Origin of the sequence: Dolichospermum sp. UHCC 0259, assembly GCF_009711935.1 — a bacterium.
Classification (GTDB): Bacteria; Cyanobacteriota; Cyanobacteriia; order Cyanobacteriales; family Nostocaceae; genus Dolichospermum.
In genome coordinates this window covers 1-50,456 of the sequence record NZ_VIKX01000303.1, presented here as the reverse complement: position 1 = coordinate 50,456, position 50,456 = coordinate 1, and the positions used below count along the sequence as shown (strand labels likewise).

Genomic DNA, 50,456 nt, shown 5'->3' with positions numbered 1-50,456 from the left:
TCTAGAGTATCAGTCAAAACTTGGAATAAGCCTTCCACTGTCCAACGTTTAAGGTAAATTTGTGAAACTAAAGTAGCACTGGCATCTGTTGTGATGAGATTGGTAAATACAGCCACTTCTGCATTTCCATCACGAGTTGGTTCCTTTAAACGAACAACCACACGACGAGCAGTAATTACCAGGTTTTCCCATTTAATTTCGACATCTTGTTCAAAAACTTTGCCAGTTGGTGAATCACCAACTTCCTTTAATTCCTCCAATACTTGATAGGGCATGGAAGCATGTTGGCGAATGACGAAATATCCATCTCTTTGCGCCACACCTACTAAAAATCCACAGGTACAAAAATTTCTATCCCCCACCCAAACGTCTCGTGCTACTGTAGTTTCCAGCACTTCATTGAATATAGCTCTTTCTTGCGTGTAAGCATCCTCGATGGGAAATTGGTCAATTGCTAGCATTAAAACTGGGTCGATGACTACGAGGGATTTCCCCGGTAATGGTCCGCCTTCAACGTTACGCAAAACCGATAATCGATGTTCCGTAGCTGCCAAATTATTACCATCAATGATTTTGATTCGATAACCAGGTAATATTTCTGGTTGTTTTCCTCCTAATTCTTCTACTATCGGTGCTAATTGATTGCTACTGTAGCGTAACAATGCTTGAGATACTTGTGGCTCAATTCCATTTATTTTGCTGTAAAAAGCTACACGCGATACTCCAATTTCTTTTTCAAATGCTTTGTATGCTGCACTTATTGATGGCCGGATGTTGCACACTACTAAACTCATGATTCCTACTACTGTTGAAAACAATAACTCTTGGGTGTATTGCTTTTTTCTTGTGGCTTCAAATATTTCATCTAGAAGTTCTGCGCTAAATATTCTTTCTAATGTTGCTCTTAGCATTACTGTGATTGGTGATACTTCGGCAAACCGTTCAAATATTGGACTCAGCATGATACAACACCCACATCATTTCTACTTTCACTCAAATCATCTCATATTGAATTGTTTGTGTACTTGACAACTTTTGCTGTCTTTTTCGGTTAATAGTGCTCCTATTCCTCTTTTAGCAAGGGTTTCAGCTTTTTATTAGTTCATTTCTTAGTACACCTTAACAGGGGTACTCCTGACTCCTAACTCCTGACTCCTGACTCCTGACTCCTGACTCCTGACTCCAAAATTGATAATAGCTAACCTCCCCAAATTTTTTCCAAGACTATTTGGGGTGCAATATCTGCTAACTTTCCTGTGGGTGAGGTAATAGCTAAGACTTTTTCACTTGTAGGTAATAATTTTTCTGAATCAGTAGAATTAAGCAAGGCTATTGTATATGTTTCTACCGCTATGCTCAGTTGCAGAAGACTATTTTCTACAGACAACATTAAACTAGCACCACCAATGATGGCGGTTAATTTACCAATATCATCGGGGGAAGTAACTTTAATATTGTGACAATGTTCTAAAATTGAGCGCACAAACAACTCATTATCAGCTTCTTTAATGACAACAACGGGTAAATCTGGTTGTTTTTCTTGGCAAGCTGCAATGATATTTTGCCAACTTTCTAAAGGGTAGGTTGTATCTAAATTAGTTTCACCCGCATTGATGAGAATAAAGCCTGATTCATTTACGCCTAAACGCTTTTGTTCCTCTTGCGCCCATTCAATGTCTACTTTAGGCACATTTACTGATAGGGGTGGACAAGAAGTATTAATCTTTAAAGGTTTGAGTAGGTCATGGTACACTTTTGCCACATATTGGGATAGGTTGGGTGTAATGGGATTAGTCAAAAAAACCGCACCTTGTCCTTGGTAGCCAATGCGTGTGGGTATTCCTGTTAACCACATTAGCAAGCCTACTAACCAACTTTGTCCGACAATAATAGCGACATCATACTCACGATCGCGGATCATACCAACTAAGTTACCCCAATCAGCTAAACTATTCCGATCTTTGTAGTCAAAAGTTAATACATCATGAACTGACTTGCTGACTCGGTAAGCAGCCTTTGACTTGGGTTCGACAATGACATCTATCTGCGCGTCGGGATAATAACGCTTAAGATCATCAAGAGTGGCAAAAAAAAGAATTTGGTTATCAATTGAACCAGGTACAAGGGCTACTACACGCATAATATTTATTAACGTTTATCGTTTTATATTTTAGGAGAATATAGGTATTGAGAATCAAGGAGTCAGGAGTCAGGAGTCAGGAAGAAAGAAGAAAGAAGAAGAGTTTTTAGATTTTGTGAGTGAAGTTCTTCTGCAACAATGGGTATTTTGAATTTATTTAATTAAAGATTAAGGAAAAGTTGTGCATTTACTAATTCCCGCCGCTGGAAGTGGCAAAAGAATGGGTGCTGATCGTAATAAACTTTTATTACAGGTACACTCAAAACCCTTGATTGCTTGGACTTTGTTGGCGACAGAAGCCGCAAGTTCTATTAGTTGGATAGGAATCGTTTCTCAACCTCAAGATTGGGACGAGTTCAAGTCTATTATCGCTGACTTAAAGCTGAAAAAAACAATAGAATTAATTTCTGGTGGTTCTACCCGTCAAGAGTCAGTTTATAATGGCTTACAGGCATTGCCAAGTCATGCGAAACAGGTATTGATTCATGATGGCGCTCGTTGTTTGGCAACCCCAGATTTATTTAACGCTTGTTCTGAGGCAATTCTTAATTGTTTTGGCTTAATTGCGGCTGTACCTGTCAAAGATACCATTAAAGTTGTTGATGATAATGGCATAATTAGAAGTACGCCAGAGCGTAAACAACTTTGGGCGGCTCAAACCCCCCAAGGGTTCGATGTCAAATTGTTAAAACAGTGCCATGCTGAAGGTATCCGTCAAGGTTGGGAAGTGACTGATGATGCGGCATTGTTTGAAAAATGCGGTATTGAGGTGACAATAGTTTCGGGAGAAGAGACTAATTTAAAAATTACCACTCCTCAAGATCTAGCGATCGCCGAATTTATACTTAGTTATAGAGAATAGCTAATAACAACTGACAACTGACCACTGACCACTGACCATTGACAACTGACAAATGCCCAAGAATATACCTATAGCCGGCAAAATAGAAGCGATTCTTTATTTAAAGGGTAAACCCTTGTCTCTAAGTGAAATTGCTGAATACGCGAAATGCGATCGCCTCACAGCAGAAGAAGGAATTATCGAACTAATTGAGAATTATTCCCGACGAGATACAGCTTTAGAAGTCGTAGAAACTGAACATGGTTATAGTTTACAACTGCGGTCAGAATTTCATGATCTAGTGCAAACTATAATACCAGTAGAACTTGGAGTCGGGGCATTACGGACATTAGCCGCGATCGCCCTCCATAATCCCATATTGCAAAGCGAATTGATTAATTTACGGGGGTCGGGAGCTTATCAGCACGTTCAAGAATTGGTAGAATCCGGTTTCGTTCGCAAACGCCGAGAGAGTGATTCTCGCTCCTTTTCCCTGCAAATAACACCAAAATTTCATCAGTATTTTCAAATCGAACAACTACCCCAAATTTTGGCAATTCCAGCGAAAGAACAACAACTAGAACTGGAGTTAGCAGGATTAGAGGCAGAGGAGGAAACAATTCAAAATTAAAAAACTATAGCAGGAGTCAGGAGTCAGGAGTCAGAAGTCTCTTAGCATATAACTTTTACTGTAGATTCTGTATCTTATTCCAGTGCATACCGCTATATTCTCTATTCTCTATTCCCTTTTCTCTGTAGAAAATACGCTACCCTATGAATATGGTTTAGAGTAAAATCAGCAGTTAAGCTAATATAAATCGCCAATGGTGTTTGATCCTGACTTTTTGCAAGACGACTCTGAGCAACACCCTAATCAACTTCTGAATGATCGCTTTGGGGACAACCCAAATCAGTTACTGAAATATTTACAGCATCAATCTCCTGAAGTTTTAGCCCGTGTCGCCCAAGCTGTCAGCCCCGAAATTAAACAAATCATTTCCCAGAACGTCCAAGGACTCGTGGGAGTGATACCGACAGAACATTTTAATGTGCAAATTACCACAGACCGGGATAATCTAGCGGGACTACTAGCATCGGCAATGATGACAGGTTATTTTCTCCGCCAAATGGAACAGAGGATGCAATTGGAACATTTATCCAATCAGTAGGAGTTAGGAGTCAGGAGCGATGCCCTGAGCTTGTCGAAGGGTCAGGAGTCAGAAGATCAGGAAGAACAAAGAACAATTATTCCTCTACCTCCCCAACTCCCCCTACTTCCCCTACCTCCCCAACTCCCCAACTCCCCCTGTTCTCTACTATTGAGGATAATTTCCCGAACGGACTTTAAAGACTTGAGTTTTCCCATTGCGGTTGACTTCTATGGCAAGAATGTCACCAACGGTACTCGATTCGACTATCTTCTGGACTTGAGCCGCAATTTTGATTTGTTTACCATTAATTTTTTGAATCACGTCACCAGGAAGTAATCCTCCCGTTTGTGCTGGTGATTTTTCTAGGACTTTTCTGATGACAATTCCCACGTCTTGCTGAACGTCTAGTTGATCTTCTGCTTTCAGTCGCTCTTTTGTCGTTGTGGAAATGTCTATCATCTCGATTCCTAAAAAAGGGTGAGCAACTTCTCCTGTGGTAAATAGTTCATTAGCTACACGAAAAGCGGTTTCAATGGGGATAGCAAAACCAAGTCCTTGAGCATCAGCACGGATAGCAGTATTTACGCCAATAACTTGTCCTTGAGCATCTAAGAGCGGTCCACCAGAATTGCCAGGATTAATGGCGGCATCTGTTTGGATAAAACTCACGCGCTTATTAGGAACGCCTACTTGGGCGCTAGTTCTGTCCATAGCGCTGATAATGCCAATGGTAACAGTATTATCTAAGCCTAATGGATTACCAATAGCGATCGCCCATTGTCCAGGAATTAAATTTTGGGAATTACCTAACTTGACTATTGGCAAATTATGGGCGGAAATTTTGACTGCGGCTATATCTGTCACCGTATCAACCCCTACCACCTTCCCCTCAAAACTCCGCCCATCTTTGAGGGTGACTCGAACCGTGTCTGTATTTTCTACTACATGAGCATTAGTTATTAATTTACCATCTTCGCTGAGTATAAATCCTGAACCCGTCCCTCGCTCAATTTTTTCCGAAGGTATAGTTTGTTCATCATCTTTGAAAAAACGCCGAAATAAGGGACTTTTAAAAGCCTCAGTTATTGGATTTGATACTTTACGAATTGCATTAATTCGCACAACAGCAGGGCCAACTTTACCGACAGCAGTGGCGATAAAATTGATATTATCACTTCCCGGAGTGTTAGGTATGCCATTGACAGGTTGAGGAACAATAGACTCAGCAGGTAAAGTTACTGCCACATTTTTTAACTGTTGAAATGAAAGATTGTGCGTCCAAAAATAACGACTAACAAATACACCACCACCAGAACCAATTACCACCAAACCTAGATACACAGCCAGTTGTTTCCAAGATACATTCATAGTTAGAAGGAGTCAGAAGTCAGGAGTCAGGAGTCAGGAGTCAGGAGTCAGGAGTCAGAAGAAGAAAGAAGGAGTCAGAAGTCAAAAAGAAAGAAAGAAGGAAGAAAAAAGAAAAAAGAAGGAAGAAGTAAAACCGTTTTGCTGTTAGGCTTTGAATTTAGATCCTGTACTTCATTGATTTGCCATCTGCTGTATATATTTAGTGTAATCAAGCAAACGTTCAGTGAACAGATTATCTGAGCATAAATATCAAAAATTTGTCAGCATATTCGAGAACCATATTTAGGGCTTGCTAATAACGTAGCATTAGCCATATAAACCGAAAATCTAGATATATTAAGAGTTTCAGTATTAAAAAAGGTGAATTACGTGCAAGGAATAAGCGTTGAAACCGTTCATTTACTTATAACTTTGAGACTATTCCTACTGTGAATCTAATTCTTCCCCCTGACTCCTGACTCCTGACTCCTGACTTCTGACTCCTAATTCTTAGATTTCATCATGAATTTACTCAAAATAGATAGTAGAAAGATAGAGGAAAAACTTTATCCTATCTTTAACAATTCCCCACTAAAATCTAAAAATTAGCGATTTCTGGACTTATTTACATGAAATTTTCCTATCGTTCACTATGTTTTTTGAGCTTATTTAGCACGTTAGGGTTATTATCCACCTTATTACAATCACAAAGCGTTAATGCTAAAACCGGGAATTGTCCTGTTCCCGTCTTGGCTCGTATTCAACGTCATCAAGTTAATCCTGGTGAAACTTTAGCAAGTATAGCTAGTCGCTATAATCTATCACCAGAAACCATTATTGGCATCAATCCATCTGTGAAGAACGGGGTGGTAAGTCCGGGTACAGAATTGCAAATCCTGCCTTTTAATGGCATTGTTGTGGAAGTTCCTCGTAATCAAAGCTGGCGACAAATCGCATCTAAATATAAAGTTCGTCCAGATACAGTCTTTGAAATCAATGGTTGTCAGAAAACCCCTAAATTTGTCTTTTTACCAATACTTCCAGGGGTAACTAATACTACTACTACTCCTGCTGCTGAGGTAATTGCTACCGCTCCTAGTACCCCTCCTGAAAGCATTGCTGGTTATCCCTTACCGAGTGTGACAGAGTTTGGATTAGCTTATGGTTGGCAATATCACCCGGTAACAGGAGACGTTTTCTTTCATAGTGGTGTAGATTTGTTAGCACCAGTAAATACTCCTGTGGCAGCGATCGCTCCTGGAATCGTCGTCTTTGCCAAGGAACAGGGTAGCTACGGCAAATTAGTCATTATTAACCACGCAGGTGGCTTACAAAGCCGTTACGCCCAACTTGACAGCATCAAAGTTACTTTAGGTCAAACGGTCAACAAAGGCGATATTTTGGGAGCAGTGGGAACTACAGGACAACCAACCTCTACTCAACCCCATCTTCATTTTGAAATGCGTTCTAGCGGTTATTTAGGTTGGGAAGCCAAAAATCCCCAGGAATTTTTAAAGTGAGGAGTCAGGAATCAAGGAGTCAGGAGTCAAGGAGTCAGGAGTCAGGAGTCAGGAGTTCAGGAGTTCAGGAGTAAGAAGGAAGAAGGAAGAATAAAATAACCAACCACTGACCAATTACCAATTACCAATTACCAATTCTTCAGTTGATTGAATAATGTGCATTCCCGCTTCTGCAAATTTAGCAAATGTGTTATTAGCCTGTTCTGTATAGTCAACTACACCAGGAACGACAACAGGAGAAGTGCAATCTTCTAAAAGATAAATTTTCTTTGTGAGGGTAGGATCTACCTGTTTAATTTCTGTTAATAAATCGTCAATTGTCCAAGCAACACAATGACTTTTAGCTTGTCCAGCAATAATCACCGCATCATATTCTAAAAGTTGTTTAATTAAATTTGTGTTTTTTTGTCCAATGGGTTGATTATCAAATCCTATTAAAACTTCGGGACGTAAAATAGAATAATTTTCTGTTAACGGATTTTCCCCTTTTAATTCAAATTGGATTTGACTTTGACGGGCGATACTATGAAAAAATATTGCTTCCTCTATTGATGAAACCAAAGCATGACCAATTCCACCTAACATAGAATGATAAGGCCACACTGTTAACGGGTATTTTCCATCTTGGCTGAGTTGTTGAACATAATGAAAAGCCTGTTTTGCTAATAAGTCATAATCACCATGATTGAGACTATTAGCAACCGCTGGATTAACTTGCCAAATACCGTTTTCAATATCTGTGGGTGTAATGTTGGTTGCGGCTGGTATTGGGTGTTCTCCTTGGGAATTTACCCAGAATATAGGATGAAAGATTTGCATCGCTGTGTGAGTATCCAATGTGGGAATAATTTGGGTAATTATTCCCAAGTTGCGATAAATAAATTCACACAGTCTGCGATTATCTTCAACTGCACCAATTCCCGTTTGTCCGCCTACAAATAATTCAAAATCAGGAATACAAAAAGTATTTTGGACATCTATCAATAATAGACAAATGCGGTTTTTATCTAAAGCTGCTGCTGGGATGTTTTGTTGTTTGGCATAAGTTTCAGCTTCAGCAGCACATTGTTGATAAGGTACACGCCAAACTTCACCAACTTTTGTGGGGTTGAAATGAGAGGGAATCGGTAATTGGGGTCTATTCTGGGCATTCATCATGAAAATACGCTTTAATCCTACGTATGAATTTCTAATCCTTGTCTAATTTATTAGCATCTGGAAAAGGGAGGATAGGTAAGCGATCGCCTCGCAATAATTCTTCACTTGCTTCACCCAAGCTGATTAATGCCTCACTTGTAGCTTTTTGAGCTATAACTAGCATCAATATATATACTGTGCCAACTTGTAAAAGACAAGATGGAGAAATCGTGAATGGAATCAAATTTAATCCAGATTGGGAAAATGACTGTTGGTTTACGGATAGCATTGTAATTCTTAGTAATTAGTACACAAGTAAAATAGGTAAAAAAGTCAATGTTTAGTTCAGGAGCGAGAATTTATCAAAGTGCAACAACGTTAGAGCTATGCCTACGGTATATTACATCAATGTTAACAATAGAAATATGTAACAGGAAATATTGAAAAAGGTTAAAAGTATTCTTGTGTCTGGTAATACCGCACAATATCAGTCATCTTTTATGTTAGGACTTACGGAAGGTACTTGACTCCTGACCGGAAGCAGACCATACGCTCCTACTCCTGACTCGGTGAATTATTCCATAGCACCATCTTTGTCAATTTTGCAAGCTGCGAAGGTAATAAAATTATTTAAAAAAAATGGCAAAATGTGATAATTCTAGGATTCTAGTTGACAAGTATAGCCGAAATTACCCCATACAACCTTGCTGTTAAATTCCACCGCCCATGAAAACAGTATTACTTGATGATCGTCAAAATTCCTTAGTGCAATGGGTAAGCCAAGCAACAGGTATAAATACTTTCGGAGTAAAAGTCCGATTGCTAGGTAATGACCTACATATTCTCTGTGAAAACGCTGAATGTCCACAACGCTGGCAAACCTTGTCGGAGTTATTGCAAGCACTACAGCAAACTGATGTAGATACCCTCACCAATGACGAACAACCGTCAATATACCAAGTATTAATTTATGGTCGAAAAAAAGGGGAACACCGTCCTGAATGGTGTCATCGGGTGTACTTGAATCAACTGGAGCGACATTTGGAACAGGTAGAACAGGCACTATTGGCACAGACAGAAGCGCCTATAAGCCCCGGCGGCTCGTTGATTATCTCTAATGAAAGTTTGGCACGTCAAGGAGATGGGGATGCCATTGCTCGCTATTTAAGTGAACATCTCAGCCATTTAGGTATAGCAATACAGGTAAAAATTAAGCCCTATCCGGCGAAAAATAACTCTCTGACTGTTGCTAATCGTCTTTGGGTATTTTGTCAGTCTAGCTATAGCCCTGATCCATCATTATTGGCAGAAACGGTAGCCCAAAAGCTCAGAAATTTGCAACTTGTTGGTTATCAGGATGCCATTATTGTTGCCCAAGTTCGAGGAGAAATAGATCCAGATTGGCGAGTAAGAGTAGATTTGACACCGCCAGAGGTGATGTTAAAAGAATGGGCGCGGTGGGGAGATGTGCAAGCGATCGCTAGAATATTAACTGAAGAATTATTAGGCTTCAAAATAGCATTGCAAACTTCCCTCAAAGAATCTACCTTACACATCTTCTGTACCCCAGCTTTTGACCCCTTAGAAACCGCACCCGCACCCGACAAAACAACCGCACTACAAGCCATTGTCCCTCTACTCGAAAGTATTGCTCCTCAATCCATTATCTCAGCCGCCATATACGGACAAAAAACCACAGATAAACAACCAACTTGGATAGATTGGGTATCTTTACCGGCATCTGAGCATCCCTTCCTACTCACATCTCCCTTGGAGCTTGCCCGTGCAGGTGATCAACCAGCCATCATTTTTTTACTAGAGCGACTACTCAATCCCAACCTAGATTGGCGACTAAAAACAGGTGGTATCCGGGTACTAATAGTTCGCAAAGAAGACTTATTACACATAATGTGTGATGCTCCCGTTTGTCCTACACGCCATCAAGTTTCTAGTAAAGTGACTCAATTTATCCGCCAACTGAAAATTTCTGGTATTACTGGTGTCCGTGTTTATGGTCGTCGTGCTGGTGATAAAGAACCCGTATGGCATCATGGAGTTAATCTAGAAGAACGTTCTCGATTAGTTCCCGAAGCAACACCAGAATTTGCCGCTACATCAGAATATGTAAGTTCTCTAATCATAGATGAAACCAGTGAAGAAATTTTGCGTCCCGATTTAACCAATGAAAAAGTAAAAAGTTTTATCAAGGAAACAACAAAAAATTGGGCGATTAATACCAATAAATCAATCAGAAATTTACTTTTAAACAGTCAAATATTTACACCATCTAATCAGGAAATAGACGAAAATCCCGATAATCAAGGGATTGGCAGTGGGATGATTTGGTTAGCATTAGGATTATTTCTCGCTTTACAAAGTGATTTTATGTTAGGCTACGTTGTCGCGCATACTATTAAAAATTCACCAAAAAACACCAATAATATTAGTTATCCTTTATCCTCACAAGCATCTTTAGAATCACCAAATAATCAGAAAACATCATTTTTAAATCAACCAGGGACAACAGAAATACTTAATAATGATCCATCTGCTTTTAATGCTTCTGGATTTATTAATGATAACAACGCTCAATCAGGAAATTTGCCAGCCGGGCCATTAAAAGAAAAAGCCACTTCTACAGCTATTTTATTAGCAGCCAGATCACAAATGCCCAGCTTTAATGCTAGGCAATTAGATGAACAATTAGCTCTATATAAGCAGCGGTTAGCCACAAAAAAACGTCCCCCAGATGTCTTAATTATTGGTTCTTCTCGCGCACTGAGAGGAGTTGATCCTGTAGCCCTTTCTAAAGCTTTAGCTTCCCAAAATCATAGCAATATTGATATATTTAACTTTGGCATTAATGGAGCAACAGCCCAAGTCGTTGATGTCCTCATCCGTCAAGTTTTAGAACCGCAAGAACTACCAAAATTAATTTTATGGGCAGATGGTTCTCGTGCCTTTAATAATGGTAGAGAAGATATCACTTTCAATGCCATTGAAACCTCACCAGGATACAAAAAAATATTACAGAAATCTCAAACAAAAGTCAAAGCTAATGAAGGTAATGAAAACCCAGAAGATCCAACAGAAAAAATTAGTGATAAACCCAAAATAGAAGATACTAATATCTATCAAACCACTAACGATTGGTTAAATCAGTCTGTAGCTAATTTATCTGCTAGTTATAAAAACCGTGATCAAATTAAAATTCTTCTCCGAAAACAACTTCAATATCTACCTTTTAGCTATCAACATTCTCCAGTTAAATCAAAAAATCAGATCACTCAGGATTCAGAAATAGATAATAATGCTTCACTTCCAGGAGTTGATTTTGATGGATTCTTACCTTTATCTATTCGCTATAATCCCACCACATACTATCAACAACATCCCAAAGTTTCTGGAGATTACGATAATGATTATAAATCTTTTCAATTAGCAGGTAAACAAGATCAGGCATTCCATTCCATGTTAGAGTTTACCAAAAATAATAATATCTCTCTCGTTTTTGTGAATATGCCTCTTACTTCAGATTATTTAGATCCTGTACGCACCAAATATGAGCAACAGTTTCAAGAGTATTTATTAACCTTTACCAATAATTATCCTCAATTTATCTATCGTGATTTAAGTCAGCTATGGCCAAAAGCAAATGATTACTTTTCAGATCCTAGTCATCTCAATCGTTATGGTGCTTATGAAGTATCCAAAAAACTAGCTATAGATCCTATGATTAGCTGGCCAAGAAAATGATTAAATAGGGAACAGGAAATAGGAAATAGGGAATGGATGAGAAAATATTCTTTATCCTAACTCCTAAATTCATCACAAATTCAAAATTATCAATTAATAAACAATGAAATTTATATCAATTTTTTATGGGCTGTTTCTATTAAGTGTTTTAGGCATCTACTGGACTGTTAATTTAGCAAATATAAGATTATGGATACTGCTAATAGCCAGCCTTGTATTTTACGCATCTTTGAATATTCAATATTTACCATTACTTTTAACACTAACTTTTATCAACTTCCGTCTAGGTTTAGAAATTGGCAGTAATACTTCACCGGGAAAGCATTCTCAAAACTGGAATTTATCTAATGAAGAATGGCAATTTGCTCAAGCTGACTGGAATCAACGCCGTTTTAAAGTATTGTGGATTGGCATAGGTTTTAATGTTTTTATTCTTTTAGGTTTTAAATACATCAATAATTTTCTAAATTTAGCTTTTAATCAGTCAACAAGTTCACCAGAATCATTAATTAAATTAATTGCACCTTTAGGAATTTCTTTCTTTACTTTTGAATGTATTGCTTATTTAATAGATGTTTATCGTGGCGCTCCTGCTGCTACTAAATTTATTCAATTTGCCACATATAAATTATTTTTTGCTAAACTAATTTCTGGACCAATCACTCGTTACCATAATTTAGCAATTCAATTTGATGCCCTCAGATTTCCCAGTATTGATAGAGTTGCTGAAGGAATGTGGTTAATTGCTAGAGGTGCAGTGAAAAAAGGCATTCTTGCTGATAATTTAGGTATATTTGTAGATTTATGTTTTGGTAACTTACAAAGAGCAGGTAGCACAGATTTATGGTTAGCTACCTTTGCTTATGGCTTACAGTTATATTTAGATTTCAATGGTTATGTTGATATTGCTCGTGGTAGTGCTTTATTATTTGGGTTGGTTTTACCAGAAAACTTTGATTTTCCTTACTTCAGTACGAGTATCGCCGATTTTTGGCGACGCTGGCACATTACATTAGGTGATTGGCTACGTAATTATCTTTACTTTCCTTTAGGTGGTTCTCGACGCGGATTAATGCGTACCTGCGGAAATTTATTGATAGTTATGTTAGTAGCTGGTATTTGGCATGGTTCAGCTTGGGGTTTTATTATTTGGGGTCTCTTGCATGGTATCGCTTTAGTAGTGCATCGTCTCACAGATGTATTAAGCGATCGCTTTACAATTCTTAACTTATTTTGGAAAACTCCGTTGGGAGTTATTTTTGCTTGGCTGTTGACACAAATCATGGTTTTCACTTCTTGGATTTGGTTTCGTCTCCCCAATCTCCAAGATTCCGCTTTAGTGATCAAAAACCTTTGGGGTCATGCTGGTGATCAACAATTTGCGGAAAAAGTCTATGTAGAAGCCTTAAATATCAGTCAATATCAACTTTCTTATTTGTTAACGTGTATAGCTTTGATAATGATCACAGCATATACTTTTAAACGAGGACTGAAATTAGAATTTAGCTGGCCAATCAAAATTGTTTTTGTCCCCTTATGCTTTTATGCAGTTTGGTTACTAGCTCCTGAAGGTAGTTTACCTTATATATACTTTGATTTTTAGCGGTGAATTTTCGGCTGTAATTTCTGTCAACCTCATTACATTAGGAAAACATATAACTGATATAACTAATACTAATTTTAATTATCTTTACAAAATTAAACTTATCCTCTAATGTTATATACAGATAGGCACAAAAACCTATCAAAAATTATAAGAAAATAAAGCAATCATAAAATGACCACAACCTTACAACAGCGTTCTAACGCTAACGTATGGGATCGCTTTTGCGAATGGATCACCAGCACCGACAACCGGATTTATATCGGTTGGTTTGGCGTACTCATGATCCCTACCCTGTTAGCTGCTACCACCTGCTTCATCATCGCTTTCATCGCTGCGCCTCCCGTTGACATTGACGGTATCCGTGAGCCAGTTGCAGGTTCTTTACTTTACGGAAACAACATCATCTCTGGTGCAGTTGTTCCTTCCTCTAACGCTATCGGTTTGCACTTCTACCCAATCTGGGAAGCAGCTTCCTTAGATGAGTGGTTGTACAACGGTGGTCCTTACCAATTGGTAATTTTCCACTTCTTGATCGGTGTAGCTTGCTACTTAGGCCGTGAGTGGGAACTTTCCTACCGCTTAGGTATGCGCCCTTGGATTTGCGTAGCTTTCTCCGCACCTTTGGCAGCAGCAACCGCAGTATTCTTGATCTACCCAATCGGTCAAGGTTCATTCTCCGATGGTATGCCTTTGGGTATCTCCGGTACATTTAACTTCATGATCGTGTTCCAAGCTGAACACAACATCTTGATGCACCCCTTCCACATGTTGGGTGTAGCTGGTGTCTTCGGTGGTTCTTTGTTCTCCGCAATGCACGGTTCTTTGGTTACATCTTCCTTGGTTAAAGAAACAACTGAAACCGAATCTCAAAACTACGGTTATAAGTTCGGTCAAGAAGAAGAAACCTATAACATCGTTGCTGCTCACGGTTACTTCGGTCGTTTGATTTTCCAATACGCTTCTTTCAACAACAGCCGTCAATTACACTTCTTACTAGCTGCATGGCCTGTAATTGGTATTTGGTTTACCGCTTTGGGCATCAGCACAATGGCGTTCAACTTGAACGGTTTCAACTTCAACCAATCCATTATTGATTCTCAAGGTCGCGTTATCGCTACTTGGGCTGACGTAATCAACCGCGCTAACTTAGGTATGGAAGTAATGCACGAGCGTAACGCTCACAACTTCCCCCTAGACTTGGCTGCTAGTGAAGTTGCTCCTGTTGCTTTAAGCGCTCCTGCAATCAACGGTTAATAATTCAAGCTTTTTAAAAGCTTAATTACAGAAACACCTTCCAGAAATGGGGGGTGTTTTTGTTTTTGTGTAAAAATCTGGTGTTGCCGATAGTTAAGATGGTAATTGTCCGTAATTAAAACCTTATGCCTAGTACCGCTAATTTTCTCGAATATACTCAATGGTCAGGTATTGCCACAATAGTGTTTGCAGTTCTGACAATCTTAGCTTTCATTCTTAAATGGGGCTTTCGCTTTCGATTGGTGGGTGCAACTGGCTTTATGCTGGTACTGACAGGGGGATTATTTTCACTTTCTCTTGTTCCCCTGAGTCGCACAATTATTCCCGGCGCTGCCAAGTATACTCTAGTTTATGATAATGGTTCTAACCAAACTGTAATTGCGATCGCCCCGGAAATTACTCCCACCGAATTAGAAGCTACTTTACGCCAAGCAGCTAGTAACCTTTATTCCTATGGTCGTTTAGGTACTGGTGGTGATAAGCAATTAATAGTCCGCGCCCGTACTATTATTCACCCAGAAATAGGTTTATCTGTACCTGTGTACTTGGGTGAAGTAAAACGCACTTTGGTAAGTCGTGAAGACCAAGAAATGGTGGTAGAAGTTTATTTAGATAAGTTTGCTTCCTTGCCAAAAGCTACTGCTTCATAGGTGACAGGTGATAGGTGACAGGTGAAGAACAATGTTCTTCCTCCTGACTCCTGACTCCTGACTCCTGACTCCTGACTCCTGACTCCTGACTCCTGATTTGCACATTTTTTGGTTATCTATCATACAATAAAGATTATTTTAAAATTTGGTTAAGAAATATCAATAGTTTTGGCAAAATAATGATCATGCCTAATCAACATTCTACTGAAACTTTGTCCACTCACACCTCTAGCTCATTTTGCAGCCTTTCTGTTGCCCCTGGGAAAGTAATTCGTGGTGCGGGTGTGTTGTCAACCATTGCGGGTGAAGTCGCTAATTTGGGAACTCGTCCTTTAATTATTGCTGGAAATAAGACTCTTAGTCTGAGTCAAGAGAGTTTACAATCTCTTTTTCAATCTCCAGAATTGCATCCTATTTTGGTTTCCTATGGCGCTGATTGTTGTGAAGTTAGTTTAAAAGCTTTACGCAAAGCCGTTAAGGAACATAAATCTGATCTGATCATCGGGACTGGTGGTGGTAAAGCCTTGGATACGGCGAAATTAGTCGCCCACCAATTAACATTACCAGTTGTGACAATTCCCACTTCTGGGGCTACCTGTGCGGCTTGGACTGCCCTTTCTAATGTCTATTCGGAGACGGGGGCGTTTTTGTATGATGTGGCTTTGTCTCGCTGTCCTGATTTGCTAATTTTGGATTATAATTTGGTTCAGACTGCGCCTCAAAGAACATTAATAGCAGGAATTGGGGATGCGATCGCTAAATGGTATGAAGCCTCAGTCAGTAGTGGACATTTACAACAAACTCTGATTATTGCCGCAGTCCAACAAGCGCGAGTTTTACGCGATATTTTATTACAAAAGTCTGCCACTGCTTTACAGTCTCCTGGTAGCGAAGTTTGGCAAGAAGTTGTAGACGCAACTGTACTCTTGGCTGGGGTAATTGGGGGACTAGGAGGGGCGCAATGTCGCACAGTCGCCGCCCATGCAGTTCATAATGGCTTAACCCATATTTCTGGACATGGGAGTATTCACGGGGAAAAGGTCGCTTATGGTATCCTGGTACAACTGCGGTTAGAAGAAATGATCCAAGGAAATCAATTAGCAGCGTCAGCAAGACAACAATTGTTGAGGTTCTATGCAGAGATTGGACTACCCCAAAAATTAGCAGATTTGGGATTAGGTAATATCACTCTAGGTGAGTTACAAACAGCAGCAGAAATTAGTTTAGAACCTAATTCTGATATCCACCGTTTACCGTTTAATGTAGCGTTGGAACAATTGATGGCCGCAATGGTTTCTACCACTGCACCAATAGATATTAACCGTGTTTCCACCAGGGGAATAAGTGACGAGGTGAAGGAATGAGTTTGAGTTGGATTTCTCCCGCAGAACGGATACAAAAATTGCCGCCTTATGTGTTTGCTCGTTTGGATGAATTAAAGGCTAAGGCTAGAGAACAGGGGTTAGATTTAATTGATTTGGGGATGGGAAATCCTGATGGTCCAACTCCTCAACCAGTGATAGACGCAGCCATAGCAGCTTTGCAAAATCCCGCTAATCACGGTTATCCACCATTTGAAGGGACGGCTAGTTTCCGTAAGGCGATTACTCAATGGTATCATCGCCGTTATGGGGTGACGCTTAATCCTGATAGTGAGGCTTTACCTTTACTTGGTTCTAAGGAAGGTTTGGGACATTTAGCGATCGCCTACATTAATCCTGGTGATACTGTATTAGTACCTTCACCCTCTTACCCTGTGCATTTTCGTGGTCCGATTATTGCTGGGGGTGTGATTCACAATTTAATTCTCAAGGAAGAAAATAACTGGTTAATTGATTTAGCGGCTATTCCTGACGAAGTGGCTAGAAAAGCCAAAATTCTCTATTTTAATTATCCCAGTAATCCTACCGCAGCTACCGCCCCCCGCGAGTTCTTTGAGGAAATTGTAGCGTTTGCGCGGAAGTATGAAATCCTTTTAGTCCATGATTTATGTTATGCCGAATTAGCTTTTGATGGTTATCAACCCACTAGCTTATTAGAAATTCCTGGCGCTAAGGAGATTGGTGTCGAGTTTCACACTTTATCTAAAACCTATAATATGGCAGGTTGGCGCGTCGGTTTTGTTGTCGGAAATCGTCACGTTATCCAAGGTTTGCGGACATTAAAAACCAATTTAGATTATGGCATTTTTTCGGCTTTGCAAACAGCAGCAGAAACTGCGCTGAGTCTTCCTGATTCTTATTTACATGAAGTCCAACAACGTTACCGCACCCGGCGAGATTTTTTAATTGATGGTTTGGGTAAGTTGGGGTGGAATATTCCCAAATCGGAAGCAACTATGTATTTGTGGATAAAATGCCCTGTGGGGATGAATTCTACAGATTTTGCTTTGAATGTTTTACAGCAAACTGGGGTGGTTTTGACTCCTGGAAATGCCTTTGGTGTGGGTGGTGAAGGCTATGTGAGAATTAGTTTAATTGCAGATTGCGATCGCTTGGGTGAAGCTTTACAAAGATTCAAGGAAGCGGGAATTTGCTATCAATCAGAAGTTTCTGTTTCTGCGTGATCATGAATAAATTAGCGACCGTGCATTCCCAACATTCCCAAGAACAGGGGATGATGTTCGTCAAACGCACCGATACTCATTAAGGTAGTGGTGACGCAATACTACTCGGTTAAGGAAAAAGGGGAGTAAAACCAAGAGAATTGTACTAATTCCATTGGAAATTTTTCCTTTCTCAAACAACTACTTTATTCGGAAATCTTTGGTGTAATCTTGAGAATGATTAGTAATATTATTTAATGGTTTTTCACCAAAATTTACAGTTTATATTGTCTATTCTTCAATAATTATCAATAAATGGAGATTATTGACAATTAATAAAAACTTAATTTAATTCTGAAACTCTTGTAAATCAACACTTGCAGGTTATTTTCTTACGTCGAACTCAGGTTATCTTCATTTCTCACTGTTGACTGGGCGCAGGCCCTGCGCCCCTACATAGCTCTAAGTGGTTAAATTTTTACAGATTCTTGAGACTCCAGATTAATTGTTTGTAAATAGTCTTCTTTTTGAAAGTAGTAATAGCTATGGGGTTCATTTTTCATAATTACACCATTAACTACCTGTCCTAAGACATTTTGACCAGATTTTGCTAATAGTTCTTTAGCCAAAGTTGCATTCACAGAATCAACTACACCAGGACGGACTACTAATAAAACACCATCAGCCATTTGTCCTAAAGTAACAGCATCAGCAGCCACATTTAAAGCTGGTGTATCCACAATGACAAAATCATATTTGTCAGAGAAGTTAGCCATTAAAGTTGCCATGCGTTGTGAATCGAGAAGAGATGCTGGACTGGGAGGAACTATGCCAGAAGTCAAAATATCTAAATTAGGCATGACTTTTTTAATTGTCGCAGTAATTTCTTCCTGTTTGAAAATTAAATTACTTAAACCTTGATTATTGATTACGTCCCAGATTTTATGCTGAACTGGACGGTGCAAATCTCCATCTATTAATAAAACTTGCCTGTCCATTTGTGCCATTGCTGTAGCTAAATTAGCCGCTACTGTTGATTTACCTTCTTGGGGTACAGAACTCGTGACAACAATAACTTTTAGCTCTTTATCAGCACTGATAAAATTCAGGTTTGCCCTCAACATTCGATAAGCTTCACTAATGGAAGAACGAGGGAAATCTCGAATTATAACTCTTTGAGTGTAAAATTCATTTGCTTCATGATTTTTAGAGAGTTTTTTCCATTTGGTAGCAGTAGGGATAACTCCTAATAAAGTTAACTCTAGTAATTTTTTAGCTTCATCAATAGTCTTAATAGATTTATCTTTCATTTCTAGAATATAGATAGTCATAAAAGCTGCCAGTATACTCATTAATCCTGAACTTAGATAGGAAATCATGACAGAAGAAATAGGTTCATCAGGAACTTGAGCGGCGGATAGTTTAGTAGCATTACCTAAGTTCTGATTTTCAGCTATTCGGCTTTCCTGGAGCTTCTGAAGTAACAGAGAATAGGCAGATTGTCCTGCTTGTAATTTACGTTCTAACTGCCGCTGTTGTTCTTCTAATCTGGGTAAATTATTCAATCTTTTTCTATAAGCAAATTGTAACTGCGACAAAGAATTAGCTTGACTGGCTAAACCGAGTCGGTTAGATTCTAATTCTACTAATTTACTAGAGAGTTCTTGTTGTAAATCACTCAATTGTAAGTTGCTTTGTACTGGTATTTTATTTTTGCCTAAAGCCTGGGATATTCTATTATCAATAACTTTGTTTAAAGAAGTGATTTTATCTTGTAAATCTATAATTTGTGGATGATTATTCCGTAAAACAGTTTGTCTATTTGCTAATTGTGATTGTAGCTGTTGGATTTCTTTAAGAATATCTTGAACTCCAGATATCTGACTCACAGAAGTCATGGCTAATGCTTGTTTTGGGTTCATTCCCAATTGCCGACTAATTACTTGATATTGTGAATTAATATTAGCTAATTGAGATTGAGTATCGTTAATTCTTAATTGTAAATCACCAATAATTTCTAGTGATTTAGTGGCTTCTTCTTGCAAGGAAACAATCTGATTTTTCTCTTTAAAATCTGCCAATTCAGATTCAGCATAACGAACGACTAATTCAGCTTTTGGTAGTTGTTTTTCTATAAATCGTCGGGCTACGGCTGCTTCTGCTCTGCGTGAAGATACATTTTGCTCTAAATAAACTTTGATTAGCTCATTGACAACTTGGGCAGCAGTGTTTGGGTTAGTATCGCTGTAGATAATTTGCAGAGCATCAGCACCTTTAACATCTTTGACGGTAAGGTGATTGAGAAATACCTTAGTTTTTAAGGAAGACCCTTTACTATCTTTGAGATTTAATCGGCTAATAATTGTTTCTAAAATAGGAAGGGAACGAATTACTTCTACCTCTGTGTAGAGAGGATTACTCTGTTGCATTAAAGGATCTAATTTGCCTATTTCTGCTCCTAGTCCTGTAATAGAAGAAGTAGTATTACTTCTTTGAAAACGTAATTTACCTTCTGCCAAATAAATAGGTTTCTTTAAAGATGTAGCTAACTGTGTAATCACGAAAACAGAAATAGTAATAAATAAGGTGGCCAGCCAACGACGTTTGAGAATTGTCCAATATTTTTCTGGGGATATAGAAGATTCTTGTAGTTCCATAAGAAATTTACTTTGTATAGTTCTCAAATTGGAAAATAAATGGCTTTAATATAGAACTCATATTTGATTTTTGAGAAACATTAGGTATTGTAGAGTGCGTCAGATATTACAAATCTGTTTATTGATACAATTTATGCGGTCTGACGCACCCTACGTATCTTTTCATAAATCAAATATTATTCCTATAGCATCAATTACTCTTACTAAATCTTCATCTGTTAAATTAGAGCCAGAAGGCAAACAAAGTCCATGTAAAAATAAATTTTCGGCTACTTCACCACCAATATATTCACATTCAGAAAACACAGGTTGAAGATGCAATGGTTTCCACACAGGACGGGCTTCAATTTGTTGTTTAGCAAGTTGGATACGAATGTATTCTCGATCTGCACCAAAAGCTTCTGGAGTGATTGTTAAAGCTGTTAACCAGCGAGTAGAATGTCCAAAATTAGCTTCGGGCATAAATTCTATTCCTGGGATATTTCCCAACGCAGATTGGTAAATTTCAAAGTTGCGCCGTCTAGCTGCTACTCTGTCATTTAAAACTTGTAATTGACCTCGACCAATACCTGCGAGAACGTTGCTAAGACGATAGTTATAACCGATTTCTGAATGTTGATAATGGGGGGCAGAATCGCGGGCTTGAGTTGCTAAAAATTTGGCTTTGGCAATTAATTGATCGTCATGAGAGACTAGCATTCCTCCACCGGATGTGGTGATAATTTTATTACCATTGAAGGAGTAAATACCAAATCGCCCAAATGTACCGGGAGAAAGTCCTTTGTAGGTAGCACCTAAAGCTTCGGCGGCATCTTCAATTAAAGGAATGTTATATTGATCACAAAGTTTGAGAATTGGTTCAATATCTGCACTTTGACCATATAGATGTACGACTATAACTGCTTTGGGTAATTTACCAAAATAGGCGCGTTTTTGTAAAGCTTCCTGCAACAAGTCTGGGTTCATATTCCAGGATAGGCGATCGCTATCAATAAAAACTGGTTTCGCCCCTAAATAAACAATTGGATTAGCGGTGGCTGCAAAGGTCAAGGTGGAGCAAAAAACCTCATCTCCTCTGGTGACTCCAACTAATTGCAAAGCTAGGTGTAAAGCCGCAGTTCCTGAACTCACAGCAGCAGCATGACTAGCACCAGTTATTTGACAAAATTCCTGTTCAAAAGCATCAACATGGGGACCTATAGGGGCAATCCAATTGGTAGCAAATGCTTCTTTGACAAATTCTAATTCTTGGTTGCCGATATGGGGAGTGGAGAGGAGAATTGGCTTCATGGTTTTTTATTCTTTATCGTTTAAAAGTGATCAGGCGATCGCATTTGGCACTGATTATATTAGTCTGAATCTTTAGCCATTTGTCATTGGGCGTTTCCCCATTAGCCCAAGCAATCAAGGCTGCGGGAATATTTGCTCCGGCTACATGAGAAAATGGATATCCACCACCAAAACGCGGGTTCATTTCTAATACATAGTTACCTTTTTTTGTGACAATTACATCACAATCTAAGTTGCCGATATGACCTAGTTTTTGTCCAATTTTCTCACCTAGTTTTTCAAGTTCCTGATTTTCCACTGTGATAGCCCTATCTGTTTCTCCGGCTCGCATGGTTAGCTTCCGCTTCACAAAAGTGGTAACATGAGAAGTTTCTAAATTATTAATGATATCAAGACCATGCTCTTGTCCAATTAGCTTTTCTTGAATTAAGATACATTTCTCAAAATCAGTAGAGCTTACCGCCGCCAAAAATGACTTTTGAATAGCTTTTTTTACAAATCGGTAGGCTAATTCTAATTCTTCATGATCTTCAGGATATTCAATGCCAATTGATGCACTTCCCCAGCGGGGTTTAATTACTAAAGGAAAATCTATTTCTCCCCGGTGAATTGCTGCTTTTGCTTCTGCCAGAGAAAGATAAGTTTTTGGTGTAGGGATACCGATTGTTTCTAAGAATTGAAAAGTTGCCCACTTGTCAAAACAAATATTAATAATTTCTGGTGAAGAGACAACTGGGATAGTTCCTATTTTCAGAAATTGCTCACGTTGTTTTGCTAAATATGGTAGTTCTAAATCATTGAGAGGAATTAGTAACTTGACTTCTTTCTCCTGACAAATATATAGAAGCTTATCAAAGTAATCACTATCATTTACAGATGGTAATAAAAAACTTTCATCGGCTTCCTGTAATGCTGGGGCTTCTAGACTGGCATCACCAGCAAATACCAAGCCTCGATTTTCTAAAGCTGCTTGAAAGAAGTTTACCAAGTAATTTCTTCTTCCCGCACAAGTTAACATGATATTCATATTTTTACCTTTCATATTACATAGGTAGAAAACACATCTTGAGAAGTTTCTTGTCGTCTGATTAATGTATATTTTTCCAGACTAGATTCATAGCCAATAATAGGAGGATTTGGACGAATAAAAGGTGGTTTAAGGACTACTGTATATGCACCTAAATTTTCAAAAACTGCATAATCACCAATCCCAATTTTATGAGGATAATCTGGATATAAACAATCATGTTCCATACAAGTATAGCCAACTAAATCTACTGGACTAGTTAGTTTCTTGGTTGGAGAATTTTCCTCATCACTATAAATTTGTAGTGATAATTTTTTATCGGTTAAAGTCGGTTTGACATTGTGAATACTGCCAACTACAAGAGCAATTTGGCGTGATTTTACTGTTTTAAGTCCTACTACTTTACCGACAAAACTGAGAACATCTGCAACAATAGCTACACCTGGCTCAATAATTAGTTCTGGACCAGAATCATCAGGAAATCTACTTCTTAATTGCGGGGCAATTCCTTGAGCATATTCCTGATAACTGGGAATATAACAGTCAAATTGTGCCTTTAAATCATCATTCATTTTTCCGAAAAAACCACCGCCAAGATCAATAAATTGAGGTAGCTGATTCTGGAAATAATAATCGCTGAGTTCGATAATTTTCTGTGTCCGTAACTTATAGGATTCTACACTTCTTGTTGAAGTAGAAATGTGACAATGCAATCCCAGAACCGAGCAATTATTCAATTCTTGGAATATTTTAAAAACATCATCTAGTGCGCCTCCTTCCACATCAAATCCAAAACGAGAGATTCTACCTGCACCAACATCAAAATTACATCTTAAACCTACAGCAATTTTCTGTTCTGGTAATCTTCGTGCTAATGCTGCGACTATTTCTACTTCTTCCAAACAGTCCAAGTTAACAATAGAACCAGCGAGAATTGCATTTTCTAGGTCTTCTGGAGACTTGAGGGGACCATTGAAGATGATTCTAGATGGAGAGACACCAATACGCAAAGCTAGATCATACTCCATCTGAGAAACAACTTCCGCGTAGCCGCCTAAAGAATCTACAGTTTGGCATAACTTAGGAATGTAGTTAGTTTTATAAGAATAGCCTAAGTTGGTATGGGGATAAATCGAGCGAAAACTATGCAGAAACTCTTGATAATTACGTTTAAATTTATCCAAATCAAGCAGAAAAAAAGAATCACCAAATTCTTTTTCTAAATTGTGAAGTGTTTTCCAAGAAAGTTGCATTTTTAGTTATTTGATTCAGTATTGATGAAGAAAAAGTTCAGAAGCCCGCCGACAACCCCCTTCCCCGCGAGGAAGGGACGTAAGCATTCAGCTATCAGTGGTCAGCAGTCAGCTAAAACCAGATTTTAGGGGTTTTGAAGTGGGGAGACTGACATCAGTAATTAATATTCAGAATGCTGATCAATTCAATTCTTGCTGATAGCTGATCTCTGACGGCTGAATGCTTACGAAGGGACTATGATTTACTGTCTTATTTGTTGTTGTAGAAACGTTCCATACTGGATGAATATTTATTGAGATATTGCCATTAAATCAACTTGGAGATCATGGGATTTATTCGCAAAAGTTTGTGCGGAAATCTGTCTGGCGAGATCAGTTATTGTGGGGGATTTAAATAAACTAATTAAAGGTAAATCTACATTAAATGCTGAGAGAATTTCCTTAATTAATCGGACGGCAACTAAGGAATTACCCCCTAGATGAAAGAAATTGTCTTGAGTTCCCACTTGCGGAATCTGAAGCACTTTCTGCCAGATTTCCATGAGGGTTTGCTCAATATCATTTTTAGGTATTGTTGTATTTACACTATCTTCAGACTGAACAACTAACAGGGGAGCAGGTAAGGCTTTCCGGTCAACTTTATTATTAGGAGTGAGGGGAAATTTCTCCAAGACAACAAAGTTAGAAGGAACCATATACTCAGGTAATAGAGAGAGTAAATATGCTCGCATAGTTGCCGGAGATGGCTGAAGTCCCGGCTGTGGGAGTAGATAGGCGACAAGGCGCTGATCTCCAGGGATATCTTCACGAAGGATAATCACGGCTTCCCGAACTGCTTCATGACGGCTTAAAATCGTCTCAATTTCTCCCAATTCAATCCGGTGTCCCCGTATTTTTACCTGAAAATCCATCCGTCCTAAGAATTCCACATTGCCATCTCTTCGGTAGCGAACTAGGTCGCCAGTCCGGTATAAACGGGCAGTGGTATCATCACTAAAGGGATTAGGTACAAACCTTTCTTGGGTTAATTCTGGTCTGTGCAAATAGCCCCGTGTCACGCCTTGACCGCCAATATATAGTTCACCAGCGACACCAACAGGCACAGGTTGCTGATTCTTGTCGAGAATGTATAACTCAGTGTTGGCAATAGGACGACCCAGGGGAACTATACCATCAACTTCAGCTAGAGTATGGGTTGTTGACCAGATGGTGGTTTCGGTCGGACCATACATATTGTGAATCTGTCCCGGAATAATTTGCTGAAGTTGATTTGCTAAGGCTTCAGTCAAGGCTTCACCACCAACCATCATTTGCCGAAGTTGCCCCATAGCCTCGTAGTTAGCGGTTTCTGCCATCAATAAACCAGCCATAGAAGGGGTACATTGCAGGTGTGTTACTTGATGACGTTTGATCAGATCAGCTATAGATTCAATATTGCCCTGTTCCCTGTTCCCTGTTCCCTGTTCCCTTTGTTGGTAATTAGCCCGTGCCTTCAATTCATTCAGTAGGGGTAGTTGAGATAGCACTGTATCTGTATCTACGCCATAGTCAATCAGACAGGCGATTTCATTGACACCAATGGCTTTAATCCGATCAACCATCTGCAAACAGGTGTCCACAGTTCCAAATAGACCACTAGTTTCAAAGTACCGTTCAAAGGAGAAATCTAGGACTTCCGCCATATCTGGGTCAGATAGATGGGATACGGCAAACTGTCCTTTGTCGTTGGTGGTTTTCTGTTTGAAAGTGGGGAAAGACCAGGCTGCAAGTTTGATTAAATCGAGGGAACTTGCCAAGTATTGCCGCATGGGCTGACGAACAATTTCTTTGACAATATCATCACTTTCTCCCACAAAAGTATGTATCATCAGGCTGACAATGCCTTCGCCAGAATGTCCGTTTTCTGCATAAGCTTGCCGATAGATGGCAATTTTGGCGGCTAACTCGTCTAAACTTTGCCCCAGTAAGTGAGTCAAAATATTAAAGCCTCTCGCACCTGCCATTTGGAAGGTTTCGGGGTTGCCGGCGGCTGTGATCCAAACGGGAAGGGTGGGTTGAATGGGACGAGGTAGGGTTTGTACTTCGATGATTTCGCCTTTACCGTTGGGATATGGTAGGGTTTCTCCGCGCCAAAGTGCCTGTACCTCCTCGATTTGCTGGAACATTATTTCCTTGCGGTTCTCGAAGGTTAGGGGAGAGAGGATAAAGTCATTGGGTTGCCAGCCAGCCCCAAAGGATATTCCTACCCGACCGTTGGAAAAGTTATCTACTAAAGACCAATCTTCTGTGAGTCGCACGGTGTTATGAAGGGGGGAAACACAGCTACCTGCACGAATTTGGATGTTTTTGGTGGTCGTGGCGATCGCTGCACTGCTCACTACAGGATTGGGGAATAAGCCACCAAAGGCATGAAAATGATGTTCTGGTGTCCAAACTGCTTTAAAGCCGTTGGCATCAGCAAATTTAGCTCCCTCAAACAACAGCCGATACTTTTCCGCCGCATCTTGCCCTTGTTCATGGCTAGAAAAGTAAAAGAGACTAAAATCGGTATGTTGTAATTTATTTACGGCTATGGGCTGTTGGGACTTAGACTGCTGCCGTTCTTGTTTGGGGTTATAGATAACTACTTTAAATCCCCTAGCCAATGTCCAGAACAGTTCCAAGACGGAAATATCAAAGGACAAACTTGTAACTGCTAACCATACTCCCGGTGGTTCATGGTCAATGACAGCATCCATACCCGTGAAGAAGTTAACCACATTACGATGTTCTACCATCACACCCTTGGGTTTCCCTGTAGAACCGGAGGTGTAAATTACATAACTCAGATTTTCGGGTTTAACTCGACTCTGGGGATTTGTGGTGGGTTGTTGAGTAATTTCTGCCCACAGCGTATCAATGGGGATAATGCGGACATCATGATCAACAACGAGATGGGGAATTAGGTTTTCCTGGGTTAAGATGACGATCGCTTGGGAATCTGTGACCATGAAAGCCAGACGATCTGCGGGGAAATCGGGATCAAGGGGAAGATATGCCCCACCGGCTGTGTGAATTGCCAATAAGCCGATCATCATTTCTAATGATCTTTCTAGATGAAGACCCACGATTACATCGGGACCAACTCCCTGTAGTTGCAAATAGTGCGCTAATTGATTGGCTTGGGCGTTTAATTGCCGGTAAGTCAATTCTCGGTCTTGGAAGACGACAGCGATCGCATCAGGAGTAAGTTCTGCCTGAATTGCCAATAACTCATGGATACACAGATCAGTCGGGAAGGGTTCGGTTGTGTCGTTCCAATCCACCAAAATTCGCTGTTGTTGGGCAACGGAGAGTAGTGGTAATTGATGCAGTGATTGTTGAGGATCTTCAATACAAGCGGTGATTAAACTCTGAAGTTGCTGAACAATGGCTTTAGAGTCAGTGTTATTGAGTGACCCAGTATGTACTAATTCCGGTAAAGTTCCATCTTCATAAGCCACCAAAGCCATAGACGCTCCCAGGGATTGCCAATCTATTTGATCAGGGGACGCAACAAGAGCGATCGCTACAGGCAGAAAATTATCATCACCACCTCCATTCCCATCCCGCAATTGTGGATAACGTCTCAACAGCGTATGTCTAAAGCTACCCAAACGAGAGGCATCATCTAGGGCTATTTCAAATCGCCGTTGAAAATGATTGAAAGACTCATTAACCTGCACTTCGACTTCGCTCAGTGACCGAGTTTGCACGCGAATCGGAACTCGTTGGGCAAATATTTCGGGAGCAATACTGCGCTGGGAATCGGTTTGCAGTCCTAGATCAAATTCCGTTTCGGTTGTCAGTCGCCCACAGTAAGCAGCAAACATGGACAACAGAGATTTCGCTGCTACCTGCGCTGTTAACGACAAAATAGAATAGCGGTGCATGGAGATATCTGGTTTTTGACCAGATGTTGCCAATGGTAAATAGGGATGCCGAAAAGCTGCAAGCTGCATCAACTGTTTTGCCCAAGCTGGTTCATGACGACATAAGACAGCATTCCGTTCAGTAATTGCCTTTCTGATCTTGGTGTCAATTACCGGTAGGATATCACCGACGCGGACACCATAATCTGCTTTCAACTGTGCTAGGGAAATATCTTTGCCGCTTAATGTGCTGAACCCACTTAACTGCACAGCCCCATCTATGGTGGCGACACACATCCCTTGGGAATCCAGTCTCAGCACTTGTCCAGGAGTACCGTAGTCAGATGTAATTGAACGGGCAGATCCCACAACAACTACCCCTCCTGGTAGCCAAGTTTTGGGTAGACCCAATTCATTGCGAGTTGGACCAAAATCTAATGCTTTGACCAGATTACAGATATCTTTACTACTAACATCATAGGAGATCACAGAGGCGGCATCTGGGCGATCGCTAGGGCTAAAATAACTCCGTTGCGATAGGTCTTGAGGATAAGCCTTGGCAACATCAATTACTAGTTCTTCTACCAGTTCCCCGAAGGAACTAACTGCGGCATTAAAGCAGCTAATATTCAGATTAAATACTGTATCATCTGCCAAAATTGGCACAGATGTTTGTTTAAATATCCGCCCAGCATCAATTTCAGCAGAGACTTCATGCCAAGTAACAGCATATTCAGTTTCACCGTTTAGCAAAGCCCAAGAGGTTGCATATAAGCCAGCATACTTTGGTAAGGGCGAGTCATGGTAGTTAATTGTGGCTTTTTTTGCCTGGGCAATCACATCCTCTGGAATGATCCAGTGAATATTATTAATACTGAAAAGATAATCGTACTCAACACCCAGGAGGGTTTTATGAAAAATGGTTCGAGAAGCCGCATGGGTAATGCCATGTTCCTGTGACCACGTTTGTAAGGAATTATCTGTGGAATACACTCCCAACACTTGGCAGTCTTTCTCTTTCTGTAACAGAATTTCTAAGCAACTTAAAGCGAGAATACCATCGCCGACAACAAAACAAGAAAAGCTGGACATAATTCATTTATCCTCGTGAATTTGCACAAATTTTCTGGGTATGAATGAGAGATTGAGGATAGATCAGAAATCACCTGAGTTCGGTGTTAGGAGTTTCTCCTTCGGAGACGCTACACGAACGGAGTTATGATTTTTTCAACGAGATCATAAGGGTTTGAGACTCATACTTGGGGCGAGTTTTCCAAAAATTTTCTCATGTTGAACTCAGGTGAAATCATACATTCTCATCCCAGGATGTATGGACGAATCTGATCCGCATTATTATAATTTGGCTTCAGAAAAATGCTTTTTCCCTTTATTAAGGGAATGTATTTATATAGCGATCATAAGTAGGTGAACAGAAAAATTTAAAGGTATGTGAAGAAAAGTAAAATCACTCAAAACTCTCTTCCTGTTCCCTGTTCCCTGTTCCCTGTTCCCTTGCCCCAACGACAATTTTTAACGCCCACCTACTTATTTGATTTGTAAACAGTAAGGGTTTCAGATCCCCGACTTCTTCGAGAAGTCGGGGATCTCTGTGTTCAAAAATCAAATAGAAGTCCTATATCAATCTTTTTCAAATACGTACTAAGTCGCTGGGTACTTCAAATTTTGGGGTTTCTCCTGGGGAATAAACAGCCCTATCTTCTGTATCACTGAGAATAATTGATCCTGCCCCAATAATATTTTCTTTGCCAATGTTGATGTAATTTCTGATCGTAGTATTCAAACCAAGAAAAGTATATTCTCCTATATTTGATCCGCCACCAAGAACAACATTAGAAGTCAGGAAACAATGATCGTTAATCACACAGTGATGCGCGATAGAATTTACACCCACAAGCAGACAGTTGTTACCAATGGAAGCAAAAGGTTGAATAACATTATTTTCCATGATAAAGCAGTTTTCACCCACTGATTTACCATAATAAAATGCCTGGGAACTAATATAGGAAATAAAGCTATATCCTCTATTTTTGGCATTTAAATATTTTTCTGCCCGTAACTTATTCACTTGTTGGTAACTAATGGCGATAAATAATTTATATTCATCAGGTGAATAATATTTTTCCAGTTTTTCATAAGGGACAACTGGTAAGTTATAAAAACTCTCTGTTTTTAGATGGTCTTCATCAACAGTAAAGCCAACTACCTCATGTTCAGAATCACAATTAAGGTAAAAGTGAGCTATTTCTGCAATTTCACTAGTTCCAAAAATCACTACTTTGGACATAACTTATTCTCCCCTAATCTTTGGTTAATGCTCCTAAATCGTTCTTCCTTCTTCCTAACTCCTTCTTCTTCCTAACTCCTGACTCCTGACTCCTGACTCCTTCTTCCTTAATCTCCCATAAATTCCTCCATCGTTGCATGATTATCTTGACTGATTCCTTGTCTTTTAAGGACTGTCCAAACAGTGAGGAAAATTATTTGTAAGTCTAGTAATAAACTCCAATTGTTGATATAGAAAATATCCAGGTTAAATTTCTGTTCCCAACTCAGAGAATTTCGACCTCGAACTTGCGCTAAACCTGTAATCCCTGGTTTGACTTCTTGCCGTCTTGCTTGTTCTGGGGTATAACGGTCAAGATATTGGACTAACAATGGACGTGGTCCGACAAAACTCATATCTCCTTTAGCAATATTCCACAGTTGAGGAAGTTCGTCAAGACTTGTTTGGCGCAAAAATTTACCCAAAGTTGTGAGACGGTTTTCATCAGGTAGAAAATTACCATTGACATCACACTCATTAGCCATAGTGCGGAATTTATAAAAGTTAAAAATTCGCGCATCTTTACCTGGACGAGGTTGGATAAAGAAAATTGGACTACCCATATTTAGGTAGAGAGCGATCGCAATTACTAGCATTAAAGGTGAAAGAACAATTAAGGCAATAATTACTACGAGTTTATCTAATCCAGACTTAATTAATCTGCTGATTAGATGATGCCTCTGGAAATTTTCAGTCATCATGGATAAACCTTTTATTTACAGTAATTAAAAACCGCTCAAAACCTGAATTTAATTCAGGAGAATTTCTCCAGCAAAACTTAATGCAGAGATGTTAATTAATCTCAGCATATTTGCTCTATTATTATCGGTTTTATTTAGATTAGGAGGAGATTTGCATTGACATTAGTAGTTTGTTTTAAGTTGCTAATTATTAGCAATGATAAACAAATCTTTAGCAATTATGTAGTCATTTTGGCACTGCTTTTCAGCAACTAAATTTTGATCTAAACACAGAATTATTAACAACAAAATTCCCATTTTTCATTAGTTTACAATCAATCAATGCCTAATTCTTGATAATATTTTGTCAGTCTTTCAAAGACAAAATCTTCATTATATTCAGTTGTTACTCTCCTCCTTCCTTCGTTACCATAGGCTTGTCGCAATTCGGAATTAGATAACATAATTGCCAATGCCTCGGCTAATCTATCACTATCTTGAGAAGGCACAATTAAACCTGTTTTTTCCTGTAATACTGCTTCTCGACATCCCCGAATATCTGTGGTCACAACTGGTAAACCCATCGCCATTGCTTCTAAAATAGATCGGGGTAATCCTTCATGAGTAAAAGTAGGTAAAGTAAAGACATCTAAAAGACCTAAAATTTCTGGTATATCTTGGCGGTTGCCTGTGAGTGTAACGTGGTTCTCAATTCCCAGATTGCGAATTTTTGCCATTAGTTCTGTTTGGAAAGGTTCAGGATCGGAACTAAGTTGACCACCAATTATCAGAATATGTAAATTAGGAAATTTATCCACTAATTTAGCAGTGGCTTCTATCAGGTATCCACTACCTTTTTTCCGAGTTAAACGCCCAATTGTGCCAACAATTAAATTGGCGGTTTCTGGAATACCTAAAGATTGCCGTAATTCACTCTGATGAATGGGATTGAGTCGCTCACGGTGGAAGCGATCAATATCTACACCGTTACCTAAATAAGCCAGTTTTTCAGGTGGGCAAAGACCAAGTTTTTTAGCAGTGCTAATATCCTCATAATTTTGGCTGAGAATTAAATCAGTGATTAAAGCAGTCAGCTTTTCAACTATAAAGTAAAAGTAATACTGGCTAGGAGTGGATAAATCATGAAATGGCAGCCCATGGGAAGTGTAAACAATGCATTTAACTCCGGCAATTTTAGCGGCAATTCGTCCTAAAACAGCAGCAATTGGTGTATGAACATGGACAAGATCATATTGATTTTGCCGAATGATTTTCGTCAAGTGATAAATACTTTTTAAGCTGGACAATAACGATATCTTACGATCAATATTCACAGGATGTATTTGGTATCCATTTTTTTGTAACTCTTCTACCTCTTTTCCTGGAGAACAGGCTATGCCAACCTCAAATTTTTGCGACAACAAATATTTTATCTGAGGTAGTAAAAGTATCTTTGCTGTACCACCAATTGCACAAATATGCAAGATTTTCATATTTTTATCTGTGGTCTTTGCTATTATTAGAATTTATAGAAACAGGGGATTTCTTAAACTTGGTAATATGAGCGATACCATTTCACAAATTGCTCGATTCCCTCCTCAATTGAGGTATTCGGTTTAAAACCCACATCTGTTACTAAGGCATCAACATCGGCATAGGTTGCTGGTACATCACCGGCTTGCATGGGAAGCAAATTTTTCTCTGCTTTCATTCCTAAGCAATTTTCTAATGTTTCGATAAAGTGCATTAATTCCACTGGTTGATTATTACCGATATTGTAATTTTTGTATGGGGCATAACTTGTGGCGGGATCTGGGGCATTTCCTGACCAATCAGAATTTGATTCAGCTACTTGATCAACAACACGAATTACGCCTTCTACAATGTCATCAATATAGGTAAAATCACGTTTCATTTTCCCATAATTGAAAACATCAATTGGTTGTCCTGCTAAAATCGCTTTGGTAAACAGAAACAATGCCATATCAGGACGACCCCAAGGACCGTAAACTGTAAAAAATCGCAATCCTGAAGCTGGTAAGCCATACAAACTACTGTAGGTATGTGCCATTAATTCGTTAGCTTTTTTGGTAGCTGCGTACAAACTCACGGGATGATCTACGTTGTCGTGAACTGAGAAGGGAATTTTTGTATTTGCACCGTAAACTGAACTGGAAGAAGCAAATACTAAATGTTGGACGTTTGTATGGCGACAACCTTCGAGAATATTCACAAATCCCACTAAATTACTATCTACATAAGCATGGGGATTTTTTAATGAATAACGGACTCCGGCTTGTGCTGCTAAATTGACGACTTTATCAAAACTAGATTGAGCGAATAATTTGGGGATGCCTTCTCTATCTGCTAAATCTAATAAATGAAAGCTGAAACCTGGTTTTTCTAAAAGTTGCTCTAATCTGTCTTTTTTTAAAGTAACATCGTAATAATCATTGAGGTTATCTAAACCTACAACTTGATCACCTCTTTCTAGTAAACGTTGGCTGAGGTGAAAACCAATAAAACCAGCCGCACCTGTAACTAAAATTTTTGCCATAACTTCACCTTTTATAAACTCCAATAATTAATATTTGCCGGTATATCCCCAGGTTCAAATATTGATTTGATATCCATGAAGATTCCCCCTGGACGAATGTGAGCAAATAGTCTCTCTGCTGGTATCTCTAAATATTCTTGATGGGGAACTGCTAAAATTAGAGCATCAAGATATGTAAGTTCTTTCCAATCAGATAATTGAATACCATATTCATGTATTGCATGACTATTTTCCGCTAAAGAGTCATGGACTAGGGGTTCAATTCCAAATTGTTGCAATTCGTGAATGATATCGGGAATGCGACTATTTCTTAAATCTGGGACATTTTCTTTAAAGGTAAGTCCCAAAATCCCTACTCGCGCATTTTTGATTGTCACATTGGCTTCTACAAGCAGCTTGACTAACCGACTACCTAAGAATTGACCCATGTTGTCGTTAATCCGTCTTCCTGCGAGAATTACCTGGGGATAATAGCCAACTTGTTGGGCTTTGGCTGTGAGATAATAAGGGTCTACACCGATGCAGTGACCCCCGACAAGACCTGGAGTGAAGGGGAGAAAGTTCCATTTTGTTCCCGCAGCAGCTAGGACATCACGGGTGCGAATATTCAGGCGATCGCAAATTATCGCTAGTTCATTCATCAAAGCAATGTTAAGATCCCGTTGGGTATTTTCAATCACTTTGGCCGCTTCAGCGACTTTAATTGATTGAGCGCGGTAAACACCAGCATCAACAACAGCACCGTATACATTAGCAATTTGTGTCAATGTTTCCGGGTCTTCACCTGCAACAACTTTAACAATTTTTTCTAAGGTATGAGTTTTATCGCCTGGGTTAATTCGTTCGGGTGAATAGCCTAATTTGAAATCAACGCCCTGCTGTAAATCAGATACCCGCGCTAGAACAGCACCACAAACTTCTTCTGTAACTCCTGGATAAACGGTGGATTCATAAACGATAATATCACCTTTTTTGAGGACTTTACCAATGGTTTCTGAGGCTTTAATTAATGGAGTCAAATCAGGAACTCGGTTATTATCAATTGGCGTGGGGACGGCGACAATGAAGAAGTTACAATCAGCTAAATCAATTAGCTCACAAGTAATTTTTAAAGATGTATTTTTGAGTTCTTCACTGGCAACTTCACCTGTGAAATCTCTGCCTTGATTTAAGGCGGTAATTTTTTCCTGATTAATATCAAACCCAACTGTATTGGGAAATTTTTTGGACATTGCTAAAGCCACAGGTAAACCAACGTAGCCAAGACCAATGACTGCGATCTGATTCATGTTTCTATTTCCTTGATGGAATTTGAAAAGTTTTTGCTTGTTTAATAGGTGTAAATATTGGTTATTTATTCCTAATTTCCGGCTGAGTTTTCAGCTAACCAAGCTTGGAACATGAGTATAAGCCAAAGATGATGTTGCCAATTGCGATCGCCATTTTGGTGTTCATCCCACTTTTGCCGAATTGGTTGAGGATGAAAACACCCTTCTCTTCGCAATCGAGACTCATCCAGTAAATCTTCTGCCCATGCTCGTAAAGGTCCACGTAACCATGTACCAATCGGAATACCAAAACCCATTTTTGGACGCTCAATTAATTCCTTGGGTACGTACTTATATAAAACCTGTCGTAACAACCATTTACCTTGATTACCACGTATTTTCATTGATAGGGGGATTTGCCAAGCAAATTCCACAACCCGATGATCTAAAAAAGGTATGCGACCTTCAAGACTCACACCCATAGTGGCACGATCTACTTTCACTAAGATATCACCTGGCAAGTAGCTAATTAAATCCAAGTACATCATGCGTTCTGTGAAATTTGGTAAACTTGCCCAGAAATTACCATCACTAAAAACTGTGCTGAGTTGGGAACTATCAATCACAACTTTCTCTGGTTCTTGCAAATAGGATACCAAATCCGCATACATAATATCGGGGTGGGAAACTGCTAAAATGCTTGCCAACTTATGTAATTTATCGCCAAAATTCAATTTGGCTGGCAATATGGTATTTACAGGCTCAAAACCTCGATTCCAAGTCTGGGCAGAAACACTGGTTAAAGCTTTGGCTGTAGAATGACGAACTGTTTGCGGTATCCAGCCCATCTTCTGCCAGATACTACGTGCCAAAAAATAGCGCTTATATCCAGCAAATAATTCATCACCCCCATCACCAGAAAGACTGACGGTGACATGATTTTTAGCAAGTTGAGATACTAAAAATGTGGGGATTTGGGAAGGATCGGAAAATGGCTCGTCATATAAACTTGGTAGTTTGGGAATTACTGCCATAGCTTCATCTGAGGTGACATAAAGTTCCCTATGGTCTGTACCCAAGTGCTGTGCCACAGACTTAGCATATTCAGCTTCGTTATAGTCTTGTTCGTGAAAACCGATGCTGAAAGTTTTCACAGGTTGCTGACTTTGAGCCTGCATTAAAGCTACAATTGTCGAAGAGTCTATCCCACCTGATAAAAAAGCACCTAAAGGCACATCTGCCAGCATTCGCATTTTTACGGCATCCTTTAGTAGCGCCTCTAAATGTACTATAGCTTCATTTTCTGACCCTGTGAAGGGATAAGCAACACCTGATTCTGCGGCAATTTTGGCAGACCAATAGGGTACTGGTTGGGGATGAATTGCCGTCCCATTCCAACTTAGAAGAGTTGCGGGTGGTAATTTATAGATGCCTTGATAGATGGAATAAGGTGCAGGAATATAAGAAAACCGGAGGAATAAAGCCAAGGCATCACGGTTGATTTCGGGTTGAAAATCAGGATGGACTTTAAAAGCTTTTAATTCTGAGGCAAATATAAAAGTATGACCGCACCAACCATAATATAGTGGCTTTTCGCCGATGCGATCGCGTCCCAAATGTAAAACCCGTTCTTGACGATCCCATACAGCAAAAGCAAACATCCCATTAAAACGCTTGGTTGCTTCTAAAACTCCCCATTCACAGATGGCTGATAACATTACCTCTGTGTCAGAATGACCGCAAAAGCTATATCCAAGACTTTGTAACTGCTTTCTTAATTCGGGAAAATTATAAACTTCACCATTGAAAACAATTACATACCGACCATCGCCAGATATCATCGGTTGATGTCCTTGCGGTGAAAGGTCTACTATAGATAGTCGCCGATGTCCTAGCGCAATGCCGACATCTCCATCAACCCAACTGCCACCATCATCTGGACCACGATGAATTAATGATTTTGACATTTGCTGCACAATTATTGGTAGATAATCTGTGCTAATTTGTCGAGATATATCCCAAAAACCAGTGATTCCACACATAAATATTGTTTTAGTTTAGGCTTTTTACTTCTTTTTGTGCATCCAGCCAATCTTGCGTACTTTTTCGTACATAATTGTAGAAGGCAATTTGCCTTTCCCTAAGTATTTCATTTGTGTATTCTTTGGCTTTCTCTAGGTTACGGGCTGACATTCGAGCCATGCGTTCTGGGTTAGTCACAACTTCCCGAATTTTGCTGGACAAAGCAGCAACATCACCAGGTGGCACTATATCCTCTGGTGCTAGTAGTTCAGGAATGCCCGCTACTGTCGAACCAATACATGGTAATGCCCGTGCCATTGCCTCGATCATTGCTCTGGGTAAACCTTCTTGATGAGATGCGAGGATAAACAGATCGGCCTGATCCAATTCAGCCCGCACAGCTTTTCCTGCGGATAACTGACCCCGAAAATCTACATAATCTCCTACATTTAATTTCACTGCTCGCATTTCTAATTCTTCTCGATGCTGACCATCACCAACAAGAACTAGTTTAAGTTTCAGTCCCTCCCGGATACAATTAGCGACAGCATCAATTAATACATCTGGTGCTTTATAAAGTTGTGCTAATGTGCCGATAAAGATAATGGTGAAAATCTGATTTTGCTGTTTAGGTGAGCGAGGAACAGATACAAAAGCCTCATGGGATAAATCTATACTTGAGTAATGTGTTGAAAAAGCATCTTTTCCTGGTGGATACCGCTTTTGGAGAGCAAACTCGGTGACATAGGCTGCACCACAAGCTCTAGCACATTGCCGCCGCAATATCTGAGGAGATCGCCAGCGAAAAAACGGACGCAAAGGGTGTTTAATCGAACCGGGCGCAAAGACATCATAGGGATCACCAACCACTTCTAGACCATAGGGATGATTCGTAGCTCGTAGTTTAGGTTCAATACAGGAAGCAATGTTTGAACTTACCCTCAAAATTACCGCATCTTCTGTATTTACAGCTTGTTGGGCGGCACGTTTTACCTGAAGCGATCGCCATAAATACTGCATCGGTCCAATGTAATAGGGAATAGCCGCAAAAGAAACGCAATCGCCATTAGCCTCTTTCCAATCAGACGGCACTGACGGGACATCCTGAACACGGGCAACCACCCGCACATGATCAAAAACCTCTAGATACCTCTGCCAAAATGAATATGGAAACTGAGTATGTGTCCAGACAATCCCATCTGGTGTCCGATCAAAACGATGTTCAAGTGCAACGACAACTTTCATAAGGATATATGGTAAGTAAGGTTTGCTGATAGCGAAGCGTGGCGTTAGCCATAAAAGTTGTCTGTGAGGGCTAGGAGTCAGGAGTCAGGAGTCAGGAGTCAGGAGGAAGAATTAGAAGGAGATCAGAATAGTCTCAAATTTCAGAAAGTGATAGGTTTTTTGCACCTAGTTCTCTTTTTCAACCCGAAAATTCTTCATATATCTAGTAGTTCGTCAAATTTATTTTGACGGGTAATGATAGGAAAAAACTTCTGTTTTCCCTCCCCTACTCCCCCTACTCCCCCTACTAGCCCCCTCATCGCTTGCTGGGGGTGGGGTTCTTATTCCAGGTTTGATGACAATTTGCTGTAATACAAGAATTACGTAAAAACATTTTCTCGTAAGTAGACGCAATCACTTGAGCATGAAACTGTTGAGAGCGGCTTTTTCCGTTTTCAGACAATTTCAGCTTTAATTCTGAATCTGTTGTTAGCAATCTAATAACAGCTTCGGATATAGCTTCCACATTGGCCGGAGGTACAAGAATACCATTGACACCATTTTCAATAATTTCCCCTGGACCATAGGGGCAATCTGTCGCAATCACGGGAGTGCCACAGGCCATAGCTTCTACAATCACATTTCCAAAACCTTCATAAAGAGATGACAGCACAAAAATATCTGCCGCTGCCATATATTTGTATGGGTTACTTTGAAAGCCGAGTAACCGGACACAATCATTTAATCCTAGTTGCTGAATTTGTTTTTCTAGCATCCCGCGCTGTTTCCCTTCCCCAATAATCCATAAATGTGCTGGGATGACTTGCCGCACCTGTGCTAAAGCATCAATCAAATAGGGAAAACCTTTTTGATCAGTCAGTCGTCCACAGGCGACAATTAGCGGCACATTTGCTGGTAACTCCTCCTGATGGATAGACTCTGCTGCACCACTCAAGACCCTACTATCCCAACCAGCGTTATAAATTACATCTAATTGATTGCCAATTGTTGGACACAGCGTCATTAAATCCTCTGCTACACCCTGAGAAAGCGCAACTACCTGATCAGCTTGTGGATAAAGTCTGGGAATTAGTGATAACGTCAGCAAGTTAGTGATATGCCAATAGGGTTGATGCTCAACAGTGGGAGGATTTTGAACACAGAGAATAACTTTTGGACGAGTCGGCAGATCACTAGCAGCTAAAAGGGCGACGACATTGGCGTGATCCATAATTGAGCAGAGAATATTCGGCTTTTCAGCTTGGATAAGTTGGCGAAGTGGAGCTATTGAGCGAATGTTGCGGATGACGCTGGAATTAGTTTTTCCTGTATTTAAAAAATGCAATTTGACATACTTAGGTAAGTCCGATTCATAAGAACCACCAGACCGGGATAAAGCTAGAGAAAAACGAAACTTTTGAGGATCAAGGTGATTGATGATTCGCAATAAGTGCATCTCTGCACCACCACCACCAAGGGTGGGAACAAAGAATAGTATATGTATTCGAGGATCAAATTTATTTTGTGGTTGGTTCATCTTTTTATCTACTTTTTGATGGAAATGACAACACTCCAAATGCACGGAGAAGTATTACAGATGAGGTGATGGAAATCATCGAATTTATTATTGCTGGTCCCGATGGTTCGAGCAGATAGAGAATGAGTACATAAGGAACTAACGTTGATGGTTCTGTGACATAATTGCGAAAAGTCCAAACTAGCCATTTATGGAAAAGACCGAATATCAAGAAAACTATAACCACACCAGGAAGACCAAAATTCCAATAGGCTTCCAGACTAGGTTCAAGGGGAATCCCTGCATCTAAATCAAAAAATGTTTTTCCTACAACACCATCCACAAGTCCAGGTTTTCCTGGCCATAGTCCCCTGGGAATTAGGATTGTTAGGGCAGCTAAATAAGAGCTACCATAGAGAAAATCAACCTGATTAGGTACTAAAGCCAAAATGGGAATTGCACCACTGCCCTCTCCACTTCGTGACCCTAATTCATCTGTTGCCAAGCCAAAAATAGATTCAGTTGGCGAAGGTTGATTTAATGTATTCCAGTTGATTTCTCCACTCCAGGTACTATTTCTAAAATCTCCTAATATACCTAATAGAAACAATCCGATCAAAACAACAGTGATGATTTGAGTGAAGGCAATTTTGCGATCGCGCATCATAGATACCAGCAGCCCACAAATAATGAAATAAATCACACTTGAACGAGAACCTCCACTTAAAAAGTTAATAATAAGTGAACTTACTGAACACATCCAGAATGGTCCTTGCCGATGAGCTTGAGGATCTTTTGCTAACCATATCAAGCAGGCAATAGCACCAAATTGAATCAAAAATTGCCAGTAGAATTGACCCGCTAGTGTTACCCGTCGTCCTTCTCCCCAAGAAAGAATGTGTGCAGCGATTCCACCTTGGATTTGCATATAAACTGCACAGGCTATCACAGAAAAAATTACTACGCACAAAACCTTCAGTTTTAGATGACGAGGCTGTAAAAAGGTTAATTGTAAATTACCAAATCTAGGAGAGAAGAAGAAACCAAAATAGTAACTAACTAAACCAACTATACTCAAAGCTACATTATCAGCTAATAAGAAAGTTAAACTTTCGCTATTCCAGCCAGGTAAAGCTATATGTGATTCAAGTCCATTTATATAAATAGGAGTCTTACGTATTTCATTGATTAGAGTTAGAAAAATATTGAATATTAAAGGATGAAACCATCCATAGGAAGGCTGATAAAAAATAACAGGTATGAGTAGGAGTAAAAAATTTACTACCAACCCTAAATTGACCCATTGTAAGGCAAGTGTAGACTTGGGATTAAAATATACTTGAACAACTACAAAGAGTAAATAAATAACAACGGTGGCAATTAATAAAATGCGGTGAAGCCAGTGCATAGCCACAAATGGTGATTCATTATTGTATCTATGACTGTCAATTTTTAAGTTTGTTAGTGTAGAATTATTCATTTTTATAACTCATTGATTTTCTGATCAAGACAAAGCTGTTTGTAAGTTTCAATGAGTTTATCTACACCCATATCCCAATCAAATGCCTTTGCTCGTGTTCTCGCGGCAATTGCCATAGCATGGCGTTCTTCCCCATTGACAACCAGAAAACGTATGGCCGTTGCCAGACTGAGTGCATCTCCAGCAGGTACGAGTTTAGCAGAAACTTCATTTTCCACAACAGTTGGGATTCCACCCACATTAGAAGCAATGATGGGAAGACCAGCAGCCATTGCTTCTACTAGGACAATACCAAAAGCTTCTCGATAACTGGCTAAGATAAATATATCTGCACTTTCGTATTCCCCGGCAATATGAGTAGGTGATACTGCACCAACAAACTCAACTCGGTCACTAACACCACAATTTCTTGCCATATCTTGTAAAGACAATTCATAAGCTGGTGAACCGCTCCCGACAATGCGAAGACTGACCGGAAGATCGAGCAGATGAGAAACTGCTTCCAGGCAAATTTCAATTCCTTTAATAGGAAGTAAACGAGTAACTGTAAGTAAAACAATCGGCTTGAGGTGAGAGGCAGATTCGATTACTTCTTGTTGACAATCTGAATATCTACGACTTGAAGCAATAGCTTGAAAACGTTGCAAATCAATAAAATTTGGCAGAAGTAATATCTTATTTTCAGGGATGAAAAACTGCTGCATCAGGCGATCTTTATAAACTGGTGTAGTTGCCCAAATACAATCATAAACTGAGAATAAAACCCTTTCGAGCAACTCCAGTCCAAAAATATATAGCTGCTGACGTAGATTATTAGCAGAAATATGAATAATTTCATTTTTATTGATTATATCCCAAGCTAAGTCTGAACTATACTTAATAAGTGCTGGAATGCGATAGCAACGGGCAAAAATACCCGTCATTATTGCCAGATTTGGACTCATAGTTTGCATCTGTACAATAGTAGGTTGGAAATCCCTAATAATACGATGTATTTCATCATAAATTCGGGCATTACGCACTATTTTGTCCAGCCAACCCCGACGGGGGCTTTCATCAATAAAGGTTATCGGTATTCCCTCAATTATTCCGCTCGCACTAGGATTACCATAAGTAATAATATGTACATCAATACCTTGGACTATCAAGCTACGGGCAATTTGTTGCGTTTGCGCTGATGGACCACCTATTTTAGGGGGATATACACCAGAAACCAGCAATATCTTCATTTTCATCATGCCTCCTAATTTCTCTTGTTTATAAGTTCTTTAGTTACGCTTGAGTAAAGTTAGCAATCTCAGCGGTAGGAATAAAGCCTTAGTGGTCAGTATCGCGTTTTCTCTAGTTTGTTTCCAAAAAAGAAAGCACAAATAATTTGCAAGCGACGCAGATATCAGAGTTGCAATTGCTGCTCCTTTACCTTGGTAAAGCGGGATTAGTAGAAGATTGAGCATAATGTTTGCACATAATCCTATTAATTTTGCATAAAAATTGAACTTTTGTAGTCCCTCTGCAACTATCCAGTTGCTCATCACTTCTCCTTGAAATGTGAATAGAGAAGTAAATATATAAATAGAAAAAATAGGAGTAGCTAATTGATAATTATCTCCATATAGTAGTGTTATCAAAAAGCCAGCGAAGGGAAGTATTAAAATTATAAGAGCATAGGAAATAAGGCTAGTTAAATCGTAAATTTTCTGGAGTTTTTTTCTGTATGTAGATTGGCTCAGATTTTGAGCCTTAATCATACTTGGATATAATGAAGAACTAATGATAAACGGTAAAAAAGACCAAGCTTCACAGATAATCACTGCGCTGGAATAAATCCCAACTGAACTATGACCTACCATGTTTCCTAACATCACCTGATCAATTGAGGAATAAATGAAAATAGCTGTAGCTGACAGAAATAGAGGATATGAATCTCGGAGTAAATCTTTGATGGATTGAAAGTTAGTTCTCCAATTTCTAATATTTTGATGATCTTGTTGATAGTAAAATATTAATCCTAGTGCATAAATAATTGCTTCCAAACTAATAATACTAGCAAATAAAAATAGGGGTGCTTTAACTATAATAAGTATGATTTTTATAGTCGTTATAATCACAAAAGCTAAATTACTAGCTAAAACTTGAAACTTAGATTTAACTTGAGCCTCAAACCAATTCTCAATCGGTTGGAAAGAATTAAATATAAATTTAATAGATAGAATTGCCACTAGCAAATGAATATAAAAAGACTGGGGATATATTACTTTAATAAAAATTATTGATAACGTGGCTGCCAGGATTCCACCAATGATTTGAACAGTAAAAGCTGTGCCTAATATATTATTCTTGGATACTGGTTTTTGTACCAAATCTCTAGTTATAATTTTGCTCATTTGTGAAGTGGATAATGGCAAAAAGAAATTAGAAAAAGCCAAAGCATATTGAAGTGTACCAAACTTGTCTGGACCTAGATAACGTGCTACTAATGTTCCCATGAAAAGACTTATAAATAATCTGAAAACTTTTCCCAAGAACAGCCAGCCTGTATTGCCGATGATTTGACGATTTTCGGGATGAAAATCTTTGATGACTTCTCTGAATTTGAGGAAGTAATTCCCCGCTAATATTTTTTTTATTTTCATTATCTGCTTTATTTATTTTTGATAGATTTTTATAAATTATGTGATTTACAAAAAATTATGCTTGCGACTACGAAAGTTCCAAGATATTTGATAACCATCTACACAAGCTATCCATGTATTTTCATCAATTTTATGAGGATCTATATTATGCATTCCTATTTTATTCCAGCCCCTGCCGCTGCCTTTAATAATTGAATCTTTGCTGATTTGTTTCTCTTCATAATTTTTAGTTGTCAGATTGGTTATTTCAAATGCTCGCACCTGATTACCATATAAATGTTCATCATCTTGAGTATATCTAACGATTTTGCCATCCGATACTATGACTCTACCTCCTGGTCTAGCAATATTTTTATTGCCCTTAATAACGGGACTTTTAGGATGTTCAATCCAAGTTTCTAGAAGATCATTTGCATAGTACAAATATAAAATATCGCTACTTTTTACTGAAGTCAAAAGCCACCAATAATCCTGAAAGTAAAAAACAGAAGCATCAGAATATTTATCACCAGACATTAAATCTTTAACAAAAGTCCATTTCGTAGGAAAATCCACTGCTTTATAGAGGCGAATAGAGTTGACTTCATTGCTTTCTGGAATCAGATAATACTCATTATTCCATTTAAAAACGTATGGATAAGATAAGTGAAAATATTCATCAATTACAATTTGTTGATAAACCCACTGAAAACCATCAGTGCTAGTTGCTAAGGCGATATCACCCTTCTGATCAGCAGCATTCATGACTTCAAAAAACATATACCAAATCCCGTTTTCATTGATCATAAACGGGTCTGCGACAAATTCGGCTGGAACATCTTTTACATCTTTAGCAGTCAAAACTGGGTTTTTTATATTTTCAGGAGCAACAAAATCTACAAGAGATGTGCCTACATAAATTCCAATTGACCAATTTTCTTGCTTTTTGACAAATTGTTTGATAAATTTTTTGGCAAGATTCATATCTATTAATCTCCGAATATTTAATGCAATTCCTAAAAAGTTGTGTAATTGATTTGGCAAATTTTGATAAAGAAACAGGGATTTCTATTTTTGGCAAACTTCTGTAATTTGGATTTAGGGCTAAATAGAAAATAGTTTTAGGCAGGTGCTAAATTAATCAGAACTAAATAAATCACAGGAAACCATCGAAAATTTCTCATTGTTTTTACCACCCAACCGAATATTCTTTTTACGACTGAATCCATGCTTGCCAACTTCCAAGTTATACACACCGTTTGGTAGATAAACTACTGCCACCTCGGCGGGAACAATCACCTCTAGAACCCTGTTTCCGTTCTGTGTCACCTTCATTGGCGTACCAGCTTTACCTACTGACACCTGCAACCGACTGATTTTTTGCCGTGCTAATGCCAGACGCAAAAATGCTTGTCCTGCTTGACCTCCTTCCATCCGCATAACGTTTTTGCCCCGTTGCAATATCCGATTCCCCAGGTTTTCTGCTGCCTTGAGGATTTCTTTATCCCCACTGGCTTCATAGGCTTCCACAAGGATGTCGAGAAAGATCGTCTGCTGTTGATCTAAGCCATACTTATTGACCATCTTGCCTTGTTCAATATATTCCGGTACAAATCCATCCTTTCCCATATTCAGCAAATTATCCCACGCTTGCTTGAATCGCTGAATGTACTTAGCGTCTTTGGTGGCACGATAGGCTTTAACCAGGATATAGAGAGTGTTATATTTACCGTCACCATAAAGCTGATTGACAGCGGGCTTTCCATTGGGATTTAGCTTGCGGACAAAGTGACCCCACTGCTCGACCCAGGCCTTGTCGTACCATAGATTCGTTACTGCCATTGCCCTATCTAGATATTTCTTTTCACCCGTCAGTTGGTGGAGATCGAACAGTTGCCGCACGTAGTATAGGGTGTCTGTATCGCTAGACCTTTCCTCTGAACGGAAGAGGGCTTGAGTAGGAGTGAATTGTTCTTCGAGTAAAGCTAGATGCTGGTTCATCCGGTTCTGCCAGACAAACTCTAACTTCTGATTCGCCCATTTTATAAACTTAGGATTGCCAGTTTTTTGGGACAAATACGCTAACCCATTAGCTACCGCACCGTAATCCTGTGTCAGCGTCACTTTACTCTTGGGCTGACCATCTTTCACCTCTACCCAGCCCCACATTCCACTGTTATTTTCGTCAAAGTGCTTGATGGTTGCTTCAGCTAATGCTACACACTTTTTGAGTAGATTCAAGTCGTCAGGAAACCACTGGCAAATTTCGACTCCTTTGCTTATCAAAGCCACAGGTTGCTTGTTCCCTGTACTCATGTTCGAGAAGGGATCTGGCGAGTCATAGGAGAAGGGAATTAGCCCTGTATGAGGATTGCGAGTAGAAAAGAAAGACTCAGCAAATGAACCCATCATTGCTTCAGCCGGCTGATAATCTAGTGACTTAAGTGCGATCGGTAAGTAATTGTCTAAGTGACCTCGCAGAAGATGCTTACCTGTTTTAGCAATCTGACTCCAGTATCTATCCAGGATGTCAAAGCCAGCTATGAGAAACTTATCCCCGGCGATATAGTAAACTTCTTCTTTGCTGCCTGCAAGTTTGATATGAGTTAGGTCTAGAGCATATCCTTCTAAATTCTTTGGGTAATACCACAAAATCATCACAGTAGCTAACAATAAGGTCACAATAAATTTTTGGGAACGTTGCTTCATCTTCAATTGTCCTGGATAGGTATAATTCTTTCTGGTCTTTGACTATATCCTTGAATTTTGTGGTGTTTATATCTGAATTATTTATTGTTAATTACACTCCTTGTGGCTCAGTGTTTGCCAAAATATTGCTATTGGCAATTGGGATGAAAACACTATTTCTTTCAATATCTCCTGAGCCATTTTGTTCTAAATATTTAGGCTTGTAACCGGCTACCAATTGTGACAGTAACAACATAATAGAACGGGCATCATTTTTAGCAGCTGCTCCCAGTAATGTTTCTACAGTAATATCCAAATAACTAGGAATAATTTGACTGGCATTTTTCACAACTAACAGTTTTTCATGCTCCGTCTTTTCATACTCTTCTCCCTCAATAAACAATTCTTCAAACAGCTTTTCTCCCGGTCTTAAACCCGTAAATACTATATCAATATCTTTGTTAAGCTCATATCCTGAAAGATGAATCAGTTCTTTTGCTAAGTCCACAATTTTCACGGGTTCACCCATATTTAGCATTAAAACTTCACCACTACGACCCAGAACAGATGCTTGTAACACCAGTTGTACAGCTTCGGGTATAGTCATGAAGTAACGGCAAATATCGGGATGAGTAACTGTAATTGGTCCCCCTGCTAAAATTTGTTTTTGGAAAGTGGGAACTACACTACCTCGACTTCCTAAAACATTCCCAAACCGCACAGCTACATAGGATTTACCACTTTGTTTTGCTGCTTGTAAAACTAGCATTTCAGCTACTCTTTTACTCGCACCCATAACATTAGTAGGATTAACTGCTTTGTCTGTGGAAATCATCACAAAATGTTCCACATTATATTGCAGTGCTACTTGTAATAAATTTCTTGTTCCAATCACATTATTAGTAATTGCTTCAGCGGGATTTAATTCCATGAGTGGAACGTGCTTATGAGCAGCAGCATGGAAAATTACATCCGGTTTAAATCTCTCAAAAGCGTGTTCTAACCTCGACAGCACCCGAATATCGGCAATAAATGTATAAATCTGCGGCAGCGGAATATTGATAGCTAATTGACCGTTATTGATAATTTGGATAAGCTGTTCTAGTTCTTGTTGGATATTAAAAACAGAATTTTCTCCATGTCCAATCAGAATGATTTTGGCTGGGTGACAACGTAAAATCTGCCGACATAGTTCACTCCCAATTGATCCTCCTGAACCTGTAACGAAAACTGTTTTATGTTTAATAAATTTAGACACTCTTTTAATGTCTATATGAATAGGTTCGCGTCTGAGTAAGTCTTCAATTTTGATATCTCTAATACTATCCACTCGGACACGACCATTGAGGATTTCATGTATTCCTGGTAAGGTGCTAGGTTGGACTCCATTGGCTTGACAAATATCAACAATTTCTCGAATAATTTGTCCAGAAACTGTAGGCATAGCGATGATAACTTTTTGGATTTTCAGTGTTTTAATTACCTCGGAAATTTTGTAGCGATCGCCTAATACCGGAATCCCCCGTAAATGTATATGCTGTTTTTTGATATCGTCATCAATAAAGCCTACAGGATAAACCCCAATCTGGGGATTTCTTTGCATATCTTCCACCAGAGAAACCCCCGCACTACCCGCACCAATAATCAGCACTCTCTCCCTATGCTTAGATATTTTCTGTCTATGATTGACCCTTTCCACAACCCGCACACTAAACCGTAGCGCAATCACACAAATACCAGACAGTATTCCCTCCAAAATTGGTAGTGATTGCGGAAGATTACTTAATAGCATATTGAATGTTTTATCCAATATATTAAATAGCGTTGTTTGGATGACTATCACACCCATCATCAACATGACTATATATATTACTTCCTCAATACTTGCATATCGCCAATAGCGTTTATAAAAACCACATCCCCAAAAAACAATTAGTTTAACTACTAAAAACAAAATTGTAGCAACTTCTAACTGTGAAATATATTCTTGCAAATTTAGATCACCATCTAACCGCAAAGACAATGCTAACAATGGTGTCATTGCAAAAATAGTAATATCAAAAATAAACCAATGTCTATTTCTAACCTTACTTAATTGATGGGATAAATTTTTAATTGTTTTCTGAATAGTAACGTGAGAAACAAAAAATAGGATATTCACATCAATATCTCCAGGAAAATATATGAAATCTTTTCACTAGATAAACACCTGAGATTTTAATTGATAATCTCAAAGAGATGACATATTCAAATCACCATCTTAAATAATTAATTACGTGGTGATTTACAAAAATAAATCTTCACCAATTAAATGAGAATGCCATAGCGTTGATAAATATCAACCAAACATAAACATTAATGTATGGGTTATTATTTTTATCTTGAACTTATAGAGTTTTTATCAAATTTCCACTGCTTAAGTCATGCCAGTTTGACACAAATTCCCTATTAAATAAAAATAATAGCAGCAAGTATAGTGGTTACACCATATCTGCTGCTTGATTGGAGCAAAAACTCCGATTATTAACTTTTGAGCCAACTATTAAAAATCCATAAACAGCCTGTTGAATTTGCTTTGTGAATTTTTAATAATTAATTTTTAATTCCGTTTTGCGGTACTAGACTTTTGTTTGTAACGACTTCAGTAATTCAGTATTCACACCCGATTCACGAGTCAGAGAAATTTTACCTGTGCGAGCGATTTCTCTCAATCCAAATTTTTGTAGCACTTGCACGATCGCTACCATTTTACCAGGATCACCCACAACTTCCAAAGTCAAAGAATCTTCAGCCACATCTACAATTCGCGCTCGGAAAATCTGAGATAATTCAATAATCTCCGAACGATTACTGCTAGTCGCATTTACTTTCAAAAGCATCAATTCTCTTTCTACACAAGGAATTTCTGTAATATCCTGCACCTTGAGAACATTAACTAACTTATACAGTTGTTTAGTCAGTTGCTCAATAATGCGATCATCACCAGGGACAACCATCGTAATTCGGGATACTCCATCCTGTTCCGCAGGTCCCACAGCCAGGCTTTCAATATTAAAACCCCGACGCGCAAATAAACTAGCAATGCGGGATAGAACCCCCGCTTCATCTTCCACAATAACTGACAGCGTATGTTTCATCGGCGACTAAAGGAGCATGACATGAACGCAGACCGGCACTCATGACTGCAAAGCGAGTTTCGACTACGCTGCATTGTCGGTCTGAATTTTTATTTTATACTTAATAATTGCGATCGTTCCGTTCCTATGGAAAAGTTATCTATAAATCCCCAATCATATCAAAGTAGAGCGATCGCAATTCCTCGTAGGTTGGATTGTGGAACGAAACCCAACAATATCTATTTTCAAAGATAGATGCAGCCTTTAAATCAAAGCCATATATTGTCATCAGCAGTGAAAATTGACAGGAACAAAGTATTTATGGGTTGGTTACAAAGAATGTTTGGCTTAGAAAAATCCGAAAGCGCCCAAGTTAATCCAACTTCTAACGCTGATGTTAACACACAAACCATAGAGCCAGAACGCATAGGATTAAATGGAGAATATGACCAAAGTGGTTTAGCCAAGCGCGTAGCGTTAGCATTTGATCAACATCCTGACCTTGATGATATTGATACATTATGGGTTGCTCAAACAGGTGGCACTGTGGTACTAAAAGGTAAAGTTCCCAACCAGGATATTCTCAAAAAAATGGTTACAGTAGCTCACAACGTCAATGGTGCTACAGATGTTGATACTACACAAGTTAATACTAATTAAATTGGATATGGATTAAATAGCTTGATTACCCAATTAATTCCTAATTACTCAAGTTGCTAGTTATCTAGTTTAGGCTGGTAATTGGGGCTCTTGCGTCCCTTTTATGGAGAATTAATACTAAAGTGCCAGTTTAATAAACTACGTAATCTAAAATTACTAAAGTTACGAAATCCATATCCAAGTCTTTTGATTAATTTGAGTTTATTATTAATTCCTTCTACAGTA

Annotated in this window: 38 protein-coding genes and 1 pseudogene; 11 read left to right on the top strand and 28 right to left on the bottom strand. The window is 39.1% G+C overall.

The features are described 5' to 3' along the window. Both FJR05_RS24660 and FJR05_RS24655 read right to left on the bottom strand, forming a co-directional pair. Positions 1-962: transposase (locus FJR05_RS24660; RefSeq protein WP_168646540.1), on the bottom strand; the 962-nt coding region annotated here is incomplete at its 3' end. Positions 963-1,198: 236 nt separating this feature from the next. Continuing rightward, a complete protein-coding gene (locus FJR05_RS24655) occupies positions 1,199-2,140 on the bottom strand; it encodes a glycosyltransferase family 9 protein (protein WP_168646539.1) in 942 nt (313 codons plus the stop codon). Between the two features lie 181 nt (positions 2,141-2,321). Here FJR05_RS24655 and ispD point away from each other — a divergent pair, with 181 nt between their 5' ends. The 3 genes from ispD (at position 2,322) to FJR05_RS24640 (ending at position 4,150) form a co-directional block, all read left to right on the top strand. After that, on the top strand, positions 2,322-3,002 hold the full coding sequence (gene ispD, locus FJR05_RS24650) for a 2-C-methyl-D-erythritol 4-phosphate cytidylyltransferase (protein WP_168646538.1): 681 nt from the start codon (positions 2,322-2,324) through the stop codon (positions 3,000-3,002). A gap of 52 nt (positions 3,003-3,054) precedes the next feature. Then, the gene (gene scpB, locus FJR05_RS24645; RefSeq protein WP_168646537.1) at positions 3,055-3,612 is read left to right on the top strand and encodes an SMC-Scp complex subunit ScpB; all 558 of its coding nucleotides are present in this window, start codon (positions 3,055-3,057) and stop codon (positions 3,610-3,612) included. Positions 3,613-3,805: 193 nt separating this feature from the next. Continuing rightward, on the top strand, positions 3,806-4,150 hold the full coding sequence (locus FJR05_RS24640; protein ID WP_168646536.1) for a DUF760 domain-containing protein: 345 nt from the start codon (positions 3,806-3,808) through the stop codon (positions 4,148-4,150). A 147-nt stretch (positions 4,151-4,297) separates the two neighbouring features. Here FJR05_RS24640 and FJR05_RS24635 read toward each other — a convergent pair whose 3' ends face one another. Then, complete coding sequence (locus FJR05_RS24635) at positions 4,298-5,500, bottom strand: HhoA/HhoB/HtrA family serine endopeptidase (protein WP_168646535.1); 1,203 nt, start codon at positions 5,498-5,500, stop codon at positions 4,298-4,300. A 608-nt stretch (positions 5,501-6,108) separates the two neighbouring features. Between FJR05_RS24635 and FJR05_RS24630 the strand changes: the two genes are divergently transcribed. Further along, positions 6,109-6,999 carry a M23 family metallopeptidase gene (locus tag FJR05_RS24630; RefSeq protein WP_168646534.1) on the top strand — a complete coding sequence of 297 codons (891 nt, stop codon included), beginning with the start codon at positions 6,109-6,111 and terminating at the stop codon, positions 6,997-6,999. Positions 7,000-7,113: 114 nt separating this feature from the next. Here the strand turns inward: FJR05_RS24630 and FJR05_RS24625 are convergent, their stop codons facing one another. Both FJR05_RS24625 and FJR05_RS24620 read right to left on the bottom strand, forming a co-directional pair. After that, positions 7,114-8,154 carry an isochorismatase gene (locus FJR05_RS24625; protein WP_168646542.1) on the bottom strand — a complete coding sequence of 347 codons (1,041 nt, stop codon included), beginning with the start codon at positions 8,152-8,154 and terminating at the stop codon, positions 7,114-7,116. 34 nt (positions 8,155-8,188) lie between these two features. After that, the gene (locus tag FJR05_RS24620) at positions 8,189-8,425 is read right to left on the bottom strand and encodes a hypothetical protein (protein ID WP_168646533.1); all 237 of its coding nucleotides are present in this window, start codon (positions 8,423-8,425) and stop codon (positions 8,189-8,191) included. 437 nt (positions 8,426-8,862) lie between these two features. On the opposite strand from FJR05_RS24620, the gene FJR05_RS24615 reads away from it, so the two are divergent. The 6 genes from FJR05_RS24615 (at position 8,863) to FJR05_RS24590 (ending at position 17,968) form a co-directional block, all read left to right on the top strand. After that, the gene (locus tag FJR05_RS24615; RefSeq protein WP_168646532.1) at positions 8,863-11,892 is read left to right on the top strand and encodes a DUF1574 domain-containing protein; all 3,030 of its coding nucleotides are present in this window, start codon (positions 8,863-8,865) and stop codon (positions 11,890-11,892) included. Positions 11,893-11,995: 103 nt separating this feature from the next. Then, positions 11,996-13,495 (top strand): MBOAT family protein, encoded by a 1,500-nt coding sequence (locus tag FJR05_RS24610; RefSeq protein WP_168646531.1) that lies wholly within the window; start codon positions 11,996-11,998, stop codon positions 13,493-13,495. 174 nt (positions 13,496-13,669) lie between these two features. After that, entirely contained in the window at positions 13,670-14,752 is a 1,083-nt protein-coding gene (psbA, locus tag FJR05_RS24605; protein ID WP_168646530.1) for a photosystem II q(b) protein, read from the top strand. Between the two features lie 125 nt (positions 14,753-14,877). After that, positions 14,878-15,402 (top strand): Ycf51 family protein, encoded by a 525-nt coding sequence (locus FJR05_RS24600; protein ID WP_168646529.1) that lies wholly within the window; start codon positions 14,878-14,880, stop codon positions 15,400-15,402. Positions 15,403-15,587: 185 nt separating this feature from the next. Next, positions 15,588-16,766, top strand: coding sequence for an iron-containing alcohol dehydrogenase family protein (locus tag FJR05_RS24595; RefSeq protein ID WP_168646528.1), 1,179 nt, complete (start codon positions 15,588-15,590; stop codon positions 16,764-16,766). Continuing rightward, positions 16,763-17,968 (top strand): aspartate aminotransferase, encoded by a 1,206-nt coding sequence (locus FJR05_RS24590; protein ID WP_168646527.1) that lies wholly within the window; start codon positions 16,763-16,765, stop codon positions 17,966-17,968. The genes FJR05_RS24595 and FJR05_RS24590 overlap by 4 nt, the downstream gene beginning before the upstream one ends. 17 nt (positions 17,969-17,985) lie before the next feature. Here FJR05_RS24590 and FJR05_RS28085 read toward each other — a convergent pair. The 22 genes and pseudogenes from FJR05_RS28085 to ilvN all read right to left on the bottom strand — a co-directional run. Beyond that, a pseudogene (locus tag FJR05_RS28085) lies at positions 17,986-18,063 on the bottom strand (hypothetical protein); the annotation flags it as partial. 354 nt (positions 18,064-18,417) lie between these two features. After that, entirely contained in the window at positions 18,418-20,604 is a 2,187-nt protein-coding gene (locus FJR05_RS24580) for a polysaccharide biosynthesis tyrosine autokinase (protein ID WP_168646526.1), read from the bottom strand. Between the two features lie 162 nt (positions 20,605-20,766). Beyond that, complete coding sequence (locus tag FJR05_RS24575; protein ID WP_168646525.1) at positions 20,767-21,894, bottom strand: aminotransferase class I/II-fold pyridoxal phosphate-dependent enzyme; 1,128 nt, start codon at positions 21,892-21,894, stop codon at positions 20,767-20,769. Positions 21,895-21,907: 13 nt separating this feature from the next. Next, entirely contained in the window at positions 21,908-22,921 is a 1,014-nt protein-coding gene (locus tag FJR05_RS24570; protein WP_168646524.1) for an ATP-grasp domain-containing protein, read from the bottom strand. An 11-nt stretch (positions 22,922-22,932) separates the two neighbouring features. After that, positions 22,933-24,174, bottom strand: a complete 1,242-nt coding sequence (locus FJR05_RS24565) for a decarboxylase (RefSeq protein WP_168646523.1) — start codon at positions 24,172-24,174, stop codon at positions 22,933-22,935. 290 nt (positions 24,175-24,464) lie between these two features. After that, the gene (locus tag FJR05_RS24560; protein WP_168646522.1) at positions 24,465-29,156 is read right to left on the bottom strand and encodes a MupA/Atu3671 family FMN-dependent luciferase-like monooxygenase; all 4,692 of its coding nucleotides are present in this window, start codon (positions 29,154-29,156) and stop codon (positions 24,465-24,467) included. A gap of 556 nt (positions 29,157-29,712) precedes the next feature. Then, entirely contained in the window at positions 29,713-30,357 is a 645-nt protein-coding gene (locus FJR05_RS24555; RefSeq protein ID WP_217385689.1) for an acetyltransferase, read from the bottom strand. 25 nt (positions 30,358-30,382) lie between these two features. Beyond that, positions 30,383-30,508: a hypothetical protein gene (locus tag FJR05_RS27725; RefSeq protein ID WP_256376211.1), complete on the bottom strand. Its 126-nt coding sequence runs from the start codon at positions 30,506-30,508 to the stop codon at positions 30,383-30,385. Next, complete coding sequence (locus FJR05_RS24550; RefSeq protein ID WP_168646520.1) at positions 30,477-31,109, bottom strand: sugar transferase; 633 nt, start codon at positions 31,107-31,109, stop codon at positions 30,477-30,479. The genes FJR05_RS27725 and FJR05_RS24550 overlap by 32 nt, the downstream gene beginning before the upstream one ends. A gap of 314 nt (positions 31,110-31,423) precedes the next feature. Further along, a complete protein-coding gene (locus FJR05_RS24545) occupies positions 31,424-32,581 on the bottom strand; it encodes a glycosyltransferase family 4 protein (protein WP_168646519.1) in 1,158 nt (385 codons plus the stop codon). Positions 32,582-32,634: 53 nt separating this feature from the next. Next, the gene (locus tag FJR05_RS24540; protein WP_168646518.1) at positions 32,635-33,645 is read right to left on the bottom strand and encodes an NAD-dependent epimerase; all 1,011 of its coding nucleotides are present in this window, start codon (positions 33,643-33,645) and stop codon (positions 32,635-32,637) included. A gap of 11 nt (positions 33,646-33,656) precedes the next feature. Further along, the gene (locus FJR05_RS24535; protein ID WP_168646517.1) at positions 33,657-34,934 is read right to left on the bottom strand and encodes a nucleotide sugar dehydrogenase; all 1,278 of its coding nucleotides are present in this window, start codon (positions 34,932-34,934) and stop codon (positions 33,657-33,659) included. Positions 34,935-35,005: 71 nt separating this feature from the next. Continuing rightward, positions 35,006-36,955, bottom strand: a complete 1,950-nt coding sequence (gene asnB, locus FJR05_RS24530) for an asparagine synthase (glutamine-hydrolyzing) (RefSeq protein WP_168646516.1) — start codon at positions 36,953-36,955, stop codon at positions 35,006-35,008. Positions 36,956-36,965: 10 nt separating this feature from the next. After that, positions 36,966-38,180 (bottom strand): glycosyltransferase family 4 protein, encoded by a 1,215-nt coding sequence (locus tag FJR05_RS24525; RefSeq protein WP_168646515.1) that lies wholly within the window; start codon positions 38,178-38,180, stop codon positions 36,966-36,968. Between the two features lie 295 nt (positions 38,181-38,475). After that, a complete protein-coding gene (locus FJR05_RS24515) occupies positions 38,476-39,696 on the bottom strand; it encodes a glycosyltransferase (RefSeq protein WP_168646513.1) in 1,221 nt (406 codons plus the stop codon). A gap of 4 nt (positions 39,697-39,700) precedes the next feature. Next, positions 39,701-41,155 carry a hypothetical protein gene (locus tag FJR05_RS24510; RefSeq protein WP_168646512.1) on the bottom strand — a complete coding sequence of 485 codons (1,455 nt, stop codon included), beginning with the start codon at positions 41,153-41,155 and terminating at the stop codon, positions 39,701-39,703. A 2-nt stretch (positions 41,156-41,157) separates the two neighbouring features. Further along, positions 41,158-42,384, bottom strand: a complete 1,227-nt coding sequence (locus FJR05_RS24505; RefSeq protein ID WP_217385687.1) for a glycosyltransferase family 4 protein — start codon at positions 42,382-42,384, stop codon at positions 41,158-41,160. Positions 42,385-42,423: 39 nt separating this feature from the next. After that, the gene (locus tag FJR05_RS24500) at positions 42,424-43,788 is read right to left on the bottom strand and encodes a flippase (RefSeq protein ID WP_168646510.1); all 1,365 of its coding nucleotides are present in this window, start codon (positions 43,786-43,788) and stop codon (positions 42,424-42,426) included. A 45-nt stretch (positions 43,789-43,833) separates the two neighbouring features. After that, positions 43,834-44,751: a hypothetical protein gene (locus FJR05_RS24495; RefSeq protein ID WP_168646509.1), complete on the bottom strand. Its 918-nt coding sequence runs from the start codon at positions 44,749-44,751 to the stop codon at positions 43,834-43,836. A 153-nt stretch (positions 44,752-44,904) separates the two neighbouring features. After that, positions 44,905-46,476: a glycoside hydrolase family 47 protein gene (locus FJR05_RS24490; protein WP_168646508.1), complete on the bottom strand. Its 1,572-nt coding sequence runs from the start codon at positions 46,474-46,476 to the stop codon at positions 44,905-44,907. Between the two features lie 91 nt (positions 46,477-46,567). Beyond that, positions 46,568-48,616, bottom strand: coding sequence for a nucleoside-diphosphate sugar epimerase/dehydratase (locus FJR05_RS24485; RefSeq protein WP_168646507.1), 2,049 nt, complete (start codon positions 48,614-48,616; stop codon positions 46,568-46,570). A gap of 457 nt (positions 48,617-49,073) precedes the next feature. Continuing rightward, complete coding sequence (gene ilvN, locus FJR05_RS24480; RefSeq protein ID WP_168646506.1) at positions 49,074-49,592, bottom strand: acetolactate synthase small subunit; 519 nt, start codon at positions 49,590-49,592, stop codon at positions 49,074-49,076. A 300-nt stretch (positions 49,593-49,892) separates the two neighbouring features. On the opposite strand from ilvN, the gene FJR05_RS24475 reads away from it, so the two are divergent. Next, positions 49,893-50,231 (top strand): BON domain-containing protein, encoded by a 339-nt coding sequence (locus tag FJR05_RS24475; RefSeq protein ID WP_168646505.1) that lies wholly within the window; start codon positions 49,893-49,895, stop codon positions 50,229-50,231. A 101-nt stretch (positions 50,232-50,332) separates the two neighbouring features. Here the strand turns inward: FJR05_RS24475 and FJR05_RS24470 are convergent. Next, the coding region (locus tag FJR05_RS24470) for a transposase (RefSeq protein WP_168642427.1) at positions 50,333-50,456 on the bottom strand (124 nt) is incomplete at its 5' end.

Coding starts and splice junctions, on each gene's coding strand:
- FJR05_RS24505 (WP_217385687.1), bottom strand. CDS start 42,384: ATGAAGATATTGCTGGTTTCTGGTGTATATCCCCCTAAAATAGGTGGT.
- FJR05_RS24570 (WP_168646524.1), bottom strand. CDS start 22,921: ATGAATATCATGTTAACTTGTGCGGGAAGAAGAAATTACTTGGTAAAC.
- FJR05_RS24610 (WP_168646531.1), top strand. CDS start 11,996: ATGAAATTTATATCAATTTTTTATGGGCTGTTTCTATTAAGTGTTTTA.
- FJR05_RS24495 (WP_168646509.1), bottom strand. CDS start 44,751: ATGAATCTTGCCAAAAAATTTATCAAACAATTTGTCAAAAAGCAAGAA.
- FJR05_RS24550 (WP_168646520.1), bottom strand. CDS start 31,109: ATGATGACTGAAAATTTCCAGAGGCATCATCTAATCAGCAGATTAATT.
- ilvN (WP_168646506.1), bottom strand. CDS start 49,592: ATGAAACATACGCTGTCAGTTATTGTGGAAGATGAAGCGGGGGTTCTA.
- FJR05_RS24535 (WP_168646517.1), bottom strand. CDS start 34,934: ATGAATCAGATCGCAGTCATTGGTCTTGGCTACGTTGGTTTACCTGTG.
- psbA (WP_168646530.1), top strand. CDS start 13,670: ATGACCACAACCTTACAACAGCGTTCTAACGCTAACGTATGGGATCGC.
- FJR05_RS24500 (WP_168646510.1), bottom strand. CDS start 43,788: ATGAAAATAAAAAAAATATTAGCGGGGAATTACTTCCTCAAATTCAGA.
- FJR05_RS24575 (WP_168646525.1), bottom strand. CDS start 21,894: ATGAAGCCAATTCTCCTCTCCACTCCCCATATCGGCAACCAAGAATTA.
- FJR05_RS24625 (WP_168646542.1), bottom strand. CDS start 8,154: ATGAATGCCCAGAATAGACCCCAATTACCGATTCCCTCTCATTTCAAC.
- FJR05_RS24615 (WP_168646532.1), top strand. CDS start 8,863: ATGAAAACAGTATTACTTGATGATCGTCAAAATTCCTTAGTGCAATGG.
- FJR05_RS24510 (WP_168646512.1), bottom strand. CDS start 41,155: ATGAATAATTCTACACTAACAAACTTAAAAATTGACAGTCATAGATAC.
- FJR05_RS24490 (WP_168646508.1), bottom strand. CDS start 46,476: ATGAAGCAACGTTCCCAAAAATTTATTGTGACCTTATTGTTAGCTACT.
- FJR05_RS24580 (WP_168646526.1), bottom strand. CDS start 20,604: ATGGAACTACAAGAATCTTCTATATCCCCAGAAAAATATTGGACAATT.
- scpB (WP_168646537.1), top strand. CDS start 3,055: ATGCCCAAGAATATACCTATAGCCGGCAAAATAGAAGCGATTCTTTAT.
- FJR05_RS24545 (WP_168646519.1), bottom strand. CDS start 32,581: ATGAAAATCTTGCATATTTGTGCAATTGGTGGTACAGCAAAGATACTT.
- FJR05_RS24595 (WP_168646528.1), top strand. CDS start 15,588: ATGCCTAATCAACATTCTACTGAAACTTTGTCCACTCACACCTCTAGC.
- FJR05_RS24525 (WP_168646515.1), bottom strand. CDS start 38,180: ATGAAAGTTGTCGTTGCACTTGAACATCGTTTTGATCGGACACCAGAT.
- FJR05_RS24590 (WP_168646527.1), top strand. CDS start 16,763: ATGAGTTTGAGTTGGATTTCTCCCGCAGAACGGATACAAAAATTGCCG.
- FJR05_RS24655 (WP_168646539.1), bottom strand. CDS start 2,140: ATGCGTGTAGTAGCCCTTGTACCTGGTTCAATTGATAACCAAATTCTT.
- FJR05_RS24475 (WP_168646505.1), top strand. CDS start 49,893: ATGGGTTGGTTACAAAGAATGTTTGGCTTAGAAAAATCCGAAAGCGCC.
- FJR05_RS24635 (WP_168646535.1), bottom strand. CDS start 5,500: ATGAATGTATCTTGGAAACAACTGGCTGTGTATCTAGGTTTGGTGGTA.
- FJR05_RS24565 (WP_168646523.1), bottom strand. CDS start 24,174: ATGCAACTTTCTTGGAAAACACTTCACAATTTAGAAAAAGAATTTGGT.
- FJR05_RS24600 (WP_168646529.1), top strand. CDS start 14,878: ATGCCTAGTACCGCTAATTTTCTCGAATATACTCAATGGTCAGGTATT.
- FJR05_RS24630 (WP_168646534.1), top strand. CDS start 6,109: ATGAAATTTTCCTATCGTTCACTATGTTTTTTGAGCTTATTTAGCACG.
- FJR05_RS24515 (WP_168646513.1), bottom strand. CDS start 39,696: ATGAACCAACCACAAAATAAATTTGATCCTCGAATACATATACTATTC.
- FJR05_RS24640 (WP_168646536.1), top strand. CDS start 3,806: ATGGTGTTTGATCCTGACTTTTTGCAAGACGACTCTGAGCAACACCCT.
- FJR05_RS24620 (WP_168646533.1), bottom strand. CDS start 8,425: ATGCTATCCGTAAACCAACAGTCATTTTCCCAATCTGGATTAAATTTG.
- FJR05_RS24560 (WP_168646522.1), bottom strand. CDS start 29,156: ATGTCCAGCTTTTCTTGTTTTGTTGTCGGCGATGGTATTCTCGCTTTA.
- asnB (WP_168646516.1), bottom strand. CDS start 36,955: ATGTGTGGAATCACTGGTTTTTGGGATATATCTCGACAAATTAGCACA.
- FJR05_RS24540 (WP_168646518.1), bottom strand. CDS start 33,645: ATGGCAAAAATTTTAGTTACAGGTGCGGCTGGTTTTATTGGTTTTCAC.
- FJR05_RS27725 (WP_256376211.1), bottom strand. CDS start 30,508: ATGCAACGATGGAGGAATTTATGGGAGATTAAGGAAGAAGGAGTCAGG.